The sequence below is a fragment of the Curtobacterium sp. AB7 genome (genome assembly GCF_044909335.1).
In the GTDB taxonomy this organism is placed as follows: Bacteria; Actinomycetota; Actinomycetes; order Actinomycetales; family Microbacteriaceae; genus Curtobacterium.
In genome coordinates, this window is record NZ_JBIYED010000013.1 from 1 (window position 1) to 57,231 (window position 57,231).

Annotated in this window: 54 protein-coding genes and 1 tRNA gene (1 of these 55 only partly in view); 16 read left to right on the forward strand and 39 right to left on the reverse strand. The window is 71.1% G+C overall.

Annotated features, from left to right (window positions below; translation table 11 throughout):
- Positions 1-378: 378 nt before the first annotated feature.
- The 13 genes from ABH929_RS17445 to otsA all read right to left on the reverse strand — a co-directional run bounded on the left by ABH929_RS17445 (position 379) and on the right by otsA (position 14,948).
- Entirely contained in the window at positions 379-1,149 is a 771-nt protein-coding gene (locus ABH929_RS17445) for a fumarylacetoacetate hydrolase family protein (protein WP_111085932.1), read from the reverse strand.
- A gap of 30 nt (positions 1,150-1,179) precedes the next feature.
- Positions 1,180-2,289, reverse strand: coding sequence for a branched-chain amino acid aminotransferase (locus ABH929_RS17450; RefSeq protein ID WP_404562125.1), 1,110 nt, complete (start codon positions 2,287-2,289; stop codon positions 1,180-1,182).
- 15 nt (positions 2,290-2,304) lie between these two features.
- Positions 2,305-3,375: a 3-isopropylmalate dehydrogenase gene (locus ABH929_RS17455; RefSeq protein ID WP_404562126.1), complete on the reverse strand. Its 1,071-nt coding sequence runs from the start codon at positions 3,373-3,375 to the stop codon at positions 2,305-2,307.
- The gene (gene serA, locus ABH929_RS17460) at positions 3,375-4,964 is read right to left on the reverse strand and encodes a phosphoglycerate dehydrogenase (RefSeq protein WP_404562127.1); all 1,590 of its coding nucleotides are present in this window, start codon (positions 4,962-4,964) and stop codon (positions 3,375-3,377) included. The genes ABH929_RS17455 and serA overlap by 1 nt, the downstream gene beginning before the upstream one ends.
- 78 nt (positions 4,965-5,042) lie before the next feature.
- Positions 5,043-5,423, reverse strand: a complete 381-nt coding sequence (locus ABH929_RS17465; RefSeq protein ID WP_263090940.1) for a hypothetical protein — start codon at positions 5,421-5,423, stop codon at positions 5,043-5,045.
- Entirely contained in the window at positions 5,420-5,884 is a 465-nt protein-coding gene (locus ABH929_RS17470; protein WP_111085937.1) for a hypothetical protein, read from the reverse strand. The genes ABH929_RS17465 and ABH929_RS17470 overlap by 4 nt, the downstream gene beginning before the upstream one ends.
- 61 nt (positions 5,885-5,945) lie before the next feature.
- Positions 5,946-7,136: a mannitol-1-phosphate 5-dehydrogenase gene (locus ABH929_RS17475; protein WP_205462650.1), complete on the reverse strand. Its 1,191-nt coding sequence runs from the start codon at positions 7,134-7,136 to the stop codon at positions 5,946-5,948.
- Between the two features lie 212 nt (positions 7,137-7,348).
- Positions 7,349-8,374 carry a ketol-acid reductoisomerase gene (gene ilvC, locus ABH929_RS17480; RefSeq protein WP_111085939.1) on the reverse strand — a complete coding sequence of 342 codons (1,026 nt, stop codon included), beginning with the start codon at positions 8,372-8,374 and terminating at the stop codon, positions 7,349-7,351.
- Between the two features lie 51 nt (positions 8,375-8,425).
- Positions 8,426-8,926, reverse strand: a complete 501-nt coding sequence (ilvN, locus tag ABH929_RS17485) for an acetolactate synthase small subunit (protein WP_022907763.1) — start codon at positions 8,924-8,926, stop codon at positions 8,426-8,428.
- On the reverse strand, positions 8,923-10,746 hold the full coding sequence (locus ABH929_RS17490; RefSeq protein ID WP_123292268.1) for an acetolactate synthase large subunit: 1,824 nt from the start codon (positions 10,744-10,746) through the stop codon (positions 8,923-8,925). Before ABH929_RS17490 ends, ilvN begins: the two co-directional genes overlap by 4 nt.
- A 47-nt stretch (positions 10,747-10,793) precedes the next feature.
- Complete coding sequence (ilvD, locus tag ABH929_RS17495) at positions 10,794-12,488, reverse strand: dihydroxy-acid dehydratase (RefSeq protein WP_123292267.1); 1,695 nt, start codon at positions 12,486-12,488, stop codon at positions 10,794-10,796.
- A gap of 92 nt (positions 12,489-12,580) precedes the next feature.
- A complete protein-coding gene (otsB, locus tag ABH929_RS17500; RefSeq protein ID WP_404562129.1) occupies positions 12,581-13,363 on the reverse strand; it encodes a trehalose-phosphatase in 783 nt (260 codons plus the stop codon).
- A complete protein-coding gene (gene otsA / locus ABH929_RS17505; RefSeq protein WP_404562130.1) occupies positions 13,356-14,948 on the reverse strand; it encodes an alpha,alpha-trehalose-phosphate synthase (UDP-forming) in 1,593 nt (530 codons plus the stop codon). The genes otsB and otsA overlap by 8 nt, the downstream gene beginning before the upstream one ends.
- A 135-nt stretch (positions 14,949-15,083) precedes the next feature.
- Here otsA and ABH929_RS17510 point away from each other — a divergent pair, with 135 nt between their 5' ends.
- Positions 15,084-17,603: a hypothetical protein gene (locus tag ABH929_RS17510; protein ID WP_404562132.1), complete on the forward strand. Its 2,520-nt coding sequence runs from the start codon at positions 15,084-15,086 to the stop codon at positions 17,601-17,603.
- A 68-nt stretch (positions 17,604-17,671) separates the two neighbouring features.
- The gene (locus ABH929_RS17515) at positions 17,672-18,643 is read left to right on the forward strand and encodes a magnesium transporter CorA family protein (protein ID WP_205462653.1); all 972 of its coding nucleotides are present in this window, start codon (positions 17,672-17,674) and stop codon (positions 18,641-18,643) included.
- Positions 18,644-18,686: 43 nt separating this feature from the next.
- On the opposite strand, the gene ABH929_RS17520 is transcribed toward ABH929_RS17515, so the two are convergent.
- Positions 18,687-19,838, reverse strand: coding sequence for an SLC13 family permease (locus ABH929_RS17520; RefSeq protein WP_263090949.1), 1,152 nt, complete (start codon positions 19,836-19,838; stop codon positions 18,687-18,689).
- Positions 19,839-19,931: 93 nt separating this feature from the next.
- Here ABH929_RS17520 and ABH929_RS17525 point away from each other — a divergent pair, with 93 nt between their 5' ends.
- Positions 19,932-20,123, forward strand: coding sequence for a hypothetical protein (locus tag ABH929_RS17525; protein ID WP_111085947.1), 192 nt, complete (start codon positions 19,932-19,934; stop codon positions 20,121-20,123).
- Positions 20,124-20,280: 157 nt separating this feature from the next.
- Here ABH929_RS17525 and ABH929_RS17530 read toward each other — a convergent pair whose 3' ends face one another.
- The 4 genes from ABH929_RS17530 to ABH929_RS17545 all read right to left on the reverse strand — a co-directional run bounded on the left by ABH929_RS17530 (position 20,281) and on the right by ABH929_RS17545 (position 24,773).
- Positions 20,281-21,444, reverse strand: a complete 1,164-nt coding sequence (locus ABH929_RS17530; RefSeq protein ID WP_263090951.1) for a mechanosensitive ion channel family protein — start codon at positions 21,442-21,444, stop codon at positions 20,281-20,283.
- A 109-nt stretch (positions 21,445-21,553) separates the two neighbouring features.
- On the reverse strand, positions 21,554-22,468 hold the full coding sequence (locus ABH929_RS17535) for a glycine betaine ABC transporter substrate-binding protein (RefSeq protein WP_404562133.1): 915 nt from the start codon (positions 22,466-22,468) through the stop codon (positions 21,554-21,556).
- Between the two features lie 14 nt (positions 22,469-22,482).
- Positions 22,483-23,457, reverse strand: a complete 975-nt coding sequence (locus tag ABH929_RS17540; protein WP_404562135.1) for an ABC transporter permease — start codon at positions 23,455-23,457, stop codon at positions 22,483-22,485.
- A complete protein-coding gene (locus ABH929_RS17545) occupies positions 23,454-24,773 on the reverse strand; it encodes a glycine betaine/L-proline ABC transporter ATP-binding protein (RefSeq protein ID WP_404562136.1) in 1,320 nt (439 codons plus the stop codon). The genes ABH929_RS17540 and ABH929_RS17545 overlap by 4 nt, the downstream gene beginning before the upstream one ends.
- 431 nt (positions 24,774-25,204) lie before the next feature.
- Here ABH929_RS17545 and ABH929_RS17550 point away from each other — a divergent pair, with 431 nt between their 5' ends.
- Both ABH929_RS17550 and ABH929_RS17555 read left to right on the forward strand, forming a co-directional pair.
- On the forward strand, positions 25,205-26,767 hold the full coding sequence (locus tag ABH929_RS17550) for an amino acid permease (protein WP_205462656.1): 1,563 nt from the start codon (positions 25,205-25,207) through the stop codon (positions 26,765-26,767).
- Between the two features lie 70 nt (positions 26,768-26,837).
- Positions 26,838-27,155 carry a hypothetical protein gene (locus tag ABH929_RS17555; RefSeq protein ID WP_404562138.1) on the forward strand — a complete coding sequence of 106 codons (318 nt, stop codon included), beginning with the start codon at positions 26,838-26,840 and terminating at the stop codon, positions 27,153-27,155.
- 19 nt (positions 27,156-27,174) lie between these two features.
- On the opposite strand, the gene ABH929_RS17560 is transcribed toward ABH929_RS17555, so the two are convergent.
- From ABH929_RS17560 to ABH929_RS17595, 8 genes are all read right to left on the reverse strand, one after another.
- Positions 27,175-28,014 (reverse strand): VOC family protein, encoded by an 840-nt coding sequence (locus tag ABH929_RS17560; RefSeq protein ID WP_404562139.1) that lies wholly within the window; start codon positions 28,012-28,014, stop codon positions 27,175-27,177.
- Between the two features lie 108 nt (positions 28,015-28,122).
- Complete coding sequence (locus ABH929_RS17565; RefSeq protein WP_404562140.1) at positions 28,123-28,767, reverse strand: PepSY domain-containing protein; 645 nt, start codon at positions 28,765-28,767, stop codon at positions 28,123-28,125.
- A gap of 48 nt (positions 28,768-28,815) precedes the next feature.
- Positions 28,816-30,132, reverse strand: a complete 1,317-nt coding sequence (locus ABH929_RS17570) for a sensor histidine kinase (RefSeq protein WP_404562141.1) — start codon at positions 30,130-30,132, stop codon at positions 28,816-28,818.
- Positions 30,133-30,166: 34 nt separating this feature from the next.
- Positions 30,167-30,844 (reverse strand): response regulator transcription factor, encoded by a 678-nt coding sequence (locus ABH929_RS17575; protein WP_263090962.1) that lies wholly within the window; start codon positions 30,842-30,844, stop codon positions 30,167-30,169.
- Positions 30,845-30,905: 61 nt separating this feature from the next.
- Complete coding sequence (locus tag ABH929_RS17580; RefSeq protein WP_111085956.1) at positions 30,906-31,118, reverse strand: SCO4848 family membrane protein; 213 nt, start codon at positions 31,116-31,118, stop codon at positions 30,906-30,908.
- 140 nt (positions 31,119-31,258) lie between these two features.
- Positions 31,259-32,185, reverse strand: coding sequence for a hypothetical protein (locus tag ABH929_RS17585; protein WP_404562142.1), 927 nt, complete (start codon positions 32,183-32,185; stop codon positions 31,259-31,261).
- Positions 32,182-32,643 (reverse strand): ImmA/IrrE family metallo-endopeptidase, encoded by a 462-nt coding sequence (locus tag ABH929_RS17590; protein ID WP_111085958.1) that lies wholly within the window; start codon positions 32,641-32,643, stop codon positions 32,182-32,184. Before ABH929_RS17590 ends, ABH929_RS17585 begins: the two co-directional genes overlap by 4 nt.
- Positions 32,640-33,080, reverse strand: coding sequence for a hypothetical protein (locus ABH929_RS17595; protein ID WP_205462663.1), 441 nt, complete (start codon positions 33,078-33,080; stop codon positions 32,640-32,642). The genes ABH929_RS17590 and ABH929_RS17595 overlap by 4 nt, the downstream gene beginning before the upstream one ends.
- Positions 33,081-33,156: 76 nt before the next feature.
- On the opposite strand from ABH929_RS17595, the gene ABH929_RS17600 reads away from it, so the two are divergent.
- Positions 33,157-33,807: a YigZ family protein gene (locus ABH929_RS17600; RefSeq protein WP_276583032.1), complete on the forward strand. Its 651-nt coding sequence runs from the start codon at positions 33,157-33,159 to the stop codon at positions 33,805-33,807.
- Between the two features lie 103 nt (positions 33,808-33,910).
- Here the strand turns inward: ABH929_RS17600 and ABH929_RS17605 are convergent.
- Positions 33,911-33,986, reverse strand: a tRNA-Lys gene (locus ABH929_RS17605).
- A 93-nt stretch (positions 33,987-34,079) separates the two neighbouring features.
- Between ABH929_RS17605 and bcp the strand changes: the two genes are divergently transcribed.
- A complete protein-coding gene (gene bcp, locus ABH929_RS17610) occupies positions 34,080-34,550 on the forward strand; it encodes a thioredoxin-dependent thiol peroxidase (RefSeq protein ID WP_404562143.1) in 471 nt (156 codons plus the stop codon).
- A gap of 74 nt (positions 34,551-34,624) precedes the next feature.
- Here the strand turns inward: bcp and ABH929_RS17615 are convergent, their stop codons facing one another.
- Complete coding sequence (locus tag ABH929_RS17615; protein ID WP_131881465.1) at positions 34,625-35,047, reverse strand: hypothetical protein; 423 nt, start codon at positions 35,045-35,047, stop codon at positions 34,625-34,627.
- A gap of 260 nt (positions 35,048-35,307) precedes the next feature.
- On the opposite strand from ABH929_RS17615, the gene ABH929_RS17620 reads away from it, so the two are divergent.
- Positions 35,308-35,556, forward strand: a complete 249-nt coding sequence (locus ABH929_RS17620) for a WhiB family transcriptional regulator (RefSeq protein WP_017888820.1) — start codon at positions 35,308-35,310, stop codon at positions 35,554-35,556.
- 374 nt (positions 35,557-35,930) lie between these two features.
- On the opposite strand, the gene ABH929_RS17625 is transcribed toward ABH929_RS17620, so the two are convergent.
- Complete coding sequence (locus ABH929_RS17625) at positions 35,931-37,430, reverse strand: sensor histidine kinase (protein ID WP_263090977.1); 1,500 nt, start codon at positions 37,428-37,430, stop codon at positions 35,931-35,933.
- Positions 37,431-37,548: 118 nt separating this feature from the next.
- Here ABH929_RS17625 and ABH929_RS17630 point away from each other — a divergent pair, with 118 nt between their 5' ends.
- Complete coding sequence (locus ABH929_RS17630; protein WP_404562145.1) at positions 37,549-37,989, forward strand: Rv3235 family protein; 441 nt, start codon at positions 37,549-37,551, stop codon at positions 37,987-37,989.
- Between the two features lie 143 nt (positions 37,990-38,132).
- Here ABH929_RS17630 and secA read toward each other — a convergent pair whose 3' ends face one another.
- The 6 genes from secA to mtrA form a co-directional block, all read right to left on the reverse strand.
- Positions 38,133-40,913 (reverse strand): preprotein translocase subunit SecA, encoded by a 2,781-nt coding sequence (gene secA / locus ABH929_RS17635; protein WP_205462665.1) that lies wholly within the window; start codon positions 40,911-40,913, stop codon positions 38,133-38,135.
- Positions 40,914-41,083: 170 nt separating this feature from the next.
- Positions 41,084-41,785, reverse strand: coding sequence for a ribosome hibernation-promoting factor, HPF/YfiA family (gene hpf, locus ABH929_RS17640; RefSeq protein WP_263090980.1), 702 nt, complete (start codon positions 41,783-41,785; stop codon positions 41,084-41,086).
- A gap of 160 nt (positions 41,786-41,945) precedes the next feature.
- Positions 41,946-42,644: a ComF family protein gene (locus ABH929_RS17645; protein ID WP_263090982.1), complete on the reverse strand. Its 699-nt coding sequence runs from the start codon at positions 42,642-42,644 to the stop codon at positions 41,946-41,948.
- A gap of 100 nt (positions 42,645-42,744) precedes the next feature.
- Entirely contained in the window at positions 42,745-44,439 is a 1,695-nt protein-coding gene (locus ABH929_RS17650; protein WP_263090983.1) for a GerMN domain-containing protein, read from the reverse strand.
- Complete coding sequence (mtrB, locus tag ABH929_RS17655; RefSeq protein ID WP_243692441.1) at positions 44,439-46,160, reverse strand: MtrAB system histidine kinase MtrB; 1,722 nt, start codon at positions 46,158-46,160, stop codon at positions 44,439-44,441. Before mtrB ends, ABH929_RS17650 begins: the two co-directional genes overlap by 1 nt.
- 5 nt (positions 46,161-46,165) lie before the next feature.
- Positions 46,166-46,840: an MtrAB system response regulator MtrA gene (gene mtrA / locus ABH929_RS17660; RefSeq protein ID WP_123292246.1), complete on the reverse strand. Its 675-nt coding sequence runs from the start codon at positions 46,838-46,840 to the stop codon at positions 46,166-46,168.
- Positions 46,841-47,153: 313 nt separating this feature from the next.
- Here mtrA and ABH929_RS17665 point away from each other — a divergent pair, with 313 nt between their 5' ends.
- Genes ABH929_RS17665 through ABH929_RS17685 form a run of 5 tightly spaced genes read left to right on the forward strand, consistent with a single transcriptional unit; the run spans position 47,154 to position 52,597 of the window.
- Positions 47,154-48,362, forward strand: coding sequence for a glycerophosphoryl diester phosphodiesterase membrane domain-containing protein (locus ABH929_RS17665; RefSeq protein WP_404562147.1), 1,209 nt, complete (start codon positions 47,154-47,156; stop codon positions 48,360-48,362).
- Positions 48,359-49,000 (forward strand): DUF4129 domain-containing protein, encoded by a 642-nt coding sequence (locus ABH929_RS17670; RefSeq protein ID WP_263090986.1) that lies wholly within the window; start codon positions 48,359-48,361, stop codon positions 48,998-49,000. Before ABH929_RS17665 ends, ABH929_RS17670 begins: the two co-directional genes overlap by 4 nt.
- Positions 48,997-50,220: a DUF4350 domain-containing protein gene (locus ABH929_RS17675; protein ID WP_404562149.1), complete on the forward strand. Its 1,224-nt coding sequence runs from the start codon at positions 48,997-48,999 to the stop codon at positions 50,218-50,220. The genes ABH929_RS17670 and ABH929_RS17675 overlap by 4 nt, the downstream gene beginning before the upstream one ends.
- Positions 50,217-51,245: an AAA family ATPase gene (locus ABH929_RS17680; RefSeq protein WP_404562150.1), complete on the forward strand. Its 1,029-nt coding sequence runs from the start codon at positions 50,217-50,219 to the stop codon at positions 51,243-51,245. The genes ABH929_RS17675 and ABH929_RS17680 overlap by 4 nt, the downstream gene beginning before the upstream one ends.
- Positions 51,245-52,597: a DUF58 domain-containing protein gene (locus ABH929_RS17685; RefSeq protein WP_263090992.1), complete on the forward strand. Its 1,353-nt coding sequence runs from the start codon at positions 51,245-51,247 to the stop codon at positions 52,595-52,597. Before ABH929_RS17680 ends, ABH929_RS17685 begins: the two co-directional genes overlap by 1 nt.
- A 13-nt stretch (positions 52,598-52,610) precedes the next feature.
- Here ABH929_RS17685 and ABH929_RS17690 read toward each other — a convergent pair whose 3' ends face one another.
- On the reverse strand, positions 52,611-53,609 hold the full coding sequence (locus ABH929_RS17690) for a stage II sporulation protein M (RefSeq protein ID WP_404562152.1): 999 nt from the start codon (positions 53,607-53,609) through the stop codon (positions 52,611-52,613).
- A gap of 42 nt (positions 53,610-53,651) precedes the next feature.
- On the opposite strand from ABH929_RS17690, the gene ABH929_RS17695 reads away from it, so the two are divergent.
- Positions 53,652-54,521, forward strand: a complete 870-nt coding sequence (locus ABH929_RS17695; protein ID WP_205462673.1) for an RDD family protein — start codon at positions 53,652-53,654, stop codon at positions 54,519-54,521.
- A gap of 23 nt (positions 54,522-54,544) precedes the next feature.
- Here ABH929_RS17695 and ahcY read toward each other — a convergent pair whose 3' ends face one another.
- Together ahcY and ABH929_RS17705 are read right to left on the reverse strand one after the other, a co-directional pair.
- The gene (gene ahcY / locus ABH929_RS17700; RefSeq protein ID WP_263090997.1) at positions 54,545-56,023 is read right to left on the reverse strand and encodes an adenosylhomocysteinase; all 1,479 of its coding nucleotides are present in this window, start codon (positions 56,021-56,023) and stop codon (positions 54,545-54,547) included.
- A 101-nt stretch (positions 56,024-56,124) separates the two neighbouring features.
- A complete protein-coding gene (locus ABH929_RS17705; RefSeq protein ID WP_263090999.1) occupies positions 56,125-56,340 on the reverse strand; it encodes a DUF3499 domain-containing protein in 216 nt (71 codons plus the stop codon).
- 59 nt (positions 56,341-56,399) lie between these two features.
- Here ABH929_RS17705 and ABH929_RS17710 point away from each other — a divergent pair, with 59 nt between their 5' ends.
- Positions 56,400-56,840: a metallopeptidase family protein gene (locus tag ABH929_RS17710; protein WP_263091001.1), complete on the forward strand. Its 441-nt coding sequence runs from the start codon at positions 56,400-56,402 to the stop codon at positions 56,838-56,840.
- 36 nt (positions 56,841-56,876) lie between these two features.
- Here the strand turns inward: ABH929_RS17710 and ABH929_RS17715 are convergent, their stop codons facing one another.
- A protein-coding gene (locus tag ABH929_RS17715; protein ID WP_404562154.1) for a DUF5719 family protein crosses the window boundary here: on the reverse strand, positions 56,877-57,231 show its end. It continues 1,049 nt past the right edge of the window; only the last 355 of its 1,404 coding nucleotides appear in the window; its start codon lies off the right edge, out of view; it ends in the stop codon at positions 56,877-56,879.

Here is a 57,231-nt window from a genome sequence, read left to right on the forward strand (position 1 = left end):
AAGGAATTGCATCATGACCCAGTCAGCAAGCCGACCAGGCACGAGGTCAATCAATAAATTGGCATTGACAATGTGCACGCTGTTGAGTTCTCAAGGACCAGACGCACTCCCCACTCGACACCCGAAGATGCTCCGCCAGAGAGGCTGGTGAATCCGCTGCCCGGGGAAGAACCGTGGCGGACAAGATCCCCGGGTAAACCCAGTGACCGTCTCAGCCGTTCCGTTCTCCGCCGCCGTGGCAACGAGTGATTACTCTACGCAGGGACGAACGGCTGCGCCAAGCCAGGCCGCATCCCGGGCGTGTCGCCCGGAACGGCCCGGAACGCGGAACGGCCCGCTCCCCCGAGGGGGAACGGGCCGTCGTGGTGACGAGCCGGATCAGTGGCGCGCGATCACCGGGTTCTTGAGCGTGCCGATGCCCGAGATCGTGACCTCGACGACCTCGCCGTCGCGGATCTGACCGACCCCGGCCGGGGTGCCGGTCAGGATGACGTCGCCGGGCAGCAGGGTCCAGATCGACGACACGAACTCGACCAGCGAGGGGATGTCGTGGACCATCTCGTTCGTCGAGCCCGCCTGGCGCAGGTCGCCGTCGACGCGGGTCTCGATGCGGATGTCCGACGGGTCGATCTCGGTCTCGATCACGGGGCCGAGCGGGCAGAAGGTGTCGAACCCCTTGGAGCGGGTCCACTGGCCGTCGCGGGCCTGCAGGTCACGGGCGGTCACGTCGTTGGCGATGGTGTACCCGAGCACGACGCTCGCGAAGTCCTCACGCCGGACGTTCTTGGCGAGCGATCCGATCACGATGGCGAGTTCGCCCTCGTGGTCGACGCGTCCGATGTCCGCCGGCAGACGGATGGGTTCGTCGGGTCCGATCACCGAGGTGTTCGGCTTGAGGAACACCACCGGGTCGTCGCCGGCGCGCTCGTCCATCTCCGAGGCGTGCTCGAGGTAGTTGAGCCCCACCCCGATGACCTTCGACCGCGGGATGACGGGGGCGAGGAGCTTGGCGTCGGCGAGTGCGACGCGCTCCCCCGTGGTCTCGAACCCCTGGTACATCGGGTCTCCGGCGAGCACCACCAGGTGCCGCTCGTCGAGGATGCCGTACCGGGGGTCTTCACCCTTGCTGCTGAACCGTGCGATCTTCACCGTTCGACCCTACCCACGCCCGGACGTCGATCAGGACGCGTCGGTCAGCTTCGTCATCCACCCGTGCGGGTCGGGACGACGGCCGTACTGGATGTCGGTGAGCTCGTCGCGCAGGGACATCGTGAGTTCCCCGGCGCCCTCGGTCGGCGAACCGATCGTGAAGCCCTCGCCGCGGAGCTCCGCGATCGGGGTCACGACGGCGGCCGTCCCGCAGGCGAACGCCTCGGTGATGGAGCCGTCGGCCACACCGTCACGCCACTCGTCGAGGGTCACCCGGCGCTTCTCGACCGTGAGCCCGCGGTCCTCTGCCAACTGCAGGATCGAGTCGCGCGTGATGCCCTCGAGGATGGAGTCGGAGTCCGGCGTGACGAGGGTGCCGTCGGACTTCACGAGCACGACGTTCATGCCACCGAGTTCTTCGAGGTACTTGCTCTCGACCGAGTCGAGGAACATGACCTGCTGGCACCCGTGCTCGTAGGCCTCCTGCTGGGGCAGCAGCGACGACGCGTAGTTGCCACCGGTCTTGGCGGCACCGGTCCCGCCCTTGCCGGCGCGGGCGTACTGGGTCGACAGCCAGATCGAGACCGGCTTCGGCCCTGAGGTGAAGTACGCCCCGGCCGGGCTCGCGATGCAGTGGTACGCCACCGCCTGCGCCGCACGCACCCCCAGGAACGACTCGGTCGCGATCATGAACGGCCGGAGGTACAGGCTCGTCTCGGGTGCGGACGGCACCCAGTCGACGTCGGCCTGCACGAGCTGCCGGATCGACTCGACGAAGGCCTCGACCGGCAGTTCCGGCAGCGCCAGGCGACGGGCAGACCGCTGGAACCGACGAGCGTTGGCGTCCGGGCGGAAGGACCACACCGACCCGTCCGCGTGCCTGTACGCCTTGAGCCCCTCGAAGATCTCCTGCGCGTAGTGCAGCACGCTGGCGCTCGGGTCGAGCGAGAGCGGGCCGTACGGGTGGACCGAGGCACCGTGCCACCCGCCGTCGAGCGTCCACTCGACGGTGGCCATGTGGTCCGTGAAGTGCTTGCCGAAACCCGGGTCGGCGAGGATCTCCTCGCGCTCGGCGGCGGCGCGACGGTCCGCGGACGGGGTGGTGGCGAACTCGAGTCCGAAAGCGGTGTCGGTGCTCATGGGGAGGGCTCCTTCTCAGGCGGTGGTGGTGCGTGCCGTGGCCGCGGCGGCGATGGCGTCGCCGATCTCGGCCGTGCGACGCTGCGTGGTGCCCCGGTCTGCCAGGTCCGCCTCGACGGCCCGCGTCACCGCCGTCGCGAGGTCGCTGCGACCGATGTGGTCGAGCAGCAGTGCGACGGAGAGGATGGCGGCCGTCGGATCGGCCTTCTGCTGACCCGCGATGTCCGGCGCGGAGCCGTGGACCGGCTCGAACATGCTGGGGAAGGTGCCGTCCGGGTTGATGTTGCCCGAGGCCGCCAGACCGATGCCGCCGCTGATCGCGCCGGCCAGGTCGGTGATGATGTCGCCGAAGAGGTTGTCGGTGACGATGACGTCGAACCTAGCAGGTTCCCGCACCATGTGGATGGTGACCGCATCGACGTGCTGGTAGTCCACCGTGACGTCCGGGAACTCCGCCCCGACGGCCGCGACCGTGCGCTGCCACAGGGCCCCGGCGTGCACCAGGACGTTGCTCTTGTGCACGAGCGTGAGGTGCTTCCGGGCCCGACGGTCGGCCAGGGCGAAGGCGTAGCGGACGACCCGCTCGACACCGAACGCGGTGTTCAGCGACACCTCGGTCGCGATCTCCTGCGGCGTACCCGAGCGGATCGCTCCGCCGTTGCCGACGTACGGCCCCTCGGTGCCCTCGCGCACGACGACGAAGTCCACCGCTCCCGGGTCGGCGAGCGGCGTCGCGACGGCGTCGTGGACCTTGGTCGGTCGCAGGTTGACGTAGTGGTCGAACGCGAAGCGCAGCTTCAGCAGGAGCCCACGTTCGATGATCCCGCCGGCGAGCCGGGGGTCACGGGGGTCCCCGCCGACCGCGCCGAGCAGGATCGCGTCGTGCGACGCGATGGCGGACATGTCGTCCTCGGTGAGGATGTCGCCGGTCTCGAGGTAGCGCGTCGCTCCGAGGGAGAACGGGGTCTCCTCGATGACGAGGTCGTCCGGGGTCACGGCGTGCAGGACCTTGAGGGCCTCGTCGACGACCTCTGGTCCGATGCCGTCCCCGCGGATCACCGCGAGCTGGAGCGTCCGGACGGCCATCAGAGCGTGATGTCGATCTCGCGGAGCGAGGAGGCGTCGATCGCCCGGCCGACGTGCTCGAGGATCTCGGCGGGCACGGGCGAGTCGACGGTGAGGACGCTGAGCGCCTGTCCGCCGGCGGCTTCGCGCGAGATCTGCATCGCCGCGATGTTGATGCCGGCCTCGCCGAACTCCTTGCCGTAGACCGCGACGATGCCCGGGCGGTCGACGTACTCCATGACGACGTGGTGCCGGTCCAGCGGGACCTCGACGTCGTGGCCGTTGATCTCGACGAGCTTCTCGACCTGCTTGGGGCCGGTGAGCGTGCCGGACACACTGATCGCGGGGCCGTCGGACTGGGCGCCGCGGATCGTGAGCACGTTGCGGTACTCGGGGCTGTCGGTCTCGGTGATGAGCCGCACGGTGACACCGCGCTGCTCCGCGATGAGCGGGGCGTTGACGTAGGAGACCTGGTCGCTGACGACGTCGGTGAAGACGCCCTTGAGCGCCGCGAGCTTGAGCACGCTGACGTCGTACTCGGCGAGCTCACCGTGGACCTCGACGTCGATGCTCGTGACCGGCGACGTCGCGAGGGCCGTGAAGACCTGACCGAGCTTCTCGACGAGCGGGATGCCGGGGCGGACGTACGGGTCGATGACGCCGCCGGCGACGTTGACCGCGTCCGGCACGAGCTCGCCGCCGAGGGCGAGACGCACCGACTTGGCGACCGAGACGCCGGCCTTCTCCTGCGCTTCGTCCGTCGAGGCACCCAGGTGCGGCGTGACGACGACGTTGGGCAGCGCGACGAGCGGGGAGTCCTTCGGGGGCTCCGACACGAAGACGTCGAGACCGGCACCCGCGATGGTGTTCGCGGTCAGCGCGCGGTGCAGGGCGTCCTCGTCGATCAGGCCGCCGCGGGCGACGTTCACGACGAACGCGGTCGGCTTCATGAGCGCGAACTGGTCGTCCGAGATCATGCCGAGGGTCTCGGGCGTGCGCGGCATGTGGATCGTGACGAAGTCGGCACGCTGCAGCAGGTCGTCGAGCGAGACGAGCTCGACTCCGAGCTGCTGGGCACGGGCCGTCGTGACGTAGGGGTCGTACGCGATCACCTGGACGCCGAAGGCCTGCAGGCGCTGCGTGATGAGCGCGCCGATGCGGCCGAGACCGATGATGCCGACGGTCTTCTCGTAGAGCTCGACGCCGGTGTACGACGAGCGCTTCCACGCCCCGGCGGCCAGCGACGCGTGCGCGGCCGGGATGTGTCGGGCGAGCGACAGGATGTGCCCGACGGTGAGCTCGGCGGCGGAGATGATGTTCGACGTCGGCGCGTTCACCACCATGACACCGGCGGTGGTCGCCGCCTTGATGTCGACGTTGTCCAGGCCGACACCGGCACGGGCGACGACCTTGAGGTTCGGGGCCGCGGCGATCGCCTCGGCATCGACCTTGGTGGCGGAACGCACCAGCACGGCATCCGCGTCGGCGAGGGCCGACAGGAGCGCGGGGCGGTCGGTGCCGTCCACGTTCCGGATCTCGAAGTCGGGCCCGAGGGCGTCGACCGTGGCGGGCGAGAGTTCTTCGGCGATCAGGACGACCGGCTTCGACACAGCTGCTGTTTCCTCACGAGAGACGGTTGGTATCCCACCATGCTATCGACGTGCGCGGCCCGTTACGACCGCGGGCGCCTAGAACTGCAGCAGGCTCGGCACGAACAGCTGCAGGTCGAGCCAGAGGGCGCCCGCCGCCGCGAAGGCGAGGACGAACACGGCGAGGGTGACCGCGAGCCGCGCACGACGCGTGATCACCAGGGCGACCACGAAGGCGACCGGGGCGATCAAGATGTCCAGGACCAACCACAGCCAGGGCGTGCTCGCCTGCAGCGACTCGCCACCGGAGGTGGTCGCGAGGAACGCGTTGAACTCGTCCACCCGCTGCGAGATCTGCGTGAGGTTCCCCACTGCCTGCACCGTCATGTAGGCGAACAGCACGGCGAACACGAGCCAGACCGCGATGCGGCCGATGACCGGACCGCGCGACCGGCGGCCGACCGGCGTCGCGGCGGTCACCCGAAGCTCCGCGTCAGCAGGAACGGCCACGGGAACAGCACCACGGCTCCGAGCAGCATCCAGAGCAGTCGTGTCCGGGTCCGGCTGCCGCGGGCGGCCCAGAGCACCACCGTGAACCACAGCGCCGGCGCGAGGATGGCGAGGAACCGGAGCACCTCGACGAAGACCGTCAGGACGGTGTCGACACCCGAGACGTACGAGGTCGACGCCGTCAGCAGCCAGGCGACGGTGTAGAGCAGGTAGAGCCCCCCGAACACGCCGAACCCGACGAGGGCGCCGGAGGTCTCCGGTGCCTCGGGGTCGCGGTCGCCACGGTCCTTGACGGCGACCGGGTTGTGCGCGGCGTCGACGTGGGTGGCGTCGTCGGCGTCACCCCAGCTGAGCGCCTCGTCGTCGTGGTCGACGGCGTTCGTCACGTCCGGGTCGACCGACCCGTCGGGTGGGGATGCTGCCGTGTTCATGCCTCGATCCTACGAGGGACCAGCGCACGGGGAGACCACGGGTTCCCGGCGGGACGCGCGCTCAGGCGTCGGCGGGCTGTGCCTGGAGCACCTCGGCGACGACCTCGCGCACGGCGGGGAAGAGCGGGTGGCTCTCCATGAGGCCGGTGAGGATCTCGGTGAGCGCGTGCGCCGTCGCGCCGGAACGGAGCAGCGCGTGCAGCTCGATCGACTCCGGGTCGTTCTCGTCGTCGAAGGCGAGTGCGACGCGGACGGCGCCGAGCAGGTGCTCGACCGGCAACCCGCGTTCGGCGAGCTGCGCGGCGGGACCGACGAAGCGCTCGCGTCGGCCGAGCTTGCGGAGCGGGTTGCGTCCGACGCGCACGGTGGTGTCGGGCAGGTGCGGATTCGCGATGCGCGACAGGTTCGCCGCGACGTAGCGTGCGTGCTCCTCCGGGTCGAAGCCGTGCTTCGCGACGAGCAGCGCGGTGGTCTCGGCGAGCACGCCGTCGACCTCGGCGCGGACGGCGTCGTCCTCGAGGGCCTCGCGGATGAGCCGGATGCCGCGGACGTAGCCGTGGTAGGCGGCCGTCGCGTGCGCGGTGTTCACCGTGTAGAGCTTGCGCTCGACGAAGGGCTGGAGGTCATCGACCCAGGTGACGCCCTCGATCGTCGGGGGTTCGACGTCGGATCCGAGGAACGGCGTGCGCTCGATGACCCACTCGTAGAAGGGCTCGAGCACGACGTCGAGGCCGCCGGACTGCCCGAGCACGCCGGACTGGTCGGGGACGATGCGGTCGATGGCGCAGTTCGCGAAGACCGCCGCGATGTCGCGGTCCTCGAGCACGGGAGCACGCCGGATGCTCGCGTGCAGGGAGTCGGTGGCGTTGAACGCGTTCTCGCACGCCACGATCGTGACATCGCCGCGCTCGAGCGGACGCGCCGCGAGTCCCTCGGCGATGAGCGGTGCGACGAGCGGGAGCGTCCGGGCACCGACCGCGGTCGTCACGACGTCCGCCTCGGCGATCGCCTGGATCACGCGGTCGCGGTCGGTCTTGCTGCTGAGCGCCCGGAAGCCGTAGACGAGGTGCTCGACCGGCATCTCGCCGACCTCGTGCACCACGAAGCGCCCGGCTTCGTTCAACGCGGACACCACACGGTCGTCGACGTCGACGAAGGTGAGCTCGTAGCCGCTCGCCACGAGGAACTGACCCACGAACCCACGCCCGATCTTGCCGGCGCCGATGTGGACCGCTCGTTTCGTCACCGCCATCCGATGATCATCCCATGCTGGTCGGTCCGCCCCTGACCGCTCGTGCGGACCGCGGACGACGGCTGTCGCGCATCGTCCGGGCGCACGCCGACGGGACGCCGGTCCACGGCGTCGGGGCTGGAGAAGAGCTGCTGCATAACGTTCGGGTCACGTCGCGAGGCGGCGGTGCAAGGGCTGCACCGCCGCCTCGTCATCGAGTGTTCCTCGGAAGACTACCGCGCTGCCGAGCCGTCCACGTAGTCGCCGTCGTTCTGCTTCCAGGCGAAGAGCGCGCGGAGCTCGCGGCCGGTCGCCTCGATCGGGTGGCCCTCGCCCTTGGCGCGGAGCGCCTTGAACTCGGGTGCGCCGGCGTCCTGGTCGTCGATGAAGCGCTTCGCGAAGGCACCGTTCTGGATGTCCGCGAGCACCGCCTTCATGTTCTCCTTGACGTCGGGCGAGATCACGCGCGGGCCGGAGACGTAGTCACCGAACTCGGCGGTGTCGGAGATCGACCAGCGCTGCTTGGTGAGGCCGCCCTCCCAGATCAGGTCGACGATCAGCTTGAGCTCGTGCAGGACCTCGAAGTACGCGATCTGCGGCTGGTAGCCCGCCTCGACCAGGGTCTCGAAGCCGTACTGGATGAGCTGCGAGGTGCCACCGCACAGGACGGCCTGCTCGCCGAACAGGTCGGTCTCGGTCTCCTCGGTGAAGGTCGTCTTGATGCCGCCGGAGCGCAGACCACCGATGGCCTTCGAGTACGACCACGCGAGGTCCCATGCGGAACCCGACGCGTCGACCTCGACGGCGACGATCACGGGGACGCCACGGCCGGCCTCGTACTCGCGACGGACGGTGTGACCCGGTCCCTTCGGAGCGACGAGCGACACGTCGACGCCCTCGGGTGCCTCGATGTAGCCGAAGCGGATGTTGAAGCCGTGGCCGAAGACGAGCGTGGCGCCCGGCTTGAGGTTCGGACGGATGTCATCGGCGTAGACGATGCGCTGGACCTGGTCCGGCGCGAGGATGACGACGACGTCGGCCCAGGCGGTGACGTCGGCCGGGGTGAGGACCTCGAAGCCGGCCTCTTCGGCCTTCTGGCGGCTCTTCGAGCCCTCCTTGAGGCCGATCTTGACCTCGACACCCGAGTCACGGAGGTTGAGGGCGTGGGCGTGGCCCTGCGAGCCGTACCCGATGACGGCGACCTTCTTGCCCTGGATGAGCGTCAGGTCGGCGTCGGCGTCGTACACGATGTCAGTCACGAGGGTGTGTCTCCTTGGTTCTGGTGGATTGTGGGGGTGGCGGACCGCTGGTCAGCGCACCCGGTCGGTGATGCTCTTCGGTCCGCGGCCCATGCCGAGGAGTCCCGCACGGGCGAGCTCCTTGATGCCGTAGGGCTCGAGGACGCGGAGGATCGCCTGGATCTTGCCGGGGTCTCCGGTCACCTCGACGATGAGCGAGTCGTTCGCGACGTCGACGACCTGCGCGCGGAACAGGTTCACTGCCTCGAGCACGGCCGACCGCGTCTGGTTGTCGACGCGGACCTTCACGAGCATGTGCTCGCGCTGGACGGACTGCGAGAAGTCCAGTTCGACGATCTTGATGACGTTGACGAGCTTGTTGAGCTGCTTCGTCACCTGCTCGAGCGGGAGGTCCTCGACGTCGACGACGACGGTGATCCGGCTGAGGCCGTCGACCTCGGTGTTGCCGACGGCGAGCGACTCGATGTTGAACCCGCGGCGGGCGAACAGGCCCGCGACACGGGTCAGCAGACCGGGCTTGTCCTCCACGAGGAGGGACAGGACGTGGCTCATGCGGTTTCCCCCGTCATGTCGGCGTCCTCGTCGTCCCAGGTGGGTGCGAGGGCCTGGGCGTACTCGATGGACGAGTTGCTGACTCCCTGCGGGACCATCGGCCAGACCATCGAGTCACGGCTCACGACGAAGTCGATCACCACGGGGCGGTCGTTCGTCTCGAGTGCGAGCTGGATGGCGGCGTCGACCTCGTCGGCCTTCTCGACACGGATGCCGAGGGCGCCGTACGCGTCCGCCAGCTTCACGAAGTCGGGCACGCGGCGCGAGTCGTGACCGGTCTCGAGGTCGGTGAACGAGTGGCGGCCGTCGTAGAACAGCGTCTGCCACTGCCGCACCATGCCGAGCGACGAGTTGTTGATGATCGCGACCTTGATCGGGATGTCGTTGATGACGCAGGTCGCGAGTTCCTGGTTCGTCATCTGGAAGCAGCCGTCGCCGTCGATCGCCCAGACCACGCGGTCCGGCTGGGCGACCTTCGCGCCCATCGCCGCGGGGACGGAGTAGCCCATCGTGCCCGCGCCGCCGGAGTTCAACCAGGCGTTCGGGCGCTCGTACTTGATGAACTGCGCCGACCACATCTGGTGCTGCCCGACACCCGAGGCGTAGACGGCCTCGGGACCGGAGAGCTCGCCGATGCGCTTGATGATGGCCTGCGGGGCGAGCAGGCCGTCGGTCGGCTCGGCGTACCCGAGCGGGAAGTCGACCTTGAGCTGGCGGAGCTTCGTCCACCAGTCGGCCGTCGAGGCGCGGTCGTCGACGGCGATGCCGCCCCACGCGTCGAGCAGGTCGACCAGGACCTCGCGGGCGTCGCCCACGATCGGGACGTCGGCGAAGCGGATTTTCGAGATCTCGGCCGGGTCGATGTCGACGTGCACGACCTTGGCGTTCGGCGCGAACTCGTCGGCCTTGCCCGTCACGCGGTCGTCGAAGCGGGCACCGAGCGCGATGATCAGGTCGCTGTCCTGCAGACCGAGCACCGCCGGGACGGTGCCGTGCATGCCGGGCATGCCGAGGTGCTGCGGGTGCGAGTCCGGGAAGGCACCGCGCGCCATCAGCGTCGTCACGACGGGCGCACCCGTCGCCTCGGCGAAGCGGAGCAGCTCGGCTGTCGCGCGGGAGCGGATCACGCCACCGCCGACGTAGAGCACCGGACGCTCGGCCTCGGCCAGGAGCTGCGCGGCCGCGGTGATCTGCTTGCCGTGCGCCTTGGTGACCGGTCGGTAACCGGGCAGGTCGATCTTGGGCGGCCAGACGTAGGGCGCCGACTTCTGCTGGGCGTCCTTCGTGATGTCCACCAGCACGGGGCCGGGCCGACCGGTCGTCGCGATGAGGTGCGCCGCGGCCAGGGTCGCCGGCACGTCGGCCGGGTCCGTGACCAGGAACGAGTGCTTCGTGATCGGCATCGTGATGCCGACGATGTCGGCTTCCTGGAACGCGTCGGTCCCCATCAGCGTCGAGAACACCTGGCCGGTGATCGCGATGAAGGGCACCGAGTCCATGTAGGCGTCGGCGATGGCCGTGACGAGGTTCGTCGCACCGGGGCCGGACGTCGCGATGGCGACGCCGACCTTGCCGGACGCCGAGGCGTAGCCCTCGGCGGCGTGGCCGGCGCCCTGCTCGTGGCGGACGAGGATGTGGCGGATCGTCTTCGACGCCATGAGCTCGTCGTAGAACGGGATGATGGCACCGCCCGGCAGGCCGAAGACGTCGGTGATCCCGAGGTGCTCGAGCGTCCGGAGGACGGCTCCCGAGCCGGTCAGGATCTCCGGCGACCGGCGTGCACCGGCGGCCGCGGACAGCGGAGTTGCTTCCGTGGGCATGAGGTGGTCCTTGCCTGGAGAGGTGGCGATGGTGCGTGTGTCGAACGCTAGCCCGTGACCGCGCCCTGGGCGGCGGACTTCACGAGCTTGGCGTACTTCGCGAGGACTCCGCGGGTGTAGCGCGGGGGCAGCGGGGCCCAGCCGTCACGGCGGGCCTCCAGCTCGGTCGGGTCGACCAGTAGGTCGAGCGAGCGAGCCGCGATGTCGACACGGATGCGGTCGCCATCGCGCACGAAGGCAACTGGACCTGCGTCCACTGCCTCGGGTGCGATGTGGCCGATGCACAGGCCGGTTGTGCCGCCTGAGAATCGTCCGTCGGTCAAGAGTAGTACATCCTTGCCGAGGCCCGCGCCCTTGATGGCAGCGGTGATGGCGAGCATCTCGCGCATGCCCGGACCGCCCTTGGGGCCCTCGTAGCGGATGACGACGACGTCGCCCTTCTGGATCTTCCCCTCGGTGAGGGCGTCCATCGCGGCACGCTCGCGGTCGAACACCCGCGCGGGGCCCTCGAACACCTCGGCGTCGAAGCCCGCGGTCTTCACCACGGCGCCCTCGGGGGCGAAGGTGCCCTGCAGGACGGTCAGGCCGCCGGTCTCGTGGATCGGGTTGTCGAGCGTGCGGAAGACCTCGCCGTCGAGCGCCGGCGGGTCGATCTCGGCCAGGTTCTCGGCGACGGTCTTGCCCGTGACGGTGAGGCAGTCGCCGTGCAGCAGGCCGGCGTCGAGCAGCGCCTTCATGATCACCGGGATGCCGCCGTTGCGGTCCACGTCGACCATGACGTACTTGCCGAAGGGCTTCATGTCCGCCAGGTGCGGGACCTTCGAGCCGATGCGGTTGAAGTCGTCCAGCGACAGCTCGACCTCGGCCTCGTAGGCGATGGCGAGCAGGTGCAGGATGACGTTGGTGGAGCCGCCGAGGGCCATCGCCACGGCGATCGCGTTCTCGAAGGCTTCCTTCGTCAGGATCTGGCGGGCGGTGATGCCGTGCTCGAGCATGTTCACCACGGCCTCGCCGGAGCGGTGCGCGTAGTAGTCACGGCGGCGGTCGGCGCTCGGCGGGGCGGCGGAGCCCGGCAGCGACATGCCGAGGGCCTCGGCCACGCTCGCCATGGTGTTGGCCGTGTACATGCCACCGCAGGCGCCCTCGCCCGGGACGATGGCGCACTCGATCTTCTTGAGCTCTTCCTCCGACATGGTGCCGGCCTTGCAGGCACCGACGCCCTCGAAGGAGTCGATGATCGTGACTTCCTTCATCGTGCCGTCGGCCTGCTTCACGTAGCCCGGCATGACCGAGCCCGCGTACAGGAACACGCTGGCCAGGTCGAGGCGCGCGGCGGCCATGAGCATGCCCGGCAGCGACTTGTCGCAGCCGGCGAGCAGGACGGTGCCGTCCAGGCGCTCGGCGTTGACGACGGTCTCGACGCTGTCGGCGATGACCTCGCGCGAGACGAGCGAGAAGTGCATGCCCTCGTGGCCCATCGAGATGCCGTCCGAGACGGAGATGGTGCCGAACTGCAGCGGGTAGCCGCCACCGGAGTGGACGCCTTCCTTGGCGCCCTGTGCGAGGCGGTCGAGCGAGAGGTTGCAGGGCGTGATCTCGTTCCACGAGGACGCGATGCCGATCTGCGGCTTGCTCCAGTCCTCGTCTCCCATACCGACGGCCCGCAGCATGCCACGCGAGGTGGTTGCTTCGATCCCGTCGGTGACGACCCGGCTGCGCGGCTTGACGTCGATATCAGGCATGGAGCGAGTCTAGGACGCTTTGGGATACCAGCAGGACAACAACATGCGTTCGCATGTTCAGGAGCCCGACCGGGAGGCCCGGATCACCCGGGTCAGCGCGTCGCACGGATCCTGGCGAGCTGCTTCAGGACACCCGTCAGGGCCGCCGGGTCCGCGATGCGGTACCCGGCACGGGTCTCCCCCGGGCCCACCTTCACGCCGACGTCGCCGTCCCCGAGCACGCGGAAGCCGTCCTCGTCGGTGACGTCGTCACCGGCGAAGAACACCGCGTCGGCACCGTGGAGCTCGCGCAACCGGGCGATCGCGTCGCCCTTCGTGACGTGCCGGACGGCGAACTCGACGATGTCCTTGCCGCCGCGCTCGAGCACGTCGGCGTCGGCCTCGTGCGCCGCGCGGCTCGCGTCGGCGTTCGCCTGCGCGGCGACCTCGGCGCTCACCCGACGGGTGTGCACGCCGTGGCCGGCGGGCTTGTGCTCGATGACGACGCCCGGGTACCGCGCGCCGACCTCGTCGAGCGCCGCACCGATCCGTGCGACCCGGGCGACCTCGTCGTCGGTCAGGGCGGCCTCGTCGTGGCCGTCCACGCGCCACTCGACGCCGTGCGACCCGACCAGCGCCATGTCCTGCGGCGCGTGCGACACGGAAGCGAGGCTGCCGAGCGGGCGACCGGAGACGAGCACGACCTCGGTGTCCTTCGCGCGGTGCAGGGTCAGGACCGCTGCCCACGAGCCCGGCAGGGCGCCGACCTGCGACGGCTCGTCGGCGAAGGGCGCGAGCGTGCCGTCGAAGTCGAGGGCGACGATGAGTCGCGGCGCAGCCGCGAGCGTCTCGAGTGCCGTGTCGATGGCGGTCTGGTCGGTGGTGGTCTCAGTCATCACGTGCCTCCCGGGTGTCCTCGGCAGCCCTGGCGGACTGGGCGTCCTGGTCGAAGATCGACATGTTGTCGGTCTGCGCCTCACGGTGTCGGTCCACCGGGTCGGTGGCGGACGGGTCGAGCTGGGCGTTCCGCGGCGCGTGCCGGTCGAGCGCCTCGAGGAACGAGCGCGACCAGCGCGCCACGTCGTTGTCGCGCACGCGCTTGCGGAGCGCACGCATGCGCGTCGAGCGCTCGCGGCGCGGCATCTCGATCGCGCGCTCGATGCTGTCCTTCAGCGCGCCGATGTCGTGCGGGTTGACGATGACGGCCTGCTTCAGCTCGTCGGCGGCACCGGCGAACTCGGACAGGATGAGCACCCCGTCGCTGTCGAAGCGAGCCGCGACGTACTCCTTCGCGACGAGGTTCATGCCGTCGCGCAGTGCCGTGACGAGCATGATGTCGGCGGCCAGGTAGAGCGCCACCATCTCCTCGCGCGGGTAACCGTGGTGCAGGTAGGAGATCGGCTGGTGGCCGATGACCCCGAGGTCGCCGTTGATGCGACCGACGCTCAGCTCGATCTCGTCGCGGAGCGTGGCGTACGTGTCGACGCGTTCACGGCTCGGGCTCGCGACCTGGATGAGAGCGGCGTCCTCGACCTTGATGCGGCCGTCCTCGACGAGTTCGCCGAAGGCCTTGATGCGGTGCCGGATGCCCTTGGTGTAGTCGAGGCGGTCGACCCCGAGCAGCACCGTCTTCGGGTTGCCGAGGCTCTCGCGGATCTCACGGGCTCGCTCCTGCACCTCGGGACGACGCGCGATGTCCTCGAAGGCCTCGGCGTCGATCGAGATCGGGAAGTGCCGGGCCTCGACGTGGCGGACCGTGATCCCCTTGCGGCTGCGCGGCGCGTCCGGGTCGTCGACGGGGACGTCGATCGTCTGGCCCTTCGTCGTGTAGCCCTTGATGTGACGGACCGCTCGGAGGAAGTCGCTCGCGTCGTCGTGACGCTGGAAGCCGATGACGTCGGCGCCGAGCAGGCCGTCCAGGATCTGCGCGCGCCAGGGCAGCTGGGCGTAGATGCCGACCGGCGGGAACGGGATGTGGTTGAAGAAGCCGATCGTCAGGTCGGGACGCTTGGCCCGGAGCAGTGCCGGCACGAGCTGCAACTGGTAGTCCTGCACCCAGACGATGCCGTCCTGCTCGGTGATCTCGGCGATCTGGGCCGCGAAGCGCTCGTTGACGCGCTTGTAGGCGTTCCACCAGTCGCGGTGGTAGCTCGGGTGCTCGATGACGTCGTGGTACAGCGGCCAGAGGGTGTCGTTGCTGAAGCCCTCGTAGTACTCCTCGACGTCGTCGTCGGACAACGGGACCGGCACGATGTGGATGCCCTCGTTGTCGAACGGCTCGACCTCGACCTCGGGCTGGCCGACCCAGCCGACCCAGGCGCCGTCGTTCGCGCGCATCACGGGCTCGAGGGCGGTGACGAGGCCACCGGGCGAGTGCCGCCACCCCTCGTTGCCGTCCTGGTCGACGACCCGGTCCACCGGCAGGCGGTTCGAGGCGACGACGAAGGCGTACTTGGTGGAGGAACGAGACGGCGCAGACACGGTGGGAACTTACCAGCGCCCGGACAGCGGATTCACGGCGGATCGGCGGGTTCCGGTACGCTTCGGGTGCGTGTCGGGGGGACACGGGTGCTGGCGTGCGGCATCGGCCTCCCGGTCGGAGAGGACCCACCAGCCATGAGCGAGAACCCGCCGAACCCGCCCGTCCCGCCCGTCCCGCCCGTTCCGCCGGGGCAGCCCGGCCCGCGGTCGTCGGACGCGTTCGGCCGCCTGCTGCGGTCCGTGTCCGGCCGTGACTGGCTGGCCGCCGTGCTCGCCGCCGTCGGCGGCTGGGTCGCCGCTTACGTGGTCGCCGCGATCTCGCTGCTCCTCACCGTCGCCGTGCTGGCAGCGGGCGGATCGGGATCCGGTTCCGTCGGGTCGGGGTCGACCGGCACCGGGACCGACCTCGGCGCCGGGAGCACCCCCGACGTCCAGTCGCTGCTGTCCGGGGTCAGTGTCCTGCTCGGTACCCCGGCCCAGCTCGTCGCCCTCGCCGACCTCGGCCGCCTGCACCTGTCCGGCTCGATCGGCTTCCTCGGGTCGGGGTCCGGCGCGCTCGCGGTCGTCCCGGCGGTCGTGCTCGCCGCACAGGTCGTGCTGGCCGTCGTGCTCACCCGTCGCATCCGCACCCGCGGCCTCGGGCGCGCCGCGATCCTGCTGACCGCCGTCCTGTCCGGGCTGGTGACCACGGTGCTGACCAACGCCGCCGCGGGCATCCTCGCCATCCGGTTCCCCGCCGTCTCCGGCGCCGTCATCGACCCCGTGCACGCGGTCGGCCTCGGCAGCATCCTCGGCGCCTTCGTGATCGGCGCACTCGCCGCGGTGCTCGCACGGCCCTCGGCCCTCCTCGGCCGGAACGTGTTCGCCGGTCGCGTCCTCGGCACAGTGCGCGTCGCGGCGTCGCAGCTCACGGTGCTCGTCGTGCTGGTGACGATCGTGGTCATCGTCTTCGCCCTGGTCGCACAGCCCTCGTGGGGCGCGGCGCTGCCGGTGCTCGTCGGCAACGTCGCGGTCGGCCTCACTGCCCTCGGGTTCCTCGGCGGCGTCGGACTGTCCGGCTTCGGCTCGGCGGGGAGCACTGCATCGGTCTTCGGCGGCGCCGGTGGCTGGACCTGGCTCGTCGTCCTGCTCGTCGTCGTGACCTCGGTCGTCGCGGGCCTCGCACTGGCAGTCCGCCGCAACGACCGGTTCCGCACCACGCTGGACTGGGTCGTGACCCCGGTCGTCTGGTTCGCCCTCGGACTCCTGCTGTTCGTGCTCGGCACCGGCCTGGTGTCCTACCAGGCGACGGGCATCAGCGCCGTCAGCGGGACCGGTTCGATCGGGATCGCGCCGTGGACGCCGCTCGTGTTCGCGCTGTGGGGCGGCGCGATCGAGGCCGTGGCACGGTACCTCGCGCCCGTGCTGCTCCCCCGCCTCGGCGGTGGCGTGGTGCTGCGGACCTCGCGCCTCGTCGGAGCGGACCCGCGCCCCGCGGCCGCACCGACCTTCCCGGCAGCGACTCCGGCGTTCTCGCCGGCCGACCCAGCGTTCCCGCCGGCCGACCCGGCGTTCCCGCCGGCCGACCCGGCGTTCCCGTCGGCGGCGCCCGCGGGCGACCCGGCAGCAGCAGCGTGGGCGGCGACGCCCGGCGTCGGCCACCCCGGTCAGCCGGAACAGCCCTTCGTCGGCGGTGGCGCTCCCGCACCCGCTCCGATGTCGCCGCGCGCCAAGAAGGTCCTGGTGCGCTCGCTCATCGCGGGTGGCGCCGTGGTCGTCGTCGTCATCGCGGGTGCCGTCACCACCGGCGTGCTCCGGGCCAACGTGTGGGGCCCGGCGCCGACCGTGAAGTCCTACGTGCAGGCCATCGCGAGCGGCGACGCCGACACCGCCGCCCGACTCAGCGAGGTGCCGTCCGACGCCGCGATGCTCGACTCCGCGGTGCTGAAGAGCGCGAAGGACCGCCCGTCGGACATCCGCGTGGGCCGTGTCTCGACGAGCGGTGACAACGCCCTGGCCACCGTCAGCTACACCCAGGACGGCAAGAACCGCTCCGGTCAGGTCAGCCTCCGGCGCACCGGCACCTCGTTCCTCGTGAAGGACGAGTGGCGCGTCACCGAACCGCTCGCCCAGACCGTCACCCTGACCGCGTCCGAGGTGCTCGAGGGCGCGCCGGTCACGGTCGGCGGCAAGGAGATCGGCGAGATCAGCGACGGCCGGTTCACCTCGCTCGCCTACCCCGGCACCTACGAGGTGCAGGTCGGTGGGACGAAGTACTTCACGGGTGGCACCGAGCAGGTGTCGGTCGGCGCGACGTCCTCCGGGTACGTCGACTTCACCCCCACCGCCACGAAGGCGCTGCAGCGAGACGCCGAGCGGTACGTGACCGACCTGATCGACGGCTGCGCCGAGAAGACCGACCTCAGCGCGCTGAGCGGTTGCCCCTGGTACGGCCCGTACGACGCCGACGGCGCGGTGCGTTACGACGTCACGACCATGCCGGAGATCGAGGTCGAGGCCTCCGGTTCGGGCACGGTCATGGTGCAGAGCACGAAGGACGGCGTCGTCGAGTACGACTACACCTCGTACTTCGGGGACGCGGAGCACGGCGAAGACAGCTTCGACGTGAACCAGTACCTGAAGGTCGAGGACGGGAAGCTCGTCTCCGCCTACTGACGCACCACCGCACGCGACGACGGCCGGCCTGGGATCTGCAGGCCGGCCGTCTCACTAGGCTGACGCGCATGGTCAGGACACGGGCGTGGCGGAACGGCGACGCGGCGGAGCGAGACTTCCCCGTCGACCGGATCTCGGACCTCGTCGCCGACGCCGACACGTTCGTCTGGGTCGACTACACCGACCCGGTGCACGACGACCTCGTGCAGGTCGAACAAGAGCTCGGCATCCACGCCCTCGCCGTCGAGGACGCCGTCGAGCACGGCCAGCGCCCGAAGCTCGACCGGTACCGCGACAGCCTGTTCCTCGTGGTCTACGACGTCGGCGGTCTCGGCGAGGACGGTGAGCTCGTCACCCACGAGGTGAAGGCGTTCGTCACCGAGCACGCCCTCGTCACCATCCACGGGGCCGACGTCGACACCGCCGCGATGGAGCACCGGCTCGACGCGAACGCCGACGTGGCCGACCACGGAGTGCCGTGGCTCGTCTGGGCGTTGCTCGACGCCGTCGTCGACCACGCCACCGAGACCGTTGAGGACATCGAGCGACGGATCGACGCGCTCGAGGACGACCTGTTCGAACGGGGGAACCCGCGCGAACAGCAGATCCAGCGCCGGTCGTTCCGCCTCCGCAAGGCGCTCGGGGTGATGCGCCGCCTCGTCGTGCCGACCCGGGACAGCGTCGGGTCGCTGCTGCACGGCGACGCCGAGACGATCTCGGACGGCATCCGACCGTACTTCCGCGACGTCGAGGACCACCTGGTGTCGATTTCGGACTCCGTCGAACAGCTGCGCGACGCCGTCTCGAGCGTCCTCGACACGAACCTCAACCTGTCGTCGAACCGGCAGAACACCGTGATGAAGAAGGTGACGAGCTGGGCCGCGATCATCGCGATCCCCACCGCCATCACCGGCTTCTTCGGGCAGAACGTGACGTTCCCGGGCGAGGGTGCGTGGAGCGGGTTGTACGTCTCGCTCGCGCTCATCGTCGCGTCGTCGCTCGTGCTCTACCGCGTCTTCAAGGCCCGCGACTGGCTCTGACCGCCGCCGCGGGTCAGAGCGCGAGCACCCCGGCGATCCCCCGTCACAGCGCCAGCGCGAGCACCCCGGCGACCACGGTGAGCGGAGCCGCGACGCACCCGAGCAGCATGTACTTCCCCCACGACAGGTGCACGCCCTCGGCCGACAGCCGTGCGTGCCACAGCAGCGTGGCGAGCGAGGCCCACGGCGTCACCAGGCACCCGGCGTTCACGCCGATGAGGAGCGCCGCGTACCGCACGGCCTCGTGACCGGCGGCGGGCTCGAGCACCAGGTACGCGGGCAGGTTGTCGATGGCGTTCGCCGCCACCGCTCCCCCGGCGCCGAGCAGCAGGAGCGGTCCGGTTCCGGTGCCGTCGCCGAGCGCCCGCACGATCGGATCGGTGAGCCCGGTGCTGTGCAGGGTCTCGACCACGACGAAGAGCCCGGCGGCGAAGAGCAGCGTCGACCACGGCACGCGCGACGGTCGGAGCTCGGCGGGCGACCGGAACGCCGCGACGACGACGAGCACGAGGGCACCGGCCACGGCGGCGATCCAGACCGTCACCCCGGCGGTCAGCGCCACGACGAGCGCGACGAGCACTCCGGACGCCGCCCAGAACGACACCGGGTCGGACGGACGCCGTACCGACACCGGTGTGTAGCGCCCGAAGAGCTCGCCGCGGAACACCACGAGCAGGACGGCGCACGGCACGACCACCCCGGCGACGGCCGGCCAGGCCATCAGGCCGGCGAAGGGCAGCGGGCCGCCGAGGCCCATCCGATCGACGGCGAGCAGGTTCGTCAGGTTCGACACCGGCAGCAGCAGGGAGGCGGTGTTCGCGAGCCAGACGGTGGTGAGCGCGAACGGCATCGGCGGCAGCCCGACCCGGCGCGCCAGCGAGATCACGATCGGAGTGAGCAGCACCGCGGTGGTGTCGATCGACAGGAACACGGTGCAGAGCACGGCGAGGACGACGACGGCGCCCCAGAGTCCGATCGTGCGTCCGCCGCCGACACGCGCCGCGACGTCGGCGAGTCGGTCGAACACCCCGGCGTCCGCAGCGAGCTCGGCGACGATCGTCAGCCCGAGGACGAACCCGAGGACGGGCAGGACCCGCTCGGCCAGGACCCCGAGGTCGTCGAGCGGCAGCAGGCCGAGCGCGACGCACACCGCGCCGATGACGAGCAGCACTGCTCCGATGACGGCCTGACGCACGGGCGCTCCTCCACGAGTGCGCCGGGCAGGGTGTCCGGCGGCGCTCCAATGTACTGACCGGTAGCGTTGGCAGCACGACGACAGGAGGCCTCTGTGCGCAAGTTCATGTTCAACGGTGCGGTGTGGAGTTCGCTCATCAGCGGCTACAGCGTGCTCCAGACCACCCGCCAGGGACCCCGCGACTGGCGGCTCGCCCTGACGTGGGTCGCGTGGATCGCGACCACGATCGTGGCGATCGGCACGGTGGTCGAGGACGACCGCGCCGTCAAGGCGCGCCAGCCGTAGGTCCAGGCCGCGAGACGGACGGGAGGCCCGTGGCGGATCCGCCACGGGCCTCCCGTCCGTCGTCAGCCCCGTCCACGGCACCGGGTTCCGGACACGGAACCACGCGATTCCGCGGTGCTGTGTCCAGAACCTGGTTCCGCAGCGGAGGACCCGACCGTCAGCGCTCCGACGGCGGGATGTCGGACGTCTGGATCGGGCCGGTGAAGAGCGCCGCGCGGTCCTCCTGCCCCGGCGCGAACAGCGCCGAGTCGGCGGCGGTCGACGCCGTGCGCCGCCGCGGTGCCGTCTCGTCGACCATGAGCACGCGCTGGACCGGCAGGGCGTCGGGGTGGGTGCGCTGGATCCACTCGACAAGTTCTTCGCGGATGTAGCAGCGCAGGTCGAACAGCGACGGCGCGTCGTGTGACGTCGCGAGGACCCGCACCCGCACGTACCCCTGCACGGCGTCGGTGACCTGCAGCACCTTGACGCGGCGGTCCCACAGCTCGGTGCGGTCGAGGATCCGGTCGAGCTCCTCGCGCATCTCCCCCGGACGGACCCGCCAGTCCAGGTCCATCTCGACGGCGCCGAGCAGTTCGCTGTTCGTGCGCGTCCAGTTCTCGAACGGGGTGCTCGTGAAGTACGTCGACGGCAGCACGAAGCGCCGGTCGTCCCACAGGTGCACGACCACGTAGGTCAGGGTGATCTCCTCGATCCGCCCCCACTGCTGCTCGACCACGACGACGTCGTCGACGCGGATCGACCCGGAGAACGCGAGCTGCATGCCCGCGAAGACGTTGCCGAGCGTCGACTGCGCCGCCAGACCCGCGACGACCGAGATGAGTCCGGCGCTCGCGAGCACGCTCGCGCCCGCGGCCTCGACCCCGTCGAAGGTGAGCAAGATCGCGCCGACGGCGATGATGACGAGCACGGCGACGGTGAGCCGCCGGATGATGAGGACCTGCGTGCGGATGCGGCGGGCCTGCCGGTTGTCAGGGACGTCGATGCGGAACCGGTGGAGGCCGAGGTCCTCGAGGAAGATCGCGATCTGGCACGCCAGCCAGCAGCCCACCGCGATCGTGACGATGAGGAACCCGTGCACGACCTCGTCGCGCCACGGGTACGCGTCGGCGTCGCGCGGGACGCTCGAGGTGAACGCGATCCAGAGCAGGACCACGAGCAGGGTGGTGCGGAACGGGTGCTTCGCCCGGCGCGAGAGCACGCCGGCCCACCGCTCCCGTCGCGCGACCGTCCGCAGCACCAGGTGCAGGACGACCGCGGCGACGGCGGTGATGAGCAGGGCGAACCCGATCGCGACCAGGAGTCGGAGGAGGATGTCCATCCCTCCATGCAAGCAACGAAACGACAGTCGTCGTTCAGAAAACCGGCCCCGGACGCGACGGAGGCCCGGTGCGCACGACGCGCACCGGGCCTCCTGTCCGACCTGCTGACTACTTGCCGGACGTGAGCGAATCGACGAAGTCCTGGTGCTCGGAAGCCCACTTCTCGGTGATCGCGGGGTACTCGCTGGCCTTCGCGCCGCTGTTCACGAGCGCGTTCTCCAGCGAGTAGAGGGTGTCGGAGTCCATCGAGAAGTCCTCCATCCACTTCGACGCCTGCGGGAAGTCCTGCTCGAATTCCTTCTTGGCGATCGTGTGGATCTCCTCGTTCTTGCCGAGCGCACCCTTCGGGTCCTTCAGGTCCTTGATCGGGAAGGCGTCGTACGCCCAGTGCGGACGCCACAGCGTCACGACGACGTCCTCCTTCTTCGCGATCGAGGCCTTGAGGTCGGCGAGCATCGCCGGCGTCGAACTCGTTATGAAGTCCATGCCGTCCAGGCCGTACTGCGGGATGACCTGCTCGGACACGACCTTCGTCTCACCGGCAGCGGGCTCGATGCCGATGATCTTGTTGCCGAACTCGGACGCGTGCGCCTTCAGCTCGTCGATCGAGTCGACGTCCGAGTACTCCGGCACCGCCAGTTCCAGCGACGCCTGCTCGTTCCAGGCGCCGAGGTCCGTCAGGTCCTTGCCGTAGGTGTCCATGTACTCCTTGTGCGTGTTCGGCAGCCAGGTGTCGAACACCACGTCGTAGTCACCGGACGCGAGGCCCGTGTAGGCGGGTGCGACGTCGGAGTTGGTGAGCTGGACGTCGTAGCCCTTCTGCTCGAGGACGTGCTTCCAGAGGTAGCTGGCGGCGGTGTCCTCGTCCCAGCCGTTGAAGACGACGACGTGCATCGACTTCTGGTCACCGTTGTCGACGGTGCCGGAGGCCCCGTAGTAGCCGGGCGGCATGCAGGCGGACAGGCCGACGGCGGTGGCGACGGCGAGGACGGCCGCTGCGAGGGTGCGCTTGGTTCGCTTCATGATCTGTTCCTTCCTCACGCGTCGACGGTCTGACGGTCGCTGACCGCTTCGGTGGTGGCGGCGGTCTGGGCGGTCGCCGCGTTCGGCGTCGCGGTCACGGTGGGCTTCCGCCCGCGCTTCCACGGCCGGGAGGCACCACTCGCGTCGCCGCCGAGCGCTGCGGTCAGGCGGTCCAGCAGGATCGCCAGGACCACGACCGACAGGCCGGCTTCGGCGCCGAGCCCGACGTCGATGCGGTTCAGCGAGGCGACGATCTGCTCGCCGAGGCCGCCGGCGCCGACCATGCCGGCGATGACGACCATCGACAGCGACAGCATGATGACCTGGTTGACGCCGGCCATGATGCTGGCCTTCGCCAACGGAAGCTGGATCTGGCGGAGGATGCGCCACGGGCTGGAGCCGAACGCTGCACCGGCCTCGACGACCTCACTCGGGACCCCGCGGATGCCGAGCTCGGTGAGCCGGACCCCGGGGGCCATCGCGAAGACGATCGTCGCGACGATGCCGGGGACGACGCCGACGCGGAACAGCAGCAGCGCCGGGATCAGGTAGACGAACGCCGGGGTCGTCTGCATGAAGTCCAGGACCGGGCGGATGATCCGGCTCGCGGCGTCGGACCGGGCAGCCCACACCCCGAGCGGGATGCTGAGGACCACGGCCAGGCCGGCGGCGACCACGACGAGCGCGAGGGTGTTCATCGCGTTCGTCCACTGCCCGACGCTGACGATGAACAGCAGACCGATCGCAGCGCCGAGCGCGAGCTTCCAGCCCTTCGCCAGGAACGCGAGCACGACGAGGACCGCGACGACGACCCAGAACGGCGGGGTGGACAGGAAGTACTCCATCCACGCGTCCATCCACGTGAACACGTAGCGGACGACGTCGAAGAAGCCGGACAGGTAGGTCGTGATCCAGTCGACGACCGCGGCGACCCAGGTGCCGAGGGGCAGGTGGAAGTCACCGAAGGAGTTGGTACCGGGGGTGATCATGCGTGGTCTCCTTCGGCGAGGGTCGAGTCCATGTCGGAGTCGGAGATGCGGGTGACCGGTTCGAGCACCGGGATCGGCATCGTCGCGGTCGGCACGTTGCCGAGCGCGGCCAGCAGGGTGACGCGGGGGACGACGCCGAGCAGGCGCTGCTCGTCGTCGACGACGGCGATCGGCAGGGGCGACTCGACGGCGAGCTCGAACAGGTCGGTCAGCGCCGTGTCGGGGGCGACCCGCGCGTACTCGGTGTTCACGATCGCGTCGAGGTTCGTGTCGCCGGCCTTCACCTGGCGCATCACGTGCCGGTCGCGGACCCAGCCCTCGAGCTTCCGGCCACGACCGGTGACGAAGAGCGCGGCGGTCTGCAGGTCGCGCATGGTGCGCAGTGCACCACGAGGACCCACCGTCAGCGGGACGGTGGCGCGGGCCGGCTCCATGACGCTCGCGGCGGTGAGCACGCGGGCGCGGTCGACGTCCTGCACGAACTGGGCGACGTAGTCGTTCGCCGGGTCGGTGAGGATGTCCTCCGGCGACCCGATCTGCACGATCCGGCCGTCGCGCATCACGGCGATGCGGTCGCCGAGGAACATCGCCTCGTTGAGGTCGTGCGTGATGAAGACGATCGTCTTGCCGAGCCGCTGCTGCAGGTCGACGAGCTGCTCCTGCATCTCACGGCGGATGAGCGGGTCGAGCGCGCTGAACGCCTCGTCCATGAGCAGGACGTCGGTCTCGGCGGCGAGCGCACGGGCGATGCCGACGCGCTGCTGCATGCCACCCGACAGCTCGTCGGGCTTCGCGTCCGCCCAGACGTCCAGGCCGACCAGGTCGATGACCTCCCGGGCCTTCGCGAGCCGCGTCGTCTTGTCGACACCGTTCACCTCGAGGCCGTACGCGACGTTCTCGAGCACGGTGCGGTGCGGCAGCAGGGCGAAGTGCTGGAACACCATCGACACACTGGACCGGCGGATGTCGCGGATCCCCTTCGGCGTCGCGCCGGTGACCGTGCGTCCGCCGATCTCGACGCTGCCGGCGGTGGGCTCGAGCAGGCCGTTGAGCATCCGGATGAGGGTCGACTTGCCGGAGCCGGACAGCCCCATGACGACGAAGATCTCGCCGGGTCGCACGTCGAAGGACGCGTCGATGACCGCGGCGGAACCCTGCTCGCGGACCTCGTCGCGGGTGGCACCGGCGGCGAGACGGCGGACGGCCTCGGCGGGTCGGCGGCCGAACACCTTGTAGACGTCGCGGACGCTGACCGCCGGCGACGTGGTGGGGTCCGGCGACGGGGTGTGCCGGCTCTGGGGTGGTGCGATGGACAACTGGGCTCCTCGCGTCGCCACGGCGGACGGAGCGCACGTGCGGCGACGGTGTGGTTGCGAACGGGTCGTCCGGGACGGTGCGCGCGGCCACGTCGAGCCCGCGCAACGGCGCAGGGCGAGCGATCACGCACGCGGGGACCACGCTCGGGGCGGTCCCGGTCCGGCCGACCGTACGGCTGCGGCGCTGCTGGCCGCGGACGCGTTCTGGTCGTCGTGCCCCCGGCCGTCGGGCCTGTGGGGACGTTCAAACCTAACGGTCTCCTGTCCCCCGATCACAATCGACGTCCGCCGGAATCCCGGCACCGCTGTACCCCGTCGTCGGCGTGTCGCCCACGTACATGGGGATCGCGATCGTGACCGTCCTGTTACAGATCAGCTCGTTCGGAGGTTTGTGTGCCGCCCCGGTTCCGTGCGCATGTAGGTTGGCGCGCATGACAGCGCAGAACGACACGGGCGTGAACCGTGCTCCGGCGAACGACTTCTCGCACGAGCAAGAGGGCTACCAGCACGGTCTGAAGCCCCGGCAGCTGCAGATGATCGCGATCGGTGGGGCCATCGGCACCGGACTCTTCCTCGGTGCGGGTGGACGACTCCACACCGCGGGCCCCGCGCTCGCGCTGACCTACCTGATCTGCGGCATCTTCGCGTTCTTCATCCTGCGCGCCCTCGGCGAGCTCGTGCTGCACCGTCCGTCGTCGGGGTCGTTCATCTCCTACGCGCGTGAGTTCTACGGCGAGAAGTTCGCCTACGCCGCCGGCTGGATGTACTTCCTGAACTGGGCGATGACCTCGATCGTCGACACCACCGCCGTCGCGATCTACCTGCAGTACTGGTCCGCGTTCACCGCCGCACCGCAATGGCTCCTCGCGTTGATCGCCCTGATCGTCGTGCTCGCCGCCAACATGGTCGCGGTCAAGGTGTTCGGCGAACTCGAGTTCTGGTTCGCGCTCATCAAGGTCGCCGCTCTCGTCGCGTTCCTCGTCGTCGCGATCATCTGGCTCGTCTTCGCGTTCCCGGTCGAGGCCGGCGGCGAAGCCGTCCGCACGGGCTTCTCGATCTGGGGCGACAACGGCGGGCTCTTCCCGAACGGGCTGCTCCCCGCGGTCATCGTGATCCAGGGTGTCGTCTTCGCCTACGCGGCGATCGAGCTCGTCGGCACCGCGTCCGGTGAGACGCAGAACACCGAGAAGGTCATCCCCCGCGCGATCAACTCGGTCGTGTTCCGCATCGCCGTCTTCTACGTCGGGTCGATCATCCTGCTCTCCCTGCTCCTGCCGTACACGGCGTACAAGGAGGGTGAGAGCCCGTTCGTGACGTTCTTCTCGTCGCTCGGCAACCCGCAGGTCGGGTCGATCGTGGGCGGCATCATGAACTTCGTCGTGCTCACGGCCGCGCTGTCGTCGCTCAACGCCGGTCTGTACTCGACCGGTCGCGCCCTGCACTCGATGGGCATGAACGGTTCGGCACCGAAGTGGACCACCAAGATGTCGAAGGGCGGTGTGCCGTACGCCGGCATCCTGCTCACCGCCGGCTTCACCGTCGCCGGCGTGGTCCTGAACTACTTCGTGCCGAGCCAGGCGTTCGAGATCGCGCTGAACATCGCGAGCCTCGGCATCATCACGGCGTGGGGCACGATCATCCTCTGCCAGATGCGGCTCCGATCGTGGGCGAAGCAGGGACTGGCGAAGGAGCCGTCCTTCAAGCTGCCGGGGGCCCCGGTGACCGCGTGGCTCACCCTGGCGTTCCTGGCGTCGGTCATCGTGCTGATGGCGATCGACTACCCCGTCGGCACCTACACGATCGCGTCCCTCGTCATCGTGATCCCGCTGCTCGTCGTCGGCTGGTTCCTGCAGCGCGACCGCATCCTGCGCATCGCGTCGCTCCGACAGGGCGTCACCGGCCCGTACCCGATCGGCGTCCGTGACCCGGCGAACCAGGTCCGTCGCGACGGCGAGGACGGCAACGAGCACAAGGGGTCCGACGACACCGTCTGATCTGTCCCCGGAGCGCAGCACGTCGCGCGCCGAGTGCAGTGGGTCCGGCACCCGTCGGTACGATCGGCGGGTGCCGGACCGCTCTGTCTCCCCTGCGTCTGTTCCACCCACCCTCGATCTCCAGCTGAGCTGGCGAGGCGCGTACGGACGCCTGCGGGTGTTCCCCGACCACCTCGAGGCCGAGACCGACTACGAGCGCGAGGCGCGGGTCTCCGTGCCGATGGACGCGGTCTCGGGTTGGTGCCTCGGACCGTGCGACGAGGACGCCGTCTGCGTCGAGTTCGTCACGGAGCAGGAGACCTTCCGCGTGCTGCTCGACACCTCGGACGAGCAGCTCGCCGCGCTGGCGATCCAGAAGGTTCTCGGACCACCGATCACCACCGGCTGACGGTCCGCGGGCGCTGCGCTCAGGCGTCGCCCTCCGGGGCGAACTGCGTGACGCGGAACGTGGCGCCCTGCGGGTCCCGCAGCTCGGCCGCACGCGTCCACGGGCCCTGCCAGGTGCCGAGCACGGTCCCCCCGAGCTCCTCGACCCGTGCGGCGGCGTCGTCACGATCCGCCACGCTGAACGACACGTGCCAGTCGTCCGGCCCGTCGTCGAGTCGGGCGAGGGCGCCGATGACGTCCGCGAAGCCCTCCGGTGCCCCAATCTGCCGTTCGCGGATGTCGGGGTCGGAGGTGGCCGCGAGGTGGTCCCCGTAGCCGGGCAGCCGGACCATGGCGCTCGGGCCCTCCTCGATGCCGGAGACACGCCAGCCGAACAGCTGCTCGTAGAACGAGATCGACTGCTCCTGCTCGGTCGAGCGGAGGTCGCTGAAGACCCAGCCGCCGGGGGCGTTGATGTGCTGCGACCCGAGCCGGTCGCGCGCCTGCCAGAGCCCGAACGCCGCACCGCGCGGATCGACGCAGTCGACGCTGCGGCCCGCGGACCCACCCGGCCCGGCGTCCTCCGCTGGAGCGGCGGTGCCACCGAGCTCGACGACCCGAGCGGCCACCGCGTCGGCGTCGTCCACGGCGATGTACGTCGTCCACGACGACGGCTCGTCACCCGAGGCGATCGCACCGACCTCTCGTCCGTCGATGCTCACGATCCGGTACGAGCCGGCGGCACCGGGCGGCAGGCGCTCCTCGAAGTCCCAGCCGAACAGACCGCCGTAGAACGCCTGGGCGGCGTCCGGGTCCGGGTGTCGTCCGTCGATCCAGCTCGGCACGCCCTGCGGGTAGGTGCGAGGGGTCCGGTCCGTCATGGTGTCTCCCGAGGTCGCCGACGCCCAGGTCGAATGCCCCAGGTCTACCGCTGACCGCCGACGTCGGCCGGGTCGGTCGTCGGGCCGGTCGCCGGCCCGGTCGCCGGGTCAGTCGTCGGTGTCGACCTGGTCGGTGACGACGTTGCCCGAGCCGGCGTCGATCCGGACGCTGTGCTTGGTGCCGGATCCGTCGACGACGTCGCCCTCCCAGACCACCTTGCCGAGGTGGTCGTCGAGACCGAGCTCGGTGATCGAACCGGCGTGCAGGTCCTCGAAGGCGCTGACGGCCTTGCTGACGTCGAGGTCGGCCGCTGCGACGAACCGGTCGTGCTCGGCACGGTCGTCGGCGTCGGCGGTCTCGGTCTGCGGGGTACCGGTCACCCCGGTGCCGGCGGCGTCGGTGTGCACCTCGTGCTCGGTGCCGTCCTTCGTCACGACGAGGACCTCGTACGCGCTGCCGCGCTGCTCCTGCTCGACCGAGATGACGGTGCCGGAGCCAACGCTCCCCCGTGCGGTCGCGACGGCGGCCAGCAAGGCGTCGTTCGACGTGGCCGAGGCGGCGGTCGCGGACGCGCCACCCGACGTGCCGGTGGTGGCGCCCGTCGCGGCCGATTCCTTCGAGGACGCCGCCGTCGAGTCGGACGAGCCGTTGGTGGAGCAGCCGGTGAGGGCGAGCGCGGCCACGACCGGCAGGGCAGCGAGGGCGGCGATGCGGCGGGCTGAGGGCTTCTGGAGCTGGGTGCTGAAGGTCATGGGACGAGCATGTCGGCGGGGTGCTGAAGCAGACCTGAAGCCGCCTGTTCAGCCGCCGAGTGCGATGCGCACGACGAACCGCGCCCCGCCGAGCGGTGAGTCCGCCACCGTCGCCTCGCCGCCGTGCGCCCGGACGGCGTCCCGCACGATCGCCAGACCGAGGCCGGCACCTCCGGCGTCGCGGCTGCGGGCCTCGTCGAGCCGGACGAACCGCTCGAACACCCGGTCACGCTCGGCCGCCGGGATCCCGGAGCCGTCGTCGTCGACGGTCAGCACCGCGGCGCCGTCCTGCTCGACGAGGGCCACCGCGACGCGCGACGTGGCGTGCCGGACGGCGTTGTCGACGAGGTTCCGGACGACGCCGGTGAGCAGCCGTTCGTCGCCGAGCACGCGTGCGGCGGAGATCCCGGAACCGTCGACCCGGATCGCACGGTCGCCGGTCGCGCCACCCGGCACCCGCGCCCGCGCCCGCGCGACGGCGTCGAGTACGAGGTCGTCGAGGTCCACGGGACGACGGACACCCGTGCCGCCCTCGTCGAGCCGTGACAGCTCGAGCAGCCCGGTGACGAGGTCCTGCAGGCGCACGGCCTCGGATCGCACGACGTCGGAGAACTCGGCGACGTCGGTCCGATCCGGGTACGCGACGGCGACGTCGGCGTGCTGCCGGAGGGACGCGATCGGCGACCGCAGCTCGTGCGAGGCGTCGGACACGAACTGCCGCTGACCCGCCGCGGATCGGTCGAGCCGATCGAGCATGGCGTTCATGGTGGTCGCGAGCCGGGCGATCTCGTCGCCGGTGTCCGGCACGACCACGCGGGCATCGGGCTGCGCGGCACGGATCGTCTCGACCTCGGTGCGCATCCGTTCCACCGGCCGCAACGACCGCCCGGTCACGGACCAGGTCACGATCCCGAGCACGAGGACGAGCACCGGCACCCCGACGGCGAGGAGCACCACGGCGGTCCGGATCGCGGTGTCGGTCTGCTCGAGGGAGACGCCGTACACCAGGGTCGCCTCACCCCCACCGGGCAGGTCGACGTCGTCGGCGACGAGCAGCCAGCGTTCGCCGTCGTGCGACCACCGGGACTCGTCGGCGGTCGGCAGGGCCGGCGCGTCGGCGTCCTCACCGTGTGCGAGGACCGAGCCACCGTCACCGACCACCTGCACGAGGACGTCCTCGTAGTCGGTCACCGCACCGGCACCGTCGGACTCGACCCGCGACGACACCTGTTCGAGTCCGGCCTCGGCGGACGTTCGCACCCCGTCGAGCAGCACCAGGCGGAGCACCACGACGAACCCCACGGCACCGACGACCAGGGCAGCGAGCACGACCAGGCCGGCGCCGAGCGTGGTCCGCGCGCGCACGGACCGGAAGCGGCGCGTGCGCCGCGCCCCCCGGTCAGCCACCGTCGGCCGCCAGCCGGTAGCCCGCTCCGCGGACGGTCTCGAGCGACGTCCGTCCGAACGGCCGGTCGAGCTTGCGCCGGAGGTGCCCGACGTACACCTCGACGATGTTCGGGTCGCCCTCGAAGTCGACGTCCCAGACGTTCTCGATCACCTCGCGCTTCGAGCACACCTGCCCCGAACGCCTCGCGAGGTACTCGAGCACCGCGAACTCCCGGCTCGTCAGGTCGACGGGGGTCCCCGCACGCGTCACCGTCCGTGCAGCCGGGTCGACGACCAGGTCGCCGAGGGTCAGTACCACCGGACGCTCCCGCGCACCCCGGCGGACGAGCGCGCGCAGCCGGGCGACGAGGACCGGGTGCGAGAAGGGCTTCGTGACGTAGTCGTCGGCGCCGGCGTCGAGGGCCTCGACCTGATCCCACTCGCCGTCCTTGGCGGTGAGCATGAGCACCGGCGTCCAGTCCTGGTCGGCACGGAGCTGGGCGCAGACCGCCCATCCGCTCATCCCCGGCATCATCAGGTCGAGGACGATCGCGTCGTAGCCGAACTCGCGGGCGTGCCACAGACCGTCGACGCCGTCGTGGGCGACGTCGACCGCCCACCCCTCGGCCTCGAGGCCGCGACGGACGCCGTCGGCGAGCCGCACCTCGTCATCGACCACCAGGACACGCATGGCGACGATCCTGCCGTGCCGCCCTGAAGCAGCGCTGAAGCGACGCCCGACGGCGAACGGCTCAGACCAGCAGCAGGATCCCGGCGACGACCGCGGCCACGGCGATGGCGAGCGCGATGAGCAGCAGCACGAGGTGCACCGTGTAGAACGTCGTCGGCTTGCCCGCGGCGTCCCGAGCGCGGGTGTCCTTCGCGACGCGCTGGAAGAAGCGCGGCCAGGTGACGACGTTGAAGACGGCACCGATGAACAGGACGACTGCGGCGAAGACGAGCACCGTCCGAGTCTAGACAACGCGTGTCGGTGGTGCTCGGCCGCCCCCAACGCGGCCGAGTCCCACCGACGAGCCACAGGATCTGTAGCACTTGCTACAAACCCTACACGGGCGTCGGGAGACCGTCGAGCCACCCGTTCGGGCTACGCGGAGTCGAGCGCTGATTCGGCCTCGGCGAGGACGGCTCGCTCGGCATCGGTCAACGGCGTGCGCGTCCGCCGGAGCCCGTCGTTGACCTCGACGATCGCGCGGCTCAACCGCGTGGCGGGGTCATCGGTCGACGGGTAGGCGTTGTCGGCACCGATCCGCGCGTGCAGCGGCGCGAGACGTCGCAGCGCCGCGTCGACCCGCCGCGTGCGCCGACGTCGCGAGACCCGGTGTCCGACGACGAGCAGCAGCATCCCCGTCGAGACGCAGATCACGGCGCCGGGCGTCGTGACGTCGTACGGCAGCGCGAGGGCGCGCATCCGGTCGAGGTCTCCCAGGACGTGCGCCAGGTCCATGACCACGACGACGACCATCCGGACGACCCCCAGCACGCCGCCGAGCACCAGCACCCACAGCCCGACCAGGTCCGTCGTCGTCCGGGCCTCGCGCAGGCGGAGGACGCAGATGAGGCCCGTCGCGCCGAGCGCCACCCCGAGGTACACGGTCTGTGCGATCGAGTAGACGGTCGCGGCCGGGTGCGATCCGGCATCGAGCATGAACGTCGTCGTGGTCGCGGGCTTGTCCAGCACCGCGAAGGCGACCACCACCACGACCACCACCGCGGCGCACGACACCACGATCGTGTTTCGGAGCCACGGCCGCGCAGCGCCGACCGCCTTCGCAACACCCCAGAGCAGCGTGCTCGTGCCGGCGACCATCAGGCAGTCGCTGACCACGGTGACCACGTTGGAGCCGCCGAGCAACGGGTCGAGCCACCGGTACAGCGGATCGACGTTCGTGACGATGGTGCCGGCGAAGAGCAGGAAGGTCACCGCCAGGGTCCGGTCCTGCCCGCGTTGCAGGACGAAGAGCGCGATCGTCCCGGCGATGAGCAGCACCGCCTGGACGACGGCGACGATCACCCGAAGACCCCGCGGAAGGCGCTCGGGCGGCCGCGGTGCCGCCGGATGAGCGTCGCGAGCGCGTCGGCGAAGACCTCGGCCTCGTGCTCGTACGCGTTCGAGAACATCCCCCGCGCCAGCGCCCGCTCGACCTTGTACTCGGGCAGGTCCGGGATGACGTCGCGGATGTAGGCCGACTGCGGCGCATGCTCCTGGTGCCGGTGCAGGACGTGTCCGAGCTCGTGGCCGATGACGAACGCCCGGAAGGTCGGCGACGCGGTCGGCGAGATCATGATCAGGTGGGCGTGCTCGAGCGTCGCGACGAAGCCGCACACGGGCTCCGTCGCCAGGAACGCCTCTTCGCGGACGACGATGGGCTTGTCCACGACGACCGCCGCGGCGGCGACGGCCTGATCGACGTCGGACCACCCCTCGACCGCACCGCGTGCCCAGAAGGACTCGAGCAGCGGGTCGGTCACGCCACGCTCCCGCGCTGTGACTCCTCCTCGAGCACCTCGGCGATGCGCCGCAGCGCCTCGGGTGAGAGCTCGCCGGGGAACGTGCGTGCAGCGAACCCGCTCACGCGGGCGGAGCGCAGGGAGCGGACGAGGGCGAGCTGGGCGCCGATGCGCTCGGGGACGTCGCTGTCCTCGAGCAGGAAGCGCTCGTCGACCTCGAAGTACCCGGCGAGGAGCCGCAGGAGCTCGGTGTCGCGGTTGCGTCGGCCGTCGCCCGAGAGCATGTAGGTCCACTTCGCCCGCGAGAGCGAACCGCCGCGGGCGGCGACGTACTCCTCGATCGAGGCGAACGGCACCGGGGCACCACGCTGGGACTCCTCGAAGTCGAGGAGCAGGTTGATGCGCCGTGCGAGTTCGGCGGCGTCCAGGACTCCGCCCCTCGGATCACCGGTCTCCATGTCGGACTCCTCCCCAGCCGTGCGTGCACGACATCGTAGCGCGGCGGACACGGTGCACGCCGTTAGCCTCGTGGGCATGGCCCGCAGCTTCCCCGCCACGATCGCCGACCCGGTCCAGCACGAGATCGTCATCACGAAGTCGCGGTTCATCACCACGGTCGCGCCCGTGTCGGACGTCGCGGACGCCGAGCGGGTCGTCGCCGAGGTGAAGCGCCGCCACTGGGACGCCCGGCACAACTGCACCGCGATGGTCACCGGCACGCTCGGCGACCAGGCCCGGTCGTCGGACGACGGCGAACCATCGGGCACGGCGGGCGTGCCGATGCTCGAGGTGCTCCGACGCCGCGACCTCACCGACGTGGTCGCCGTCGTGACGCGCTACTTCGGCGGCGTGAAGCTCGGCGCCGGCGGACTCGTCCGCGCCTACTCGACCTCGGTCTCCGAAGCCCTCGACACCGCCGCGCTCGTCCGGCGCGAAGCGCTCACGCAGGTCCGCTTCGACGCCCCGCACGCCGAGGCCGGCCGGCTCGACAACGTCCTGCGCGACTGGGTCCGGCACCACCACGCGACCCTCGGTGCGACGACGTACGGACGCGCGGCGACGTTCGAGGTCTGGGTGCCGGCCGATGCGCTCGCGACCCTGACCGCCGACCTCGCAGCGGCCTCCGCCGGCGCCGTCGACCTCGTGGTCGGCGTGGAACGGATCGTCGACGTCGCCGCCGACTGAATTCGACCGCCGGAAGCACCTCGGGCGTGTCTCGCTGGGAACTCGTGCACACCCCCGGAACGCACGAAGGCCCCGACTCGATGAGTCGGGGCCTTCGTGGTTGTGGTGCACCCCCTCGGACTTGAACCGAGAACCCACTGATTAAGAGTCAGTTGCTCTGCCAATTGAGCTAGAGGTGCATGTTCCGGCTTCCGTGCCGCAACGGGAATCAACAATAGCATGGGTTCTGCGCGCTCACGACCACTCGTGGGCACGGAACGAACAGGAGCACCATGACCGACCGTCTCGCCGCCGGCGACACCGCCCCCGACTTCACGCTGCCGGACCAGGACGGCGTCGAACACTCGCTCGCCGCACTGCAGGGCAAGAAGGTCATCGTGTACTTCTACCCGGCCGCGTCCACCCCCGGCTGCACCACCGAGGCCTGCGACTTCCGCGACAACATGTCGTCGCTGCAGGCAGCCGGCTACGAGGTGCTCGGCGTCTCGAAGGACGAACAGGCGAAACTCAAGACCTTCCAGCACGAGCAGGCACTCACGTTCCCGCTGCTGAGCGACCCCGACCTGGCGGTGCACAAGGCCTACGCCGCGTGGGGTGAGAAGAACAACTACGGCAAGATCGTGACCGGCACGATCCGCTCCACCATCGTGGTCGACGAGGACGGCAGCGTGCAGCTGCCGCTCTACAACGTCAAGGCGACCGGACACGTGGCGAGCCTGCGGAAAAAGCTCGGCCTGGTCTGAGGACCGGCCCACAAGGCGGACGGGAGGCCCGTGGCGGCGTCGCCACGGGCCTCCCGTCCGTCTTTCGGTCGCGTCTACTCGGCCGGACGCGCGAGGGCGGCCGTCACCGACCGCGACAGCACGAACGTGATGCCGAGCAGTGCGGGGATCAGCAGGACCCAGCCCACCGCCGGCTCACGGAAGACACCCTGGAACGCGCCGATCGCGATCGCCCCCTGCAGGACCTGCCAGACGATGATCCCCGAGCGCACCCAGGCGCGCCGCTTCCACAGGCCGTTCAGGAGCGCACCGAGCCAGAGCGCCGCGACGGCCGACAGGATCGTCAGCGCGATCCCGGAGGCCAGGCTCGACGCCGGCGCGACGATCAGCTCGACGACCAGGACGACCGTGACCACGACGAGCGCCGCGAACTCGAGGCCGACCACCACCAGCAGGCCGATCAGCGCGCGTGAGCGTCGCTCAGGACGGTCGACCGCGGTCGGGTCGTCATCGTGCACAGTGATCCTCCAGCATCGGAACCCTTGATTTGCCCCTACCAGTATGGAACGATATTCGAGGTCGTTTGGACGGCACGATGTGGTGTGCGTCTCCCGTGGTTCGTCGCTCCTCCCCCGAGCGTCACGCGGGCGTCAGACTCGCTTCCAGCGGACTCCTCCCCACAGTTGTCCCCTCATGCCTCATGCATGGTCAGCGTTCCGATCCCCCGAACCCCGGCCCCGGCCTGCCGTTCGAGCATCGACATCAAGGAGCACCACACATGGACTGGCGTGACAAGGCAGCTTGCCTCACCGCGGACCCCGAGCTCTTCTTCCCCGTCGGGAACACCGGGCCCGCCGTCGATCAGATCGAGAAGGCCAAGTCGGTCTGTGCGCGCTGCACGGTCACCGAGATGTGCCTGCAGTACGCACTCGAGAACAACCAGGACTCCGGTGTCTGGGGTGGCCTCAGCGAGGACGAGCGTCGTGCGCTGAAGCGTCGCGCCGCCCGCGCCCGCCGCGCTTCCTGACCCGGGCCGGTCCCCGCAGGACACACCGACGCCCGTCGTCCCTCCGGGGGCGGCGGGCGTCGTCGTGCGCGTGGGCGGCAGCCGCTGCGCGGGGCGGGGCGGGGCGGCACGCCGTGCGCTGGTCCTCGGGGTTCCACAACATGCCGCGCGCCGACCGTCGAGGTTCCCCAACTCGCGCGATCGCACGCCGAGATGCGCAGATCTCGGAACCTCACGAGCGGGCGCGAAGGCGGGTGCCTCGGAGAAGCGGGGTGCCCATGCGCGCCCCCGCAGGGGCATTGCGCCCCGAAGAGCCGGGGCGCAATGCCCGTGAGCGGGCGCGAACCCGACGCGCAACTCCCGCGGGCACGGCACGGCACGGCGCGGCGCGCGGGCTAGGCCGGGGCAGTCAGCCAGCGGAACGGGATGGTGATCGTCACCTCGGTGCCGCTGCCGGTCAGGGTGTGCCAGTCGATCGTGCCGCCGAGCTCGCCCTGGATGAGCGTGCGGACGATCTGGGTGCCGAGACCCGAGCCGACCTTCCCCTCGGGCAGACCCACGCCGTTGTCGCGGACCTCGATCTCCAGGTGGTCGTCGAACCGGCGGGCGACGATCTCGACCTCACCGTCGCGGCCGTCCAACCCGTGCTCGACGGCGTTCGTGACGAGCTCGGTGAGCCCGAGTGCGAGCGGCGTGGCAGCCTCGGACGGCAGCACCCCGAACTCGCCGGTCTTCTTCGGGTGCACGGTCGTGTTGTGCGACGCGGCGACCTCGGTGACGAGCTTGAGCACCGAGTCGAAGACGTCGTCGAAGTCGACCGTCTGGCTCAGGCCGCTCGACAGCGTGTCGTGCACGACCGCGATGGCTGCCACCCGGCGCATGGCGTTCTGCAGCGAGGTCCGTGCCTCGTCGGAGTGCGTGCGACGAGCCTGGATGCGCAGCAACGACGCCACCGTCTGCAGGTTGTTCTTGACGCGGTGGTGGATCTCGCGGATCGTCGCGTCCTTGGTGATGAGCTCGCGCTCCTGGTGCCGGAGCTCCGACACGTCGCGGCAGAGCACGATCGCACCGATGCGGTCACCGTGATCGCGGAGCGGGATCGACCGCAGCGACACCGTCACGCCCTTCGACTCGATGTCGGCCCGCCACGGAGCGCGACCGGTGACGACCAGGGGCAGTGACTCGTCGACGTCGAGCTGCGCACCGATGAGCTCGGTGGTGACCTCGGCGAGGGACTTCCGCTCGAGCTCCCCCTCGAAGCCCATGCGGTTGAAGGCGCTCAGGCCGTTCGGACTGGCGAAGGTGACGATGCCGGCGGTGTCGAGGCGCAACAGGCCGTCACTGGCGCGCGGGGCGCCGCGGCGCGGACCGGCCGGGGCGCCGAGGTCCGGGAAGTCGCCCGTCGCGATCATGCCGAACAGGTCGTTCGCACTCGCGGTGAAGTTCAGTTCCTGACGGCTCGGCGTCCGCATCTCGTCCTGGTTGGAGTGCCGCGTGACGACGGCGATCGGCCGCTCGGTGGTCTCCGCGGTCTTGGCGCTGAGGCGCCGCAGCACCGGGATCGCACGGACCCGGGTGGGGGTGTCCTCGTACCAGTCGGGCTCGGCGGAGTCGACGACACGGGACCCGGCGAAGCTCTCGGTCACCTGGCCGCGCCACTCCTCGCGGATCTCCTGCCCGACGATGTCGCGGTAGAACAGCGTGGCCGCGGAGCTCGGACGGGCGTGTGCCACGGCGACGAACGAGCCGTCCTCGGCGGTGGGCACCCACAGGACCATGTCAGCGAAGGACAGGTCGGCGAGGAGCTGCCAGTCCCCCACGAGCAGGTGGAGCCACTCCACGTCGGCTTCGGAGGAACGGCCTTGCGCGAGGACGAGGTCACTGAGGGTCGACACCCAGCCAGTCTAGGTGCGCCGACTTGTGGAGAACGTCGTCCTCTCCACAGCATCAGCGCCTTCGTATTTCTCATGTTGCACGCCCCATACGCTCGCTCCAGCAACGGAAGGGGCAGGGGTGGCGGAGCAGGCACGCCGGATCGACCACACGACGACGACGGCGCACTCGCCGCCGCTCACGATCGTCGAACCAGAGCCGGTCGAAGAACCGGCGAACGATCCACCGGACCCGGCGGACACCGCACGCGCCCTGGGACTGTGCGTCGCCGAGGTCCTGACCGGGGCCCGCGAGGTCGACAGCATCGCCCGCTGGATCACCGACGACGTCCACCGACACCTGCAACAACGTGCAGCCGTGGCCGCGCACGCCCGATCGGTGCGCCGACGGCCACGGAGCCGCCCGGTGCTGCAGGTCGGCAGCGTGCTCGTCTGTCGGCCCGCCGATGGCGTCGCCGAGGCGACCGTCGTCGTCCACACGCGCTCTCACGCACGCGCCGTGGCGATGCGGTTGGAGACGCGGGACGGCAGGTGGCGGGCGACCGCGATCGGCGTCCTGTAGGTGCCCGACGCGGACGGGAGGCCCGTGGCGACGTGGCCACGGGCCTCCCGTCCGTCGGTCGGCGCGCTTGGTGAGCAGCAATGGTCGGGTCCCGAGGCGGGACCCGACCATTGCTGCTCACGATGCGCTGTCGCGCACGCGGACTACTTCTTCGACGCCTGACGACGCTCGGCACGGTTGCCGGCCGCGGCGGCCTGGCCGGAGGCCGTGGCCGCGTTGCCGAACGCGGAGCCCTGCTCAGGCTCGGCAGCAGCTTCGGCCTCGGCCTGGGCCTGCTGCGCGCGCGCCGTGGCGGCCTGCTCGAGGCGGCCCTTCTCGTCGCGCACCTCGACCTCACCATCGATCGACGGTGCCGAGTACTCGAGGCCGGAGACCTCGTCCTCGCCGAGACCCTTGGCCTCGATGACGGCGTTCTCGCCGTCGGACTGCACCTGGACCTCGAGGTTGAACAGGTAGCCGACCGACTCCTCGCGGATCTGGCCCATCATCGTCTGGAACAGCGCGTAGCCCTCGCGCTGGTACTCGACGAGCGGGTCACGCTGCGCCATCGCGCGGAGGCCGATGCCGTCCTTGAGGTAATCCATCTCGTACAGGTGGTCGCGCCAGCGGCGGTCGATCACCGACAGGACGACACGACGCTCGAGCTCGCGCATCGCCTCGTCGCCGAGGAGCTCCTCACGCGTGGAGTACGCCAGCTTGGCGTCGGAGAGGATCTCACGGCCGAGGAACTCACGCGACGCCTTGCCCTTCGAGCCGGCCTCGGTGATGACCTCGTCGATGGAAATCGAGATCGGGTAGAGCGTGCCGAGCTCGGTCCACATGGCGTCGAGGTCCCAGTCGTCCGGCGAGCCCTCACCGGTGTGGGTGTCGATCACGTCGTCGATGACCGCCTTGAGGAACGACTGCGCGCGGTCGTGCAGGTCGTCGCCCTCGAGGATGTGGCGGCGGTCGCTGTAGATCGCCTCGCGCTGCCGGTTCAGGACGTCGTCGTACTTCAGGACGTTCTTGCGGATCTCGGCGTTCCGGCCCTCGACCTGCGCCTGGGCGGAACGGATCGCGCGACCGACGAGCTTGTTCTCGATGGCCAGGTCGTCCGGCACGTTCGAGCGACCCATGAGGCTCTCGGCGGCACCGGAGTTGAACAGGCGCATCAGGTCGTCGGTGAGCGACAGGTAGAACCGGCTCTCGCCCGGGTCACCCTGACGACCGGAACGACCGCGCAGCTGGTTGTCGATGCGGCGCGACTCGTGGCGCTCGGTGCCGAGGACGTAGAGCCCACCGGCCTCGCGGACCTTGTCGCCCTCGACCTCGACCTCGGCCTTGACACGGGCGAAGACCTCGTCCCACTCGGCTTCGTACTCGTCCGGGGTCTCGGTCGGGGACAGGCCCTTGGCGTGCATCTCCTGCACCGCGAGGAACTCGGAGTTGCCGCCGAGCATGATGTCGGTGCCTCGGCCGGCCATGTTCGTCGCGACGGTGACGGCACCGAGGCGACCGGCCTGGGCGACGATCGCGGCTTCACGCGCGTGGTTCTTCGCGTTGAGGACCTCGTGCTTCACGCCCTTCTTGGCGAGGAGCTTCGACAGGTACTCGGACTTCTCGACGCTCGTGGTGCCGACGAGGACGGGCTGACCCTGCTCGTGGCGCTCGGCGATGTCCTCGGCGACCTGCTCGAACTTCGACTTCTCGTTCTTGTAGACCAGGTCGGTCTGGTCGATGCGCTGCATCGGCTTGTTCGTCGGGATCGGGACCACGCCGAGCTTGTAGGTCGACATGAACTCGGCCGCTTCGGTCTCAGCGGTACCGGTCATGCCGGAGAGCTTCTGGTACAGCCGGAAGTAGTTCTGCAGCGTGACCGTGGCGAGGGTCTGGTTCTCCGCCTTGACCTCGACGTTCTCCTTCGCCTCGATCGCCTGGTGGATGCCCTCGTTGTAGCGACGGCCCATCAGGATGCGGCCGGTGTGCTCGTCGACGATGAGCACCTCGCCGTTCATCACGACGTAGTCCTTGTCGCGCTTGAAGAGGGCGACGGCCTTGATGGAGTTGTTGAGGAACGAGATGAGCGGGGTGTTCGCCGACTCGTACAGGTTGTCGATGCCGAGGTAGTCCTCGACCTTCTCGATGCCGGGCTCGAGCACGCCGACGGTGCGCTTCTTCTCGTCGACCTCGTAGTCCTCGCCCGGGGTCAGGCGCTTGGCGATCGAGGCGAACTCCGTGAACCACCGGTTGGCCTCGCCCGAGGACGGGCCGGAGATGATGAGCGGCGTGCGCGCCTCGTCGATGAGGATCGAGTCGACCTCGTCGACGACGGCGAAGAAGTGGCCGCGCTGCACCATGTCGGAGGCCTGCCACGCCATGTTGTCGCGCAGGTAGTCGAAGCCGAACTCGTTGTTCGTGCCGTAGGTGATGTCCGCCGCGTACTGCTCGCGGCGCTCGGCAGGCGTCTGGTTCGCGATGATGCAGCCGGTCGTCATGCCGAGGGCGCGGAAGACCCGACCCATGATCTCGGACTGGTACGACGCCAGGTAGTCGTTGACCGTGATGACGTGCACGCCGCGCGACGGGATCGCGTTGAGGTAGGCCGCCGTGGTCGCGACGAGGGTCTTGCCCTCACCGGTCTTCATCTCGGCGATGTTGCCGAGGTGCAGGGCCGCCCCGCCCATGAGCTGCACGTCGAAGTGCCGCATGCCGAGGGTGCGCTTCGCTGCCTCCCGCACGGCGGCGAACGCCTCGGGGAGCAGGTCGTCGAGGGTCTCGCCGTTGGCGTACCGCTCGCGCAGCTCCTTCGTCTCGTCCTGGAGTTCCTCGTCGGTGAGGCTCGAGAAGTCGTCCTCGAGGTCGTTGATCGCCGAGGCGTACGCCTTCAGCCGGCGGACGGTGCGTCCTTCGCCGATGCGGAGGACCTTCTCCAGCACGTTTGCCACGTGAGCTCCTTACGGGGTCGTCGTGCGCGACCTGCGCGCCCGATCGACCAGTCATGCTAGCAACCCCCCGGTGCCGAGCGCTGTGAGGGCCGTCGGTGTGGGGGCAGCGGTGTGCGCGGCCCGCGAACGGACCGCGCACACCGGGTCGGACGTAGTCCGGAGCGATCGCGTCAGGCGAGCGCGGCGGTCGGCTCGGCGTCCGCCGCGGCCGTGACTCCGGTCTGGTCGTCGATGCCGATCACCCCGTAGTCCCAGCCCTTGCGTCGGTAGACGACGCTCGGGCGGCGGGTCTCGGCGTCCACGAACAGGTAGAAGTCGTGGCCGACGAGTTCCATGAAGTACAGGGCGTCGTCGACGGTCATCGGGGCGGCCTCGAAGACCTTGTGCCGGATGACCACGGGGCTGTAGACCTCGTCGTCCTCGTCCTCCGGTGCGTCGGCGTCGACGACCGGGACCGCGCCGGTGGCGACGTCCTCGATGAGTCGGCCGTCGGCGGGGACCACCCCCATGCCGTCGAAGCCACTGCCGGCTGCCTCGGCCACCGAAGTCGGGCGGTGACGACCGTGGTGCACCTTGCGCCGGTCACGAGCACGACGCAGCCGTTCCATGATGCGGGCGAAGGCGAGGTCGAAGGCCGCGTACTTGTCGGACGCGGCGGACTCCGCCCGCACGAGGGGCCCCGGACCGATGAGCGTCAGCTCGATGCGGTCCTCGCCCTGGCTGCCGCCGGACTTCTCGTGGTGGCGGCTGATGCGCACCTCGAAGGCGAGCGCACGGTCAGCGAGCACGTCGATCTTCTCGGACTTCTGTTCGACGTAGGTGCGGAATCGGTCGGTGACCCCGACGTTCCGGCCTGTGATCGTCACGTCCATGTCGCGGCTCCCATCGAGCTTCGGCGCGTCGCCTCCATCCGGCGAACCCGAACGCCTTGCCGCGAGGCTAGACCCGCCGCAGCTCCGACGTCACGGTGCGTCGGCGAGTCCGCAGGACACCCACCGGACGCACAGCGGTCACCCGGTGTTCATCGATCCGTCAGTCCTCGACGCTCGCGACGGCCACGCACCGGACGACCCGGCCGCCCGCGGCGCGGACCGCCCGCACCCCCTCGGCCATCGTGACGCCCGTCGTCACGACGTCGTCCACGAGCACCACGTCCCGTCCGTCGACCCCGCACGCCCGCAGCGTGCCGACGGTCGCGGCGACCCGCTCGATCGCCGTCCGCTCCTTCTGGCCCGGTCCACCGCTCGCCGCCCCGCCCTGGACCAGCACCCGCCGGAGCCGCCCGGTGCCGCGGACGCCACCGCGGGCGAGCAGCAGCACCACGGGGTCGAACCCCCGGCGCCGTGCCCCCGCGCGCGACGGCGGGACCCGCAGCACGACGGTGCCGACGGGCGCCTCGGCGAGCGCGGCACGCACGAGCGAGCCGAAGCGGGCGGCGATCGGCCGAGCGACGTCCACCCGGCCGCGGAGCTTCAGCTCGAGCAGCAGGGTGCGGACGAGTCCCTCGTACTCGAAGGCGGCGTCGAGCCGCACGCCCGCGACGAGTCGGACCCGACGCGGGCGTGCGGCCAGGGCGGCACGGCAGGTCCGGCAGAGCGCACGGTCGGGGCGTCCGCAGCCCAGGCACTCCACCGGCAGGACCAGACCGAGCACCGCGAGCGCCGCGTCACGCCACGGCGTGAGGGGGCCCGCGGTGGGCGGGTCCTCGGTGGGCGGGTCCTCGGTACGCATGCGACGAGTGTGATGGCGACCGGACGGCGGGCGTGGGCCGACGGAGCGGACGGTGGGCGGGCCTCCCGGCCGGTGTGGGTGTGGAGGGGTGACCGCGCCGTCAGCGCTGGACGCCGAGCACGTCCGCGGTCACGCCGGTGGTGTCCCAGCCGCCGCCGGTGGACTGCAGCACCGACCCGCTCGACATCCGGAGCAGCAGTGCGCCGCCGCTCCCACCGCTGATCGAGGTCGCGCGGCCGTCGGGCTTCGGCAGGGTGCTCGACTGCCCGCCGATGGTGGTCCGGACGACGTTCGGCCCGGCCGTGGTCTGCCCGACCGACGCCACGTCGGTGTCGCTCACCCACGTCGCCCCGACCGCGTCGCCGGTGGCCGCCTGCACGCGGACGGCTGCGCCGAACGACGTCGGGGACCGGTCGGACCCGCGGATGATCGCCATCACGTACAGGCCGGGACCGTCGGCGGTCTGGATCAGGGCGAGTGCCCGGGTCGAGTCGCGGGACACCTGGAACGACACGAGGTCGCCGCGCGGCAACGACGTCGCGACCTGGTGCGGGTCGCCGCCGAGGCCGTAGGCGGTGATCCGGCGGGTGTCCGACGACTGGCCGACCCAGACGAACCCGAGGTCGTCGATCGCGGGGGCGACCAGGTCCGCGCGGGCGTCGACGCGCAGGTGATCGTCGCCGCGGACGACGACGGCACCGTCGCGGTTGCCGACGGCGGCCGTGGTGCCGGAGGCGGAGAGCGAGATCGAGGTCGGGTCGAGGCCGGCCACGGTGTCACCGACGCCGCCGCCGAGCTTCGAGACCTTGCCGGTGCCCGAGGCCGCGTAGCCGACCACACCGTCCTCGTCGACGAGGGGGCGGGGGTCGACGTCCGGGTTCTGCTGCGCGTTCGCCCCGCTCGAGTCGGGCACGGACAGGCTCGCACCCTCGATGGTCATCGACACCGACGAGATGGTGGCGACCGAGGCGAGCGACTTGCTCAGCTGCTCGCGCATCCGGACGCGGTCGACGGTACTGGCGCGCAGGGCGTCGCTGGACAGGTCGACGAGTGCCGTGCCGCTGTCGATGGTGACCGCGTTCAGGGAGAGCTGGGTGCCCTCGGGGAACGACGAGACCACGGCGCCCTTCAGCCAGTCGGCGGGACCGGCCATCAGGGCGCTGGCGATGCGGGTGCTGGTGGACGAGCGGGCGAGGAACCATCGCTCGTCGGGCACGAGGAACCGGAACGTCGGGTCGTAGAAGTACAGGGCGTGCTGCTGGAAGACGGAGTCGAAGCTCACCGGGGACAGGATGATGCCGTCCGGGGCGTAGGCGATGCGCCACTCGCCGTCCTCGCGGGTGAACTGAAACGTCAGCGTGGACGAGGTCGGGCGGACCGCCTGGGTGTACTCCCCCTCGGAGTCGACCGTCGCACTCGCGGTGAGCGTGTACGTCAGCTCGCGGTCGTCGGCGCGCTCGACGGTGCCGCTGCCGTCGCGGATCGTGACGCCCTGCCGCGGGTTCCACTGCTGCGAGAAGTCCGAGGCGAGGAACTGGCGGGCGATGGCGTAGTTGTCCTGCGCACCGGTGGCCGCCGCGATGAACCCGCGCAGGATCGCCGTCTGGTCGGAGCCCGTGATCGGCTTGTCCGGCCGGAAGTCGACGCCGGAGAGCGACTCGTCCTTGATCGTCTGCCCGGTGCGGACCGCACCGTCGACGGGGATGGCGGCGCAGGCGGTGATCGCCAGCACACTGACCGCCGCCAGTGCCGCGGCGACGACGTGCCGGAAGCGGGGACGGAGACTGGGGCGCATCAGGACTCCTCTCGCACGGCGCGGGGGCCGTCGTACGACTCGTCGAGCTCGGGCAGTGGGATCGCCGACGTCGCGGCGGTGACCTGTTCGTTGCGCGGCAGGGTGAGCACGAAGGTCGACCCCTGACCGGGACGCGACCACACGTCGATCCGACCGCCGTGCAGCTTCGCGTCGCCCAGGCTGATCGCGAGACCGAGGCCGGTGCCGCCGATGGTGCGCTTGCGGCTCGGGTCGGCACGCCAGAACCGGTCGAACACCCGTGCTGCGTCCTCCGGCGGCATGCCGACGCCCTGGTCGCGCACCGCGATGGCGACCGTGCGGGCGTCGCTGTCGACGACGACCTGGACGGGCTTGGCGTCACCGTGCTCGATCGCGTTGCCGACCAGGTTGCGCAGGATGCGGCGGACGCGCTTGGCGTCGAGCCGCATCGTGGTGTGGCCACCGGGTGTGGCGAGCTGCAGGTCGATGCCGGCGCGTTCGGCCAGGGGGCGGAACTCCTCGACGATGTCCGCGGCGAGCGCCGCCGGCACCGACGGCTCGGTGTCGAGCTGCACCGCCTGCGCGTCGTAGCGGGAGATCTCGAGCAGGTCGGCGAGCAGCAGCTCGAACCGCTCCACCTGGGCGTGCAGGAGCTCGGCCGAGCGCCCGACCGAGGGCTCGAACGCGTGCCGCGAGTCGAAGAGCATGTCGCCGGCGAGCCGGATGGTGGTGAGCGGCGTGCGTAGCTCGTGGGACACGTCGGACACGAAGCGCTGCTGCACGCGCGAGAGCTCGGCGAGCTGGGTGATCTGCCGGCTGACCGCCTCGGCCATGCCGTTGAAGCTCCGCGCGAGGGTCGCCAGGTCGTCCTGGCCGCGCACCGGGATGCGTTCGTCGAGGCGGCCGGCGGCGATCTTGCGGCTCGTCTCCGCCGCCTCGCGGATCGGGACGACGACCAACCGGACCACGAGTGACGTCACCAGGGCGATGAGCACCATGAGCGCGACGCCGCCGATCGAGAGCGTCTGCGACACGAAGTCGAGGGTCTGCTGGGCATCGGACAGGTCGTAGACCAGGTACAGCTCGTACTGGCCGGCGCTCGGGATCTGCAGCGTCGAGCCGACGGCCAGCCCGGGCACGCGGCGGCCGTCGTCGTCGAGCTGCACCGGCTGCAGGCTGAGCTTGCCGGTGTTCGCGCCGACCTCCTTGCGCAGGGCGTCCGTGATGACGGCGTCCGGGAAGTCCTGGCTCGCGATGGTCTGCAGCGTCTGCGGGGTGGACTGGTCCGGGCTCCGCTCGATCGCGATGCTCGTGCCGCCGGGGCTCGTCGTGTTCGACAGGATCGCCTGCTGCGCCTCGTTCTGCAGCGTCTCGAGCTCGGACTGGTTGTTGTCCTCGGCAGCGGTGGCGGCGTCGAAGATCCCCTGCGCGACGATGGTCGCGCGGGCCGACTCCGACTCGATCTGGTCGCGGCGCTGCGAGTAGACGTTCGTCGAGATGCTCACCATGACGGCCGTACCGATGATCCCGACCGCCAGTCCGGTCGTCATCACGGTGATGGCGACCGAGCGGAACATCAGGGACCGACGCCACACGTACGCGACGGGCCGCCAGCCACGACGGACCCAGCGGCGCATCCGTCGTCGGCCGCGGCCGACCACCCCGATCGACACGGTGGCCGTGCCGGGGGCGGCACCGGCTGCCGTGCCGGGAGCGGTGCCGGCGGGCGGGGCGGGCGGCACGGTGGTCAGGCTCCTCCGGCCCGGTACCCGACGCCGCGGACCGTGGTGACGGTCTTCGGGTTGTCCGGGTCGTGCTCGATCTTCGCGCGCAGGCGCTGGACGTGCACGTTCACCAGGCGGGTGTCGGCCTTGTAGTGGTAGCCCCAGACCTGCTCGAGCAGCATCTCGCGGGTGAAGACCTGGTTCGGCTTCTCGGCGAGCGCGCGGAGCAGGTCGAACTCGAGCGGGGTGAGCGCGATGACGGTGTCGCCGCGGCGGACCTCGTGCCCGGCGACGTCGACGGTCACGTCACCGACGTGCAGCACGGTGGCGTCGGTGGCGCTCGGCCGCAGCCGCGTGCGGATGCGGGCGACGAGCTCCTTCGGGTTGAACGGCTTGACGACGTAGTCGTCGGCACCGTTCTCGAGGCCGAGGACGACGTCGGCGGTGTCGCTCTTGGCGGTGAGCATGATGATCGGCGTGCCGCTCTCGGCACGGATGCGCTTGCAGACCTCGATGCCGTCGATGCCCGGGAGCATCACGTCGAGCAGGACGAGGTCCGGCTTCGTGCTGTGGAACGCGTCGACGGCGTCGTTGCCGTCAGCGCTGAACTCGGGTTCGTAGCCCTCCGAGCGGAGGACGATGCCGATCATCTCGGCGAGGGCCTGGTCGTCGTCGACGACGAGGATGCGCGGTGTCATGTGATGTGGACTCCGTGTGGCGTGCGGGTGGTGCCGGGTCGGCACGTGTCCCCACACGATAGCCGAGGCCCCGTCACGCGGCGTTTTCCGCCAGGATGGAGGTGGACCGCGCGTCGCAGCGCGGACCGACACGACGAAGGGGGCCGAGGTCATGTCCGATTGGCAGACGCCTGGCGGTGGTCAGCAGCGCGCCGGGCAGCAGGGCGCGTGGCAGGGACAGCCGGGAGGCCCGCCCCGGTTCTCCGCGCCGCCGCCGCCCGCCCCGGGGCCGGGTCGACCCCCCGGCGGTCGTCCGCCGTCCGGCTCGCGTCCGGTGATCCCCCTGCGCCCGCTCGGGTTCGGTGACGTGCTCGGCGGCGCCTTCACGGTCTTCCGCCGCAACGCCCGCGTCCTGCTGCTCTGGAGCGTGCTGCTCAGCGGCGTGCTCGGGCTGCTCTCCACCCTCGTCAGCACGTTCGGCCAGCAGGCGCTGCAGTCGCGGATGATGACGGCGTTCGACGGCAGCGGTGGTGGCGACACGATCGTCGCGGGCTCGGTGACGCTGTGGATCCTGCTGACGATCGGCCTGCCGTTCCTCGCGTACCTCGGTCGCGGCTTCCTGGTGGCACCGGTCGCCGCGGACACCGGCCAGCGGGTCCTCGGCCGTCGCGCGACCTTCCGGGGCCTGTGGGCGCTGCTCGCCGGGCGGCGGTGGCCGGTGGTCGCGTGGATGTTCGTGCAGATCGGCGCGGGGCTCGTCGTCGGCATCGTCGTCGCGGTGGTCTTCGTTGCGTTCTTCGCGGCGCTCGGCGCCGGGGACGCCGGCGCCGGGTGGTTCGTCCTCGCTGTCTTCGTGATGGTCCTCGGCCTCGGCGTGGTCCTGACCTGGCTCGGCATCCGCTTCGCCTTCACGGTGCCGACCATCGCGCTCGAGGGTCGACCGGTCTTCGCCGCCGCCGCGCAGTCGTGGCGGCTCACCCGCGGTGCGTTCTGGCGGACCTTCGGCGTACTGCTGCTCGTGCAGGTGGTGTTCGGCGTCGCGGCGTCGATCGCCACGGCACCGCTCACCATCGGGGCCGTGCTCGTCGGCGGGGTGTTCGACCCGCTCGGGCAGACCGACGCGTCCTCGGGCATCGGTGCCGGCGCCCTCGTCCTGATCGTCATCGGCAGCCTGCTCGCGATCGCGGTGCAGTGCGTCACCGACGTGCTGAGCGCCGCGGTCGTCACCTTCCTGACCATCGACCGGCGGATCCGGACCGAGGCCCTCGACCAGCGCATCGCGTCGCACCTCGACACCGGGCAGCCGGCCGACCCGTTCGCGCCGTCCGCGCCGGTCGCCCGTCCGCCGTGGCCGCAGCAGCCGTGGGCGGGGCAGCAGCAGTGGCCCGGCCAGCCGGCGGGGCAGCAGCAGTGGCCCGGCCAGCCGGCGGGGCAGCAGCAGTGGCCCGGCCAGCCGGCGGGGCAGCAGCAGTGGCCCGGCCAGCAGCAGCAGGGGCCCGGGCAGCAGCAGGGGCAGCACCGCCCGCCGGACGGGACCGCATGACCGCGGTCGACCCCGACGAGGCCCGCCGTCTGCTCGAACGCGAACTCGACCGGCCCGCGTACGACGGCGCGCACGTGACGTGGTGGGACCGTGCGTCACGGACGTTCCTGGACTGGCTCGGGTCGCTCCGCGCCGACGGACTCGACTCCCCCGTCGCGGCCCGCACGGCCCTGGTGATCGCGATCGTGGTGCTCGTCGCCGTCGTCGTGCTCGTCGTCGTGGCCCGCGGGCTCCCCCGACGTCGTGCACGCAGCGACGCGGACGACACCGGCGGGGTGTTCGACGACGACGACCTCCGGTCCGCCCGCGAACTGCTCGACGCCGCACAGTCCGCGATCCGCCGGGGCGACTGGTCGGCCACGGTCCTCGACGGCTTCCGTGCGACCGCCCGCGGCCTCGGCGAGCGCGACCTGGTCCCCGACGTCCCCGGGGCGACCGCACGCACCATCGCCGCCCGCGCAGCCGTGCCCTTCCCCGCCGAGGCCGCGGCGCTCGACGACGCCGCGACGGCCTTCGACGCCGTCCGCTACCTCGGGCTCGACGCCGACGAGGCCACTGCTCGCCGGGTCCTCGACACCGAGCGTGCCGTTCGCCAGGCCCGTCCGGCCAGGTCCACGGGGCCGGTGGTGCCAGCATGAGCACCGCCACCGACGTGCCGCGCACGCCCGCACCCCGACCGGAGCAGCGCGAGAGCCGACGGTTCCGGTTCGGCTTCTGGATCGCCATCGTGCTCGTCGGGATCGTGCTCGCGGTGCTCACGGCCGTGGTGCAGGGCGCCCAGCCGCCGGATCGACGCCCCCTCGACCCGACCTCGACCACCGCGAGCGGGTCGGCCGCGCTGGTCCGGGTCCTGGAGCAGCGCGGCACCTCCGTCCGGGTGACCGACCGTGCCGACGGGATCGACGGTGGCACGGTGTTCGTCGACGACTCCGACGGCGTCCTCGATCCAAGCGTCGGCGAGCGCATCGCCCGGACCGCCGAGCACGTGGTCCTGGTGGGCGTCGACTCGACCCCGTTCGCGTCGTTCGGCCTCGACGTCACCACGGCCACCGCTCCCGAGGGCGGCGACACCGTGTCCACCGCGTCCTGCGCGATCCCGGCCGCGGCGTCGGCTGCGCGCGTGTCCACCGACGGGTACGGCTACACGGTCGACGACCCCGACGCGGACCGCTGCGCGCCGTCCGGCAGCGGCGACGACCGAGCCTGGGGCCTCGTCCGCACGGCGACCACCGGCGGTGACGTCACCCTCGTCGGCACCACCTCGGCCTTCCGCAACGACACGATCACGACCGCCGGGAACGCCGCACTCGCCCTCGGCCTGCTCGGCTCGGACGACCGCCTCACGTGGTACACGCCGACCGTCGGCGCCCCCGACGCCGTCCCGACACTCGGCGAGCTCGCACCGCCGTGGGTGCCGAGCGGCCTCGCGCTGCTCGCCCTGGTGGCCGTCGCCGCCGCGGTGTGGCGGGGCCGACGTCTCGGGCCGCTCGTCGTCGAGCGGATGCCCGTGGTGGTCCGCGCCGCCGAGACCACCGAGGGCCGGGCCCGGATGTACGCCCGCACCCACGACCGCACCCATGCCCTGGACACCCTCCGCGTCGCCGCGGTCCGTCGGATCGGCCGGCTGATCGGACTCCCCCGGTCCGCGCACGTCGACGACGTCGTCCGCGCAGCGGCCCGGGCCACCGGCATCCCGCACGACCGCGTCGGCGCCGTCCTCGTCGGCGGTCCGACCCCCGACGACCGCGCCCTCGTCGACGGCACGAGGGCGCTCGACGACCTCGAACGGGCCGTCCGACGATCCACGTCGGGCGACCGTCCCAGCACCGACCGAGACCGACCAGGAGCACGACCGTGACCGACCTGCCAGTTGCCCCCGACCCGCACGACCCCACACCGGCCGACCGCGCCCCGCACGACCGGAACGAGCACGACCCCGGGCTCCGCGACGCCTTCGGGCGGGTCCGGGCCGAGGTCGCCAAGGCCGTCGTCGGACAGGAGGGCGCGGTGTCCGGCATGATCGTCGGACTCCTGGCGCAGGGGCACGTGCTGCTCGAGGGGGTGCCCGGCGTCGCCAAGACCCTGCTCGTCCGCAGCCTGGCCGCCGCGATGTCCCTCGACACGAAGCGGATCCAGTTCACGCCGGACCTGATGCCCGGCGACGTGACGGGTTCGCTCGTGTACGACGCCTCCACCGGCACGTTCCCGTTCCGCGAGGGCCCCGTCTTCACCAACGTGCTGCTCGCCGACGAGGTGAACCGAACACCCCCGAAGACCCAGTCCGCCCTGCTCGAGGCGATGGAGGAACGCCAGGTCAGCGTGGACGGCGACGCGCGGCTCCTGCCCGACCCGTTCTTCGTCGCCGCGACCATGAACCCGATCGAGTTCGAGGGCACCTACACGCTCCCCGAGGCGCAGCTCGACCGCTTCCTGATGAAGCTGACGCTCGACATCCCGCCGCGCGACGTCGAGTGGCAGGTCCTCCGCCGGCACGCCGACGGCTTCGTCCCGCGGGACGTCCGGTCAGCGGGCATCACCCCCGTGGTCGGCGTCGACGAGGTCCTCGCCGCGCAGCGCGCCGTCCGGGCCGTCGGTGCCCGTGACGACGTGCTGGCGTACATCGTCGACCTCGCCCGCGCCACCCGTCAGGCACCGTCCGTCCGTGTCGGGGTCAGCCCGCGCGGTGCGACCGCTCTGCTCGCCGCTGCGAAGGCCTGGGCGTGGCTCACCGGCTACGACGCCATCACGCCGGACCACGTGCAGGCGATGGCCCTGCCGGTCTGGCGCCACCGGCTCCGGGTGGCCGCCGACGCCGAGCTCGAGGGCGTCGGCGCCGACGGGGTGCTCCAGCAGATGCTCGAGCAGGTGCGGGTGCCGATCTAGTGGCGGTCTCCGGCCGGTTCGTCGCGCTGCTCGCCGTCGCCATCGTGCCCACCGTGCTGCTCGCCAGCGGGTGGGCCGGCCTGGCGTGGGTCGTGGTCGTGCTGCTCGCCGCGGCCATCGACGTGCTGCTCGCCGCCGACCTGGCACGCGTGCGGGTCGAGCGGCGGATGCCGCGACTGGCCCGTCGGGACAGCACCGCCGACGGCACGCTCGTGCTCGCGAACGACGGCGGGCGGGTGCTCCGGAGCATCGTCCGCGACATGTGGGAGCCCTCCGCCGGGCACCGGCCGCGCCGGGTCCGGATGACGGTGCCCGCGGGCGAACGCCGGACCGCCCGCATGCGGTTCACCCCGTTCCGCCGCGGTCGACGCCGCACGGCCGGCGTCGCGGTCCGGGCGTTCGGTCCGCTCGGTCTCGCGGCCCGGCAACGGGTCGTCACAGCGCCGGGCGAACTCGTCGTCACCCCGCCGTTCCGCTCGCGACGGCACCTGCCGTCACGGCTGGCCCGGTTGCGCGAACTCGACGGTGAGACCACCCTGCAGCTCCGCGGCCACGGCACGGAGTTCGACTCGCTGCGCGACTACGTGCGGGGCGACGACGTCCGCTCGATCGACTGGCGAGCGACCGCCCGACGACAGGACCTCGTGGTCCGCACCTGGCGCCCGGAGCGCGACCGGCGGGTCGTGGTCGTCGTCGACGCCGGGCGTGCCGGCGCCGGACGGGTGGCCGACGAACCCCGCCTCGACACCTTCATCGAGTCCGCACTGCTCCTCGGCGCCCTCGCCGCGGCCGCCGGCGACCGGGTCGACCTGGCGGTCCTCGACGACACCGTCCACGACCGTGTGCACGGGGCGACCCGCACCGACGTGGTCCAGCGCTTCGGCGAGGCCCTCGCGATGGCGGAACCCGGACTCGCCGCGACCGACTGGTCCGCCGTGCCGGCGCTCGTCGACTCGATCACGACCTCACGGGCGCTCGTCGTGCTGGCGTCGAGTCTCGACTCGGTCGGTGCCTCCGGCGACCTGCTGGCGGTGCTGCCCCGGCTCACCCGGCGGCACGCCGTGGTGGTGACGAGCATCGAGGACCCGGCGGTGCAGCGGACCGCACGCGGCGGGGTGGACCCGGCCACGACGATCCGCACGGCGCGGGGCGGACGCGTGCCGGGCCTCCCCACCGGCGCGGAGCGCGACGTGTACCGGCGGGCCGCCGCCGAACGCACCCTGCTCGATGCCGACGGCGTCGCCGACGTCGCACGCCGGAGCGGCGCCGAGGTCGTCCGTGGCGCACCGGAGGACGTCCCACCGCTCGTGGCCGACGCCTACCTCCGCGCGAAGGCGACCGGCCGGCTCTGAAGCCGGGCGGACGCTACCCGGCGACCAGGGCGGACGTGCCGCGCTCGAACTCGTCGAGGTCGCCGCGCTCTCCGGCCCGGTACGCACGACCGCCGAGCACCCACTGGTACGCCAGGACCGCGGCGAGCGCGATCGTCCCGATGCCGATCTTGACCGGCCACGGCCAGTCCTGACGGGTGACGATGCCCTCGACCAGGCCGGACAGCAGCAGCGTCAGCGTCAGGCCGACCGCGATCGTGATGAGGGCTCGGCCGTCCTCGGCGAGGGCCTGCGCGCGGGTCCGGTGCGGCCCCGGAGCGACCCACGACCAGAAGATCATCAGGCCCGCCCCGCCGGCGAGGAAGACCGAGTACAGCTCGAGCTGGCCGTGCGGGGCGATGTAGAGGAAGAAGTCGGCCAGGCGACCCTGCGAGTGCATGATCGCCGCGGAGACACCGAGCCCGACGGCGTTCTGCATGATCGAGAACGGCACGAAGACACCCGTGATGCCGAACGCGACCATGGTGGCCGCGATGAAGGCGTTGTTCGTCCACACCTGCGCCGTGAACGCGCCGAGGCCGTGGTCGGAGTAGTAGTCGACGAAGTCCTGCGTGGCGTACTGGCGCAGCGCCTCCGGCGTGCCGAAGGTCGCCGTCGCCCCCGGGGTCGTCGTGATCCAGACGGCCACGATCGCGCCGATCGCGACGGTGGCCGGCGCCACCCAGATCGTCACCCAGCGGATCCGGTACAGCGCCGCGGGCAGCTGTCGGGTGAAGAACAGGGCGACCGCGGTGAGCGGGTCGACCGGGGTGCCGGTGAAGCGCAGGCGGGCGCGGTACAGGGTGAGCGACAGTCGGTCGCCGGTCGCGGTGCGAGGTGCGGCGCCGCGGATGCGGGCGAGGTCCGTCGCGGCGGCCTGGTACCCCGAGACGAGCTGGTCGACGTCGGCACCGGTGGTGTGCCGGGCGCGCGCGAGGCGGTCGAGCTCCTGCCAGCGGTCGCGGTGCACCTCGGCGTAGGCGTCCAGGTCCACGTGTCCCCCCTCGTGTCGGCCGACTTCCGACAGAATGATCCCATGTCGAAGCCCCGCACGCCGCGCGACCTCGCCGACGCCCGGTTCTCGCTCGCCCTGGACGAGACCGCCGACGAGCTCGTGGTCGGCGAGGCGGTCGCGCTCGACGTGCAGCCGGCCGGACTCGTCCTGCGGTTGGCGTCGGCGCTCCTCGACGGGGTGTGCCTGCTCGTCCTGTACCTGCTGCTGGTGTTCGGGGTGTCCCGGCTGTGGCCGAGCGGCCTCGACGAGGCGTGGGGCGCCGCGCTGGGCATCGCGCTGTTCGTCGCCGTGCTCGTACTCGTGCCGGCCGCCGTCGAGACCGTGACCCGGGGCCGCAGCGTCGGCCGGTACGCCGTCGGCACGCGGGTCGTCCGGGTCGACGGCGGTGCGATCGGCTTCCGGCACGCCTTCACCCGCGCGCTCGTCGGGCTGTTCGAGCTGTGGACGACGTTCGGGTCGGTGGCGCTGCTCGTGGCGTTGTTCGGCAGTCGTCCGCGGCGCCTCGGGGACCTGCTCGCCGGCACCGTCGTGCAGCACGAGCGGCTGCCGAAGCAGCGCGACCCCCAGGTCGTGCTGCCACCCGAGCTGACGGCCTGGGCCACGGTCGCGGACGTCTCGGCGCTGCCGCAGCGACTCGAGAACCGGCTCGGCGCGTTCTTCCGCGGGGCTGCCGTGATGCGCCCCGAGCTCCGGGAGTCCGCCGCCCGAGCGCTGGCCGCGGACGTCGCGCCCTTCGCCCACCCGGTGCCGCCGGTGCCCGCCGAGGTGTTCCTCGCCGGGGTCGTCGTGCTGCGCCGTGGGCGGGACGTGCAGGCGCTGCGCTCCCGCGTCGGGCTGCTCACCGCGGCTGGCGCGTCGGCGTCGGCGCGGCCGCCGGGCTTCCCGCGCTAGCGCGGCGCCCGGCGCGCCTCGGCTCAGTACCGGTAGTGCTCCGGCTTGAAGGGGCCCTCGACCGGCACGCCGATGTACGCCGCCTGCTCCGGGCGCAGCGTCGTCAACTCCACCCCGAGGGCGCCGAGGTGCAGGCGAGCGACCTTCTCGTCCAGGTGCTTCGGCAGCACGTAGACCCCGGTCGGGTACTCGTCACGACGGGTGTGCAGCTCGATCTGCGCCAGGACCTGGTTCGTGAACGAGTTGCTCATCACGAACGACGGGTGCCCGGTGGCGTTGCCGAGGTTCATCAGCCGCCCCTCGGACAGCACCAGGATCGAGCGGCCGGTCGGCAGGCGCCACTCGTGCACCTGCGGCTTGATCTCGACCTTCTCCACACCGGGCAGCGACTCGAGGCCGGCCATGTCGATCTCGTTGTCGAAGTGGCCGACGTTGGCGACGATCGCCAGGTGCTTCAGCCCGAGCATCTCGTCGACGCCCACGACGCCGAGGTTGCCCGTACACGTGATGACCATGTCGACGGTCTCGATGACGTCGGCCAGACGGGCCACCTGGTACCCGTCCATCGCGGCCTGCAGCGCGCAGATCGGGTCGACCTCGCTGACGATGACGCGGGCACCCTGGCCACGCAGGGCCTCCGCCGCACCCTTGCCGACGTCGCCGTACCCGACCACGAAGGCGACCTTGCCGCCCATCAGGACGTCGGTCGCACGGTTCAGGCCGTCGGGCAGGGAATGGCGGATGCCGTACTTGTTGTCGAACTTCGACTTCGTCACGGAGTCGTTCACGTTGATCGCGGGGAACCGCAGCTGTCCGTTCCGCGACAGCTCGTACAGGCGGTGTACGCCCGTGGTGGTCTCCTCGGTGACGCCCTCGATGTCCGCGGCGATGCGGGTCCAGCGGTCGGACGACGTCTCGAGCGACGCCGCGACGGTGTCGAGCACGATCTTCCACTCGGCACTCGCGTCGGCGCCGGCGTCCGGTGCAACACCAGCGGCTTCAGCGTCGGCTCCGGTGTGCACGAGCATGGTGGCGTCACCGCCGTCGTCCAGGATCAGGTTCGGACCGGCCCAGTCGGCTCCGACGGCAGCGGCTTCGGCGGTCCAGTCGAAGATGCGGCTGGTGCACCACCAGTACTCCTCGAGCGTCTCGCCCTTCCACGCGAACACGGGGACACCGGCAGGCTCGTCCGGCGTGCCGGTCGGGCCGACCGCGATCGCCGCGGCGGCCTCGTCCTGCGTGGAGAAGATGTTGCAGCTCGCCCACCGCACCTGCGCACCGAGGGCGACGAGCGTCTCGATCAGGACGGCCGTCTGCACCGTCATGTGCAGCGACCCGGCGATGCGCGCTCCGGCCAGCGGCTGCGACGCCGCGAACTCCTCGCGCAGGGCCATCAGGCCCGGCATCTCGTTCTCGGCGAGGCGGATCTGGTGGCGGCCCGCCTCGGCGAGCGAGAGGTCGGCGACGCGGTACGGTGCTGCGGTCTGGGCTTCGGTGGGCATGCCGTCAGTCTTCCATGCCGGGAGGCACGGGTCCCCAGGCGACGCCGGTCACGTTCCACTGGCCCCGTCCACCGCCGCTGGTGCGTCGCGCAGGCGAGCCGTCAGTCGGCCTCGCGCTGCAGCGGCTCGCGCCGCACCACCTGCCAGCCGCGCGGGACGCGCAGACCGGCGGCGTGCCGGGTGCAGAGGTCGTAGCCGTGCGGTTCGACCCGCGTGGAGAGCGGTCCGACGACGACCATGGAGTCCCCGTAGTCGTAGGTCAGGGTCGCCGAAGCGCTCGCGGCGCACGCGACCTTGCTGCAGATCCTCACGTCCATGTCGACACGGAGCCTAGCGGAGCGTCCGGGAGCACCCGGTGCGCGCGTACGATGTGGGGATGCGTCGCAAGCCCCGCCTCGTCACCCCGATCGACCGCGGTCGAGGCCGGTCCCGGCACGGACGCGGTGGGCGGTCGAGCGTGACCGGTCCCGAGCTCGCACCGATCACGACCCGCGCCGAGGCCTTCGACCGCATCGTCGGCGACAGCGCCCACTACCTGATCGGCCTGTGGCCGGAGGAACTGTCGGGCGTGGTGTTCCAGGTGGCCGACATGCCGACCGATGCCACCCTTCCCGACGCGATGCCCCGGTGGCGCATCGACCGCGACACCCGCAGGGTCACCGTGTTCCGGATCCCCGTCGAGCGGGTGAACCGCAGCCCCGAGAAGGACGACGCTGACCGGCGGATCATCATCGAGACGGCCGTGTTCCGGGCCGTCGGCGAGCTGATCGGCAAGGACCCGTGGGACCTGGCGCCGGACCGCTACCGCCACTGGTGACGGTGCGGCGCCCGGGGCGGCGCACCGTCCTCGTCGTCAGGGGTAGACGCGCACCGGCGTGGACACCTGGGTGGACGGTCGGATCGGGAACCCGGCGATGCCGTCGTCCCCGCGGTAGGTCACACCCGCCACGATGCCCTCGGCCCCGGAGATCGAGAGCTGCTTCGCGGTCTGCACCGGCAGGGTCGCGGTGACGCCGGACAGCAGCTGGAGCGTGGTCTCCTCGTCGCCGGAGCGGATCGTGACCGCCCGGTCCTCGCGCGTGGTGTTGACGAGGTTCAGGCGGACGCCCTCCCCCGGTGCCACCGCGGTGATGACCTGGTCGCCCAGGGGCTCGGCCGAGGCGAACCAGCCGAGGTCGCTGTTGCCGTCGGCCGTCGGCGAGGTCGTG

Coding starts and splice junctions, on each gene's coding strand:
- ABH929_RS17450 (WP_404562125.1), bottom strand. CDS start 2,289: ATGAGCACCGACACCGCTTTCGGACTCGAGTTCGCCACCACCCCGTCC.
- ABH929_RS17455 (WP_404562126.1), bottom strand. CDS start 3,375: ATGGCCGTCCGGACGCTCCAGCTCGCGGTGATCCGCGGGGACGGCATC.
- ABH929_RS17470 (WP_111085937.1), bottom strand. CDS start 5,884: ATGAACACGGCAGCATCCCCACCCGACGGGTCGGTCGACCCGGACGTG.
- ABH929_RS17475 (WP_205462650.1), bottom strand. CDS start 7,136: ATGGCGGTGACGAAACGAGCGGTCCACATCGGCGCCGGCAAGATCGGG.
- ilvN (WP_022907763.1), bottom strand. CDS start 8,926: ATGAGCCACGTCCTGTCCCTCCTCGTGGAGGACAAGCCCGGTCTGCTG.
- ABH929_RS17490 (WP_123292268.1), bottom strand. CDS start 10,746: ATGCCCACGGAAGCAACTCCGCTGTCCGCGGCCGCCGGTGCACGCCGG.
- ilvD (WP_123292267.1), bottom strand. CDS start 12,488: ATGCCTGATATCGACGTCAAGCCGCGCAGCCGGGTCGTCACCGACGGG.
- otsB (WP_404562129.1), bottom strand. CDS start 13,363: ATGACTGAGACCACCACCGACCAGACCGCCATCGACACGGCACTCGAG.
- ABH929_RS17510 (WP_404562132.1), top strand. CDS start 15,084: ATGAGCGAGAACCCGCCGAACCCGCCCGTCCCGCCCGTCCCGCCCGTT.
- ABH929_RS17515 (WP_205462653.1), top strand. CDS start 17,672: ATGGTCAGGACACGGGCGTGGCGGAACGGCGACGCGGCGGAGCGAGAC.
- ABH929_RS17530 (WP_263090951.1), bottom strand. CDS start 21,444: ATGGACATCCTCCTCCGACTCCTGGTCGCGATCGGGTTCGCCCTGCTC.
- ABH929_RS17535 (WP_404562133.1), bottom strand. CDS start 22,468: ATGAAGCGAACCAAGCGCACCCTCGCAGCGGCCGTCCTCGCCGTCGCC.
- ABH929_RS17540 (WP_404562135.1), bottom strand. CDS start 23,457: ATGATCACCCCCGGTACCAACTCCTTCGGTGACTTCCACCTGCCCCTC.
- ABH929_RS17550 (WP_205462656.1), top strand. CDS start 25,205: ATGACAGCGCAGAACGACACGGGCGTGAACCGTGCTCCGGCGAACGAC.
- ABH929_RS17560 (WP_404562139.1), bottom strand. CDS start 28,014: ATGACGGACCGGACCCCTCGCACCTACCCGCAGGGCGTGCCGAGCTGG.
- ABH929_RS17565 (WP_404562140.1), bottom strand. CDS start 28,767: ATGACCTTCAGCACCCAGCTCCAGAAGCCCTCAGCCCGCCGCATCGCC.
- ABH929_RS17575 (WP_263090962.1), bottom strand. CDS start 30,844: ATGCGTGTCCTGGTGGTCGATGACGAGGTGCGGCTCGCCGACGGCGTC.
- ABH929_RS17595 (WP_205462663.1), bottom strand. CDS start 33,080: ATGGAGACCGGTGATCCGAGGGGCGGAGTCCTGGACGCCGCCGAACTC.
- ABH929_RS17600 (WP_276583032.1), top strand. CDS start 33,157: ATGGCCCGCAGCTTCCCCGCCACGATCGCCGACCCGGTCCAGCACGAG.
- bcp (WP_404562143.1), top strand. CDS start 34,080: ATGACCGACCGTCTCGCCGCCGGCGACACCGCCCCCGACTTCACGCTG.
- ABH929_RS17620 (WP_017888820.1), top strand. CDS start 35,308: ATGGACTGGCGTGACAAGGCAGCTTGCCTCACCGCGGACCCCGAGCTC.
- hpf (WP_263090980.1), bottom strand. CDS start 41,785: ATGGACGTGACGATCACAGGCCGGAACGTCGGGGTCACCGACCGATTC.
- ABH929_RS17645 (WP_263090982.1), bottom strand. CDS start 42,644: ATGCGTACCGAGGACCCGCCCACCGAGGACCCGCCCACCGCGGGCCCC.
- ABH929_RS17650 (WP_263090983.1), bottom strand. CDS start 44,439: ATGCGCCCCAGTCTCCGTCCCCGCTTCCGGCACGTCGTCGCCGCGGCA.
- mtrA (WP_123292246.1), bottom strand. CDS start 46,840: ATGACACCGCGCATCCTCGTCGTCGACGACGACCAGGCCCTCGCCGAG.
- ABH929_RS17670 (WP_263090986.1), top strand. CDS start 48,359: ATGACCGCGGTCGACCCCGACGAGGCCCGCCGTCTGCTCGAACGCGAA.
- ABH929_RS17675 (WP_404562149.1), top strand. CDS start 48,997: ATGAGCACCGCCACCGACGTGCCGCGCACGCCCGCACCCCGACCGGAG.
- ABH929_RS17695 (WP_205462673.1), top strand. CDS start 53,652: ATGTCGAAGCCCCGCACGCCGCGCGACCTCGCCGACGCCCGGTTCTCG.
- ahcY (WP_263090997.1), bottom strand. CDS start 56,023: ATGCCCACCGAAGCCCAGACCGCAGCACCGTACCGCGTCGCCGACCTC.
- ABH929_RS17705 (WP_263090999.1), bottom strand. CDS start 56,340: ATGGACGTGAGGATCTGCAGCAAGGTCGCGTGCGCCGCGAGCGCTTCG.
- ABH929_RS17710 (WP_263091001.1), top strand. CDS start 56,400: ATGCGTCGCAAGCCCCGCCTCGTCACCCCGATCGACCGCGGTCGAGGC.